The sequence below is a fragment of the Nocardioides sp. J54 genome (assembly GCF_000519005.1).
Taxonomy (GTDB): Bacteria; Actinomycetota; Actinomycetes; order Propionibacteriales; family Nocardioidaceae; genus Nocardioides.
The window spans coordinates 1-55,787 of record NZ_JAER01000011.1; the positions used below are offsets into that span (position 1 = coordinate 1).

Annotated in this window: 54 protein-coding genes; 24 read left to right on the forward strand and 30 right to left on the reverse strand. The window is 67.5% G+C overall.

Features of this window, described 5'->3' with window-relative positions; genetic code table 11:
• Positions 1-258 (forward strand): IS256 family transposase (locus NOCJ54_RS24890; protein WP_036517443.1); only part of this gene is annotated, 258 nt, incomplete at its 5' end.
• A 497-nt stretch (positions 259-755) separates the two neighbouring features.
• On the opposite strand, the gene NOCJ54_RS24895 is transcribed toward NOCJ54_RS24890, so the two are convergent.
• From NOCJ54_RS24895 to NOCJ54_RS0109735, 6 genes are all read right to left on the reverse strand, one after another.
• Positions 756-1,994 (reverse strand): tyrosine-type recombinase/integrase, encoded by a 1,239-nt coding sequence (locus NOCJ54_RS24895; protein WP_084255024.1) that lies wholly within the window; start codon positions 1,992-1,994, stop codon positions 756-758.
• Positions 1,981-2,169, reverse strand: a complete 189-nt coding sequence (locus NOCJ54_RS0109715; RefSeq protein ID WP_028655352.1) for a helix-turn-helix transcriptional regulator — start codon at positions 2,167-2,169, stop codon at positions 1,981-1,983. The genes NOCJ54_RS24895 and NOCJ54_RS0109715 overlap by 14 nt, the downstream gene beginning before the upstream one ends.
• A 34-nt stretch (positions 2,170-2,203) precedes the next feature.
• Positions 2,204-3,490 carry a hypothetical protein gene (locus tag NOCJ54_RS0109720; protein ID WP_198020177.1) on the reverse strand — a complete coding sequence of 429 codons (1,287 nt, stop codon included), beginning with the start codon at positions 3,488-3,490 and terminating at the stop codon, positions 2,204-2,206.
• A gap of 23 nt (positions 3,491-3,513) precedes the next feature.
• On the reverse strand, positions 3,514-3,813 hold the full coding sequence (locus tag NOCJ54_RS0109725; RefSeq protein WP_028655354.1) for a hypothetical protein: 300 nt from the start codon (positions 3,811-3,813) through the stop codon (positions 3,514-3,516).
• A 116-nt stretch (positions 3,814-3,929) separates the two neighbouring features.
• The gene (locus tag NOCJ54_RS0109730) at positions 3,930-4,466 is read right to left on the reverse strand and encodes a hypothetical protein (protein WP_028655355.1); all 537 of its coding nucleotides are present in this window, start codon (positions 4,464-4,466) and stop codon (positions 3,930-3,932) included.
• 11 nt (positions 4,467-4,477) lie between these two features.
• Positions 4,478-4,891, reverse strand: coding sequence for a single-stranded DNA-binding protein (locus NOCJ54_RS0109735; RefSeq protein WP_028655356.1), 414 nt, complete (start codon positions 4,889-4,891; stop codon positions 4,478-4,480).
• Between the two features lie 252 nt (positions 4,892-5,143).
• Between NOCJ54_RS0109735 and NOCJ54_RS29425 the strand changes: the two genes are divergently transcribed.
• Positions 5,144-5,440: a hypothetical protein gene (locus NOCJ54_RS29425; RefSeq protein WP_145726338.1), complete on the forward strand. Its 297-nt coding sequence runs from the start codon at positions 5,144-5,146 to the stop codon at positions 5,438-5,440.
• Here NOCJ54_RS29425 and NOCJ54_RS24900 read toward each other — a convergent pair.
• The 5 genes from NOCJ54_RS24900 to NOCJ54_RS0109760 all read right to left on the reverse strand — a co-directional run bounded on the left by NOCJ54_RS24900 (position 5,426) and on the right by NOCJ54_RS0109760 (position 11,069).
• Entirely contained in the window at positions 5,426-7,183 is a 1,758-nt protein-coding gene (locus NOCJ54_RS24900; protein WP_051485669.1) for a TraM recognition domain-containing protein, read from the reverse strand. The genes NOCJ54_RS29425 and NOCJ54_RS24900 overlap by 15 nt on opposite strands.
• Positions 7,180-7,644 carry a hypothetical protein gene (locus NOCJ54_RS0109745; protein WP_028655357.1) on the reverse strand — a complete coding sequence of 155 codons (465 nt, stop codon included), beginning with the start codon at positions 7,642-7,644 and terminating at the stop codon, positions 7,180-7,182. The genes NOCJ54_RS24900 and NOCJ54_RS0109745 overlap by 4 nt, the downstream gene beginning before the upstream one ends.
• Positions 7,641-8,720 (reverse strand): ArdC-like ssDNA-binding domain-containing protein, encoded by a 1,080-nt coding sequence (locus NOCJ54_RS0109750; protein ID WP_028655358.1) that lies wholly within the window; start codon positions 8,718-8,720, stop codon positions 7,641-7,643. The genes NOCJ54_RS0109745 and NOCJ54_RS0109750 overlap by 4 nt, the downstream gene beginning before the upstream one ends.
• A gap of 597 nt (positions 8,721-9,317) precedes the next feature.
• A complete protein-coding gene (locus NOCJ54_RS0109755; protein ID WP_028655359.1) occupies positions 9,318-10,496 on the reverse strand; it encodes a cytochrome P450 in 1,179 nt (392 codons plus the stop codon).
• A gap of 315 nt (positions 10,497-10,811) precedes the next feature.
• Complete coding sequence (locus NOCJ54_RS0109760) at positions 10,812-11,069, reverse strand: hypothetical protein (RefSeq protein ID WP_028655360.1); 258 nt, start codon at positions 11,067-11,069, stop codon at positions 10,812-10,814.
• A gap of 416 nt (positions 11,070-11,485) precedes the next feature.
• Here NOCJ54_RS0109760 and NOCJ54_RS0109765 point away from each other — a divergent pair, with 416 nt between their 5' ends.
• Positions 11,486-12,085, forward strand: coding sequence for a TetR/AcrR family transcriptional regulator (locus NOCJ54_RS0109765; RefSeq protein WP_036517445.1), 600 nt, complete (start codon positions 11,486-11,488; stop codon positions 12,083-12,085).
• A gap of 31 nt (positions 12,086-12,116) precedes the next feature.
• Complete coding sequence (locus tag NOCJ54_RS24905) at positions 12,117-14,456, forward strand: MMPL family transporter (RefSeq protein ID WP_051485670.1); 2,340 nt, start codon at positions 12,117-12,119, stop codon at positions 14,454-14,456.
• A gap of 747 nt (positions 14,457-15,203) precedes the next feature.
• On the opposite strand, the gene NOCJ54_RS0109780 is transcribed toward NOCJ54_RS24905, so the two are convergent.
• The 3 genes from NOCJ54_RS0109780 to NOCJ54_RS24910 all read right to left on the reverse strand — a co-directional run bounded on the left by NOCJ54_RS0109780 (position 15,204) and on the right by NOCJ54_RS24910 (position 19,911).
• On the reverse strand, positions 15,204-15,707 hold the full coding sequence (locus NOCJ54_RS0109780; protein WP_036517446.1) for a PaaI family thioesterase: 504 nt from the start codon (positions 15,705-15,707) through the stop codon (positions 15,204-15,206).
• Positions 15,700-16,293, reverse strand: coding sequence for a TetR/AcrR family transcriptional regulator (locus NOCJ54_RS0109785; protein WP_028655364.1), 594 nt, complete (start codon positions 16,291-16,293; stop codon positions 15,700-15,702). Before NOCJ54_RS0109785 ends, NOCJ54_RS0109780 begins: the two co-directional genes overlap by 8 nt.
• A 633-nt stretch (positions 16,294-16,926) precedes the next feature.
• The gene (locus NOCJ54_RS24910) at positions 16,927-19,911 is read right to left on the reverse strand and encodes an efflux RND transporter permease subunit (RefSeq protein ID WP_232221736.1); all 2,985 of its coding nucleotides are present in this window, start codon (positions 19,909-19,911) and stop codon (positions 16,927-16,929) included.
• A gap of 160 nt (positions 19,912-20,071) precedes the next feature.
• Here NOCJ54_RS24910 and NOCJ54_RS0109800 point away from each other — a divergent pair, with 160 nt between their 5' ends.
• On the forward strand, positions 20,072-20,650 hold the full coding sequence (locus tag NOCJ54_RS0109800; RefSeq protein WP_028655366.1) for a TetR/AcrR family transcriptional regulator: 579 nt from the start codon (positions 20,072-20,074) through the stop codon (positions 20,648-20,650).
• 248 nt (positions 20,651-20,898) lie between these two features.
• On the opposite strand, the gene NOCJ54_RS0109805 is transcribed toward NOCJ54_RS0109800, so the two are convergent.
• Positions 20,899-21,909 carry a helix-turn-helix domain-containing protein gene (locus NOCJ54_RS0109805; RefSeq protein WP_028655367.1) on the reverse strand — a complete coding sequence of 337 codons (1,011 nt, stop codon included), beginning with the start codon at positions 21,907-21,909 and terminating at the stop codon, positions 20,899-20,901.
• A gap of 121 nt (positions 21,910-22,030) precedes the next feature.
• On the opposite strand from NOCJ54_RS0109805, the gene NOCJ54_RS0109810 reads away from it, so the two are divergent.
• The 10 genes from NOCJ54_RS0109810 (at position 22,031) to NOCJ54_RS24920 (ending at position 32,318) form a co-directional block, all read left to right on the forward strand.
• Positions 22,031-22,351: a 2Fe-2S iron-sulfur cluster-binding protein gene (locus NOCJ54_RS0109810; protein WP_028655368.1), complete on the forward strand. Its 321-nt coding sequence runs from the start codon at positions 22,031-22,033 to the stop codon at positions 22,349-22,351.
• Between the two features lie 23 nt (positions 22,352-22,374).
• Entirely contained in the window at positions 22,375-23,763 is a 1,389-nt protein-coding gene (locus NOCJ54_RS0109815) for a cytochrome P450 (RefSeq protein ID WP_028655369.1), read from the forward strand.
• A complete protein-coding gene (locus NOCJ54_RS0109820; protein ID WP_028655370.1) occupies positions 23,760-24,977 on the forward strand; it encodes an NAD(P)/FAD-dependent oxidoreductase in 1,218 nt (405 codons plus the stop codon). The genes NOCJ54_RS0109815 and NOCJ54_RS0109820 overlap by 4 nt, the downstream gene beginning before the upstream one ends.
• 118 nt (positions 24,978-25,095) lie before the next feature.
• Positions 25,096-26,553, forward strand: coding sequence for a cytochrome P450 (locus NOCJ54_RS0109825; RefSeq protein WP_028655371.1), 1,458 nt, complete (start codon positions 25,096-25,098; stop codon positions 26,551-26,553).
• Entirely contained in the window at positions 26,550-27,275 is a 726-nt protein-coding gene (locus tag NOCJ54_RS0109830; protein ID WP_028655372.1) for a transglutaminase-like domain-containing protein, read from the forward strand. The genes NOCJ54_RS0109825 and NOCJ54_RS0109830 overlap by 4 nt, the downstream gene beginning before the upstream one ends.
• Positions 27,272-28,801, forward strand: coding sequence for an aldehyde dehydrogenase family protein (locus NOCJ54_RS0109835; protein WP_028655373.1), 1,530 nt, complete (start codon positions 27,272-27,274; stop codon positions 28,799-28,801). Before NOCJ54_RS0109830 ends, NOCJ54_RS0109835 begins: the two co-directional genes overlap by 4 nt.
• The gene (locus NOCJ54_RS0109840) at positions 28,798-29,631 is read left to right on the forward strand and encodes an SDR family oxidoreductase (RefSeq protein WP_028655374.1); all 834 of its coding nucleotides are present in this window, start codon (positions 28,798-28,800) and stop codon (positions 29,629-29,631) included. The genes NOCJ54_RS0109835 and NOCJ54_RS0109840 overlap by 4 nt, the downstream gene beginning before the upstream one ends.
• Positions 29,632-29,672: 41 nt before the next feature.
• Positions 29,673-30,740, forward strand: coding sequence for a BtrH N-terminal domain-containing protein (locus tag NOCJ54_RS0109845; protein ID WP_028655375.1), 1,068 nt, complete (start codon positions 29,673-29,675; stop codon positions 30,738-30,740).
• Positions 30,741-30,987: 247 nt separating this feature from the next.
• The gene (locus tag NOCJ54_RS24915; RefSeq protein ID WP_051485672.1) at positions 30,988-31,569 is read left to right on the forward strand and encodes a PaaI family thioesterase; all 582 of its coding nucleotides are present in this window, start codon (positions 30,988-30,990) and stop codon (positions 31,567-31,569) included.
• A 71-nt stretch (positions 31,570-31,640) separates the two neighbouring features.
• Positions 31,641-32,318: a lysophospholipid acyltransferase family protein gene (locus NOCJ54_RS24920; protein ID WP_232221741.1), complete on the forward strand. Its 678-nt coding sequence runs from the start codon at positions 31,641-31,643 to the stop codon at positions 32,316-32,318.
• Positions 32,319-32,328: 10 nt separating this feature from the next.
• On the opposite strand, the gene NOCJ54_RS0109865 is transcribed toward NOCJ54_RS24920, so the two are convergent.
• The 13 genes from NOCJ54_RS0109865 to NOCJ54_RS0109925 form a co-directional block, all read right to left on the reverse strand.
• The gene (locus NOCJ54_RS0109865) at positions 32,329-33,819 is read right to left on the reverse strand and encodes an ATP-binding protein (RefSeq protein ID WP_028655376.1); all 1,491 of its coding nucleotides are present in this window, start codon (positions 33,817-33,819) and stop codon (positions 32,329-32,331) included.
• Positions 33,816-34,223: a hypothetical protein gene (locus NOCJ54_RS24925; RefSeq protein ID WP_051485673.1), complete on the reverse strand. Its 408-nt coding sequence runs from the start codon at positions 34,221-34,223 to the stop codon at positions 33,816-33,818. Before NOCJ54_RS24925 ends, NOCJ54_RS0109865 begins: the two co-directional genes overlap by 4 nt.
• Before the next feature lie 609 nt (positions 34,224-34,832).
• Complete coding sequence (locus NOCJ54_RS0109875; RefSeq protein ID WP_028655377.1) at positions 34,833-36,284, reverse strand: SCO6880 family protein; 1,452 nt, start codon at positions 36,282-36,284, stop codon at positions 34,833-34,835.
• A gap of 6 nt (positions 36,285-36,290) precedes the next feature.
• Complete coding sequence (locus NOCJ54_RS0109880; RefSeq protein ID WP_028655378.1) at positions 36,291-37,616, reverse strand: conjugal transfer protein TrbL; 1,326 nt, start codon at positions 37,614-37,616, stop codon at positions 36,291-36,293.
• A gap of 10 nt (positions 37,617-37,626) precedes the next feature.
• Positions 37,627-37,932, reverse strand: coding sequence for a DUF6112 family protein (locus NOCJ54_RS0109885; protein ID WP_028655379.1), 306 nt, complete (start codon positions 37,930-37,932; stop codon positions 37,627-37,629).
• 33 nt (positions 37,933-37,965) lie between these two features.
• Complete coding sequence (locus NOCJ54_RS0109890; RefSeq protein ID WP_232221737.1) at positions 37,966-38,289, reverse strand: DUF6112 family protein; 324 nt, start codon at positions 38,287-38,289, stop codon at positions 37,966-37,968.
• 42 nt (positions 38,290-38,331) lie between these two features.
• Positions 38,332-39,450 carry a C40 family peptidase gene (locus tag NOCJ54_RS28180; RefSeq protein WP_084255028.1) on the reverse strand — a complete coding sequence of 373 codons (1,119 nt, stop codon included), beginning with the start codon at positions 39,448-39,450 and terminating at the stop codon, positions 38,332-38,334.
• Between the two features lie 6 nt (positions 39,451-39,456).
• Entirely contained in the window at positions 39,457-40,122 is a 666-nt protein-coding gene (locus NOCJ54_RS0109900; RefSeq protein WP_051485675.1) for a hypothetical protein, read from the reverse strand.
• Between the two features lie 50 nt (positions 40,123-40,172).
• Positions 40,173-41,132, reverse strand: coding sequence for a ParB N-terminal domain-containing protein (locus NOCJ54_RS0109905; protein ID WP_028655382.1), 960 nt, complete (start codon positions 41,130-41,132; stop codon positions 40,173-40,175).
• Positions 41,125-41,934, reverse strand: coding sequence for a hypothetical protein (locus NOCJ54_RS24935; protein WP_036517447.1), 810 nt, complete (start codon positions 41,932-41,934; stop codon positions 41,125-41,127). The genes NOCJ54_RS0109905 and NOCJ54_RS24935 overlap by 8 nt, the downstream gene beginning before the upstream one ends.
• Positions 41,935-42,271: 337 nt before the next feature.
• Positions 42,272-43,135 (reverse strand): bifunctional DNA primase/polymerase, encoded by an 864-nt coding sequence (locus NOCJ54_RS24940; protein WP_051485676.1) that lies wholly within the window; start codon positions 43,133-43,135, stop codon positions 42,272-42,274.
• 236 nt (positions 43,136-43,371) lie between these two features.
• Positions 43,372-44,484, reverse strand: a complete 1,113-nt coding sequence (locus NOCJ54_RS0109920) for an ArsO family NAD(P)H-dependent flavin-containing monooxygenase (RefSeq protein ID WP_028655383.1) — start codon at positions 44,482-44,484, stop codon at positions 43,372-43,374.
• A 17-nt stretch (positions 44,485-44,501) separates the two neighbouring features.
• Positions 44,502-45,404, reverse strand: coding sequence for a helix-turn-helix domain-containing GNAT family N-acetyltransferase (locus NOCJ54_RS0109925; RefSeq protein ID WP_084255030.1), 903 nt, complete (start codon positions 45,402-45,404; stop codon positions 44,502-44,504).
• A gap of 100 nt (positions 45,405-45,504) precedes the next feature.
• Here NOCJ54_RS0109925 and NOCJ54_RS0109930 point away from each other — a divergent pair, with 100 nt between their 5' ends.
• The 3 genes from NOCJ54_RS0109930 to NOCJ54_RS0109940 are packed head-to-tail and all read left to right on the forward strand — an operon-like array spanning position 45,505 to position 49,161.
• On the forward strand, positions 45,505-46,854 hold the full coding sequence (locus tag NOCJ54_RS0109930) for an NAD(P)-binding domain-containing protein (protein WP_028655385.1): 1,350 nt from the start codon (positions 45,505-45,507) through the stop codon (positions 46,852-46,854).
• Positions 46,851-47,918 (forward strand): flavin-containing monooxygenase, encoded by a 1,068-nt coding sequence (locus tag NOCJ54_RS0109935; RefSeq protein WP_028655386.1) that lies wholly within the window; start codon positions 46,851-46,853, stop codon positions 47,916-47,918. Before NOCJ54_RS0109930 ends, NOCJ54_RS0109935 begins: the two co-directional genes overlap by 4 nt.
• Before the next feature lie 10 nt (positions 47,919-47,928).
• Positions 47,929-49,161 (forward strand): MFS transporter, encoded by a 1,233-nt coding sequence (locus NOCJ54_RS0109940; protein WP_051485677.1) that lies wholly within the window; start codon positions 47,929-47,931, stop codon positions 49,159-49,161.
• A gap of 135 nt (positions 49,162-49,296) precedes the next feature.
• Here the strand turns inward: NOCJ54_RS0109940 and NOCJ54_RS0109945 are convergent, their stop codons facing one another.
• On the reverse strand, positions 49,297-49,950 hold the full coding sequence (locus tag NOCJ54_RS0109945) for an arsenate reductase ArsC (protein WP_028655388.1): 654 nt from the start codon (positions 49,948-49,950) through the stop codon (positions 49,297-49,299).
• A gap of 43 nt (positions 49,951-49,993) precedes the next feature.
• Positions 49,994-50,623 carry a metalloregulator ArsR/SmtB family transcription factor gene (locus NOCJ54_RS0109950; RefSeq protein WP_232221738.1) on the reverse strand — a complete coding sequence of 210 codons (630 nt, stop codon included), beginning with the start codon at positions 50,621-50,623 and terminating at the stop codon, positions 49,994-49,996.
• Between the two features lie 88 nt (positions 50,624-50,711).
• Between NOCJ54_RS0109950 and NOCJ54_RS0109955 the strand changes: the two genes are divergently transcribed.
• The 6 genes from NOCJ54_RS0109955 (at position 50,712) to NOCJ54_RS24960 (ending at position 55,348) form a co-directional block, all read left to right on the forward strand.
• Positions 50,712-51,428: an aquaporin gene (locus NOCJ54_RS0109955; protein ID WP_198020178.1), complete on the forward strand. Its 717-nt coding sequence runs from the start codon at positions 50,712-50,714 to the stop codon at positions 51,426-51,428.
• Between the two features lie 362 nt (positions 51,429-51,790).
• Positions 51,791-52,195 carry a four-helix bundle copper-binding protein gene (locus NOCJ54_RS0109965; protein ID WP_028655391.1) on the forward strand — a complete coding sequence of 135 codons (405 nt, stop codon included), beginning with the start codon at positions 51,791-51,793 and terminating at the stop codon, positions 52,193-52,195.
• Positions 52,196-52,303: 108 nt separating this feature from the next.
• Positions 52,304-53,302, forward strand: coding sequence for a potassium channel family protein (locus tag NOCJ54_RS24945; RefSeq protein WP_051485678.1), 999 nt, complete (start codon positions 52,304-52,306; stop codon positions 53,300-53,302).
• 68 nt (positions 53,303-53,370) lie between these two features.
• A complete protein-coding gene (locus tag NOCJ54_RS24950) occupies positions 53,371-54,189 on the forward strand; it encodes a DUF4396 domain-containing protein (RefSeq protein WP_232221739.1) in 819 nt (272 codons plus the stop codon).
• Entirely contained in the window at positions 54,189-54,608 is a 420-nt protein-coding gene (locus NOCJ54_RS24955; protein ID WP_051485679.1) for an ArsR/SmtB family transcription factor, read from the forward strand. Before NOCJ54_RS24950 ends, NOCJ54_RS24955 begins: the two co-directional genes overlap by 1 nt.
• On the forward strand, positions 54,605-55,348 hold the full coding sequence (locus NOCJ54_RS24960; protein ID WP_232221740.1) for a DUF305 domain-containing protein: 744 nt from the start codon (positions 54,605-54,607) through the stop codon (positions 55,346-55,348). Before NOCJ54_RS24955 ends, NOCJ54_RS24960 begins: the two co-directional genes overlap by 4 nt.
• The last annotated feature ends 439 nt before the right edge of the window (positions 55,349-55,787 follow it).

The window sequence follows — 55,787 nt, forward strand, 5'->3', positions numbered from 1 at the left end:
CCGCGCGAGCATTGGCGCAAGATCTGGTCGACCAATCCGCTCGAGCGGGTCAACAAGGAGATCAAGCGCCGCGCCCGGGTCGTGGGGATCTTCCCCAACGCCGCCGCCGTGATCCGACTCGTCGGCGCGGTGCTCATCGACATGCACGACGAATGGATCGCCGGCGACCGCCGCTACCTGTCCGAAGGCTCCATGGCCAAGCTCTACGAGACCAGCAATACTGATCCCGTCGCCGCCATCAAGAGCAGCGACGAGTAGGCACCGAGGACCACCTCAAAACCCACCACCCCACGGGGCTCTTTCGGGCGGCCCGGACACCGTCGACACCAAGAAGATGGAGAAGCTCTTTCTCGCTCTGGCGTGACGCCGGACGAGCGCAAGGCCCGGCACTTCGCCGGGGCCCTGTGTCACGAGTCTCAGTTCGAGCTGTTGCACAGATCTGATCGAACTCGCTTGCACCCCATCTGCACCCCAACGAGAAGTGGCGGCTGACGCGCGGGGAGTTTCCGCAGGTCAGCCGCCACTTTCGACGACTCTGGAGAACGAGTTCGAGCTGTTCTCCTATATCTAGGTCTAGATGTCGTAGTTCTGACGCCGGGTGGCCCCTGACCTGCTCAAACGCTCGATTTCAGGGCTCGTGGGCCGCGCCGTGGCCGCACGTCACCGAGTCGCGACACGCGCCGGCGACGGCAGATCGATCCCAGTTTGACCCTTTCACGGCTCTGGCCACGGTCATGAAGCCAAACCCCGCGTGCTCAGACATCATCGTCGTCGCCCTCGTCTGGCTCATCGTCCTCCGTGAGGCCTTCGTCTGGTTCTGCGTTGTCTGCGTCGTCTGGGTCGGGCTCCGGCGTCTGGTGCCCGAACACGGCGTCGACGGCGCGCTTGGTGCGCTCGGCACTGTCCTCGACGAGGTGGGTGTAGGTGCGCAGGGTGAAGCCTGGGTCGGCGTGACCGAGGTATTCACTCAGGGCCTTGATCGACTCACCTTCATGGAGCGCTGTGCTGGCGTAGAAATGCCGGAGAGCGTGGCTGCCGTTCTCGCGTGTCATGGGCACCCCCGCTCGCTTCAGCGCCGGCTTCCAGATGAACGTGTTGATGTAGTTCCGGCCCAGCGCCTTCTTCTCGCGGCTGTACAGGAGTAACGAGAAGGTCGTGGGCTTCCCATCCGTCCTGTCCCACGGGAGCGTTACCTCGATAGGTGGGTAGGCGGTCATGTGCGCGTTGATCGCCTCCAGGACCGCGTCGGGCAGCGGAATGTCTCGGACCTTCCGTCCCTTCGGCAGGCCGAACATCTGCTTGTTGCCGACCAGCTTGACCTGGCGCCGAACGTGCACCTCACCACGGTCGATGTCGATGTCCTCGGGGGAGAGTCCGAAGATCTCGCCCTGCCGCATGCCGAGTCCGGCACCGAGCCAGACCATGAGTTGGTAGCGCGGCGGCAACTCGTCGCGGACGGCGAGCACTCGATCCCGGGTCCAGGGCACGACCTTGTGGTGCCCGCGCTTCGGGCGGCGGACGGACCGCGCTCGACACGGGTTCGCGACGATCAGGGCGTCGTCGACCGCCGCCGTGAAGACCGTCGACACGTTCGCGAAGATGATCAGTCGATAGGACGGCGCGAGATCCGTGAGCGTGCGAAGCCAGCCCTGGATCGTCGATGGCTGGATGTCGTTCAGATTCCGTTTCCCGAGCACCGGAAACGCGTGCAGGCGGAACCTGAGCTCGACGGCGACGTGGGTGCCTTCATCGAAGGTTTGGGCCGCGAGCCACTTCCGGGCGTAGGTCTCGAAGAGGATCTTGCCCGCGTCAGGGTCGACGTACTGACCGCGCACGAGATCGGCTGAAATCGTGGCCGCGAAGCGGTCTGCGTCGACCTTGCGTTTGAAGCTCTTGTTGCGCTCCTTGCCGTCCGGACCGCGCCAGCGGACGCGGTAGGACCTCAGGACCTGGCCGTTTTTCCCGCGGCGCTCGCGCCGTTCAACGTGGGCCATGGCGATCCGCCAGATGTTCGTCCAGCCATGCGCGCACAGCGGCCGGCTCGTACCGGAGGTGCCGGCCGACGCGATAGGCCTCAGGGCCGGCGCCCTTGTGTCGCCACTGGTAGAGGGTCGCCACCGGAATGCCGAGGAACTCGGCAACCTCGTCCACCGAGAGCAGACTCTCCATCTTCTGCCTTTGCCGGGGAACGGACGCCTTCGCGCTAGAAACCTGGGACATCGGGCTGCGCTCCCTTCTCGAGCGGACGGTGAATCAGGGCGGCATGGAGATCGATCCGGCTCGCGCCTGGCGAAGCCGCGACGGGCTTTGCCGGCGGCCGCAGGTGCTCACGCGCGGTTCTGATGACCTCGAGGTCGGCCGCACGGGCGACTGGCACGAAGCGCTCGCGAACGGGGTGGACCAGCCGTCCCTCGCCGCTCACCAGCCGCGGGACAGTCACGCGCTGGACGAATGCCCCGCGCTCGACACCGGCTTCGAGGACATCGCTGATGCGCTCGTCGATGCGGCGGAAGAGTGTCTGGAAACCACCGAGCATCCGCGGCTCGATCACGGTGTCGGCTGGCAACGCCTTCATTCGGCTGACCGCGTTCGCTGCCTCTGTCGTGGCGCCGGCCCCATTGCCGAGTCGTCCTCCGACGTTGCGGAGCTCGCGCTGCATCCGCGTGTACGTCGCGGTGCGGGCTCGCCATTGCTCGGCCAGCTCGGGATCGACGCGTTCGGCGTACGGAACTAGTTGCGAGCTGAGGAGGCGCTGGGAGTCGACGATCAGCCGCAGGTTCATGGCGTTCGGGAACGACTTCAGTCGGACCAGGAGGTTGTGCTCGGCCTGGAGCACTCCGAGGATCCCCGGCTTGGCCGGTCCGCGGATCGGCTTGGTCCGCGGGCGCCATCCGGTTTGGTCGACGCTGTAGTCGGGCTGCCCGAGACTGACGTCGAGCGCCGTAGCGAGTGCGGCCCACCCGAGGCGCTCGCAGCCAGGGAGCGACTCCCAGTCAGGTGTGTTCCGATAGCGACGATCAAGCACGACCAGTGCTTGGCTGATCGCCGCGACGTCGCCTGCGATGGTTCGGGCCTGGGCTGCCGTGAGGTGGACCGCCAGGTCGGGCGCGGTGTCGTGCTCCGCGAGTGCCGCGGCCCGGGCCGCCAAGCGCCAGTGTTCGACGACGTCGTTCGAGCTTGGCGTCGCGAGCTCAGTACTGGACGCGGCGGGCGCAGTTGCCTGGTCGCGAGCGAGTTCGAGGGCCCGCGCCAGCTCGCTGATTGCCGCGCCGTGCTCGGTCGTCGCGCGGAACGGGTCCGCCGGCTTCGGCGGGATGTTCGGGAACGTGAGCGGCTGTGCCACACGGATGGCTTGCGCGCACCAGACGATGAGCGCGTGCCTGAAGCGAAGGATCTGCTGCCCGACCTCAGTCCGCTCGGCGGGCGAGTCAGCGGGGAGGCGGTGCATTACCCGGTGCTGGCGCAGGAGCGCAGCCAACTCCGTGCGCATTTGGGCACCGTTCTCGCCATACATCAGCCGATGTCCAGATCGTGTGCGTCGACGAGCATTGCCAGGATGAGCTCGACCGACAGGGGGTCGACGCCGTAGTTCTCGAGCTCCTCAACCGCGTTGCTCGCGACGGCGAGCAGGATGTCGCGGTCGTCCGTGAGGTCCTCGGTGTTGAGCGCCGGGCAGTCGTCGGCGTGGACGCGGTCGAGTTCCAGGAGCACCCGCTCGTAAGCGGACGACGCCTCGAGGGTCAGAGCCTGGTCGGCGAGGGCGGCGACGTACGACCTGGCTTGGGCGAGGGTCTGTGTGTGGTGGAGAAGCATGTTCCCTCCTTCAGGGGTCGGGAATCGACCGTGCGCCGGTGATCGCTCTCAGTCGTCTTGCGGCGCGAATGCTGTGGACGAATGTGGGCGCGACTCGGCCATGGCACGTATCCGGCTCACCCAATGAGTTCCTGATTCGCGATTGCCTCGATCCGGCGACGACGCAGAACGTCTTCGCTGATGAACTCGACGAAGTCCTTGTTGCGGTCGCGGATCTCGATCTCGCCGCCTTCATCAGCGGGGAGATCACCGGGCCAGGTGGTCTGCCTAGTCGGGCGGTCGCGGTCGAGCCGAGTGCCGCAGATCGAGACCCAGTCCCGAAGTCGGCTGCGAGCTTCGGCGAAGTCCCGCATCCAGCTGATCGGAGCCGACGGCGATGCCGACTCGTGGTAGCAGCTGAGCCAGTGGCAGTGCAGCGCCGACAGTTCCCAGACAAGCTCGTCGTGGCGATGCCAGTACGGCGGCACGATGTTCGGCGGGAGACCGAACGTGTTCTTGAGCCACTTGACCCACTGGTCCAGGTCGTGCCACTCGATCTCGGCCTGCTCCGCGTCCAGCAGGTTCCAGTTGATCGGAACCGGCGGTCGCTCCAGGAGATCGGCCACGCTGCGGTAGCCGTCAGGGTCGTTGGGCTCGTCCGGGTACGGACTCATGGCGAGCCCGATCAGAGGCCAACGGCGGGCGGCTGGGGCACGGATGTCAGGGACCGGTCAGCAGCGTGCCGGCCGCGCTGGACGACGTAGTCAGTCTTGTTGACGTTGTGGCCGATCTTGCGGGCGACGAACTCCTCCTTGATGACGCTGCCCTCGCGGCCGTCCACCTCGTACTCGTGGACGTAGCCGCTGGCCACGAAGGAGTCGCCCTTGCGGAAGCGGGCGTAGGTCTCGCGGGCCGTGCTCTCGAAGGCGACCATGTCGTGGAAGGTCGGGTCGAGCTTCGTGAAGCTCCCGTCGACCTCCTTGCGCCACTGCTCGATGCCGACGCGCATGCGGCAGCACTCGGCGCCGGCCTTGGTGAAGTGAAGTTCGGGTGCTGAGGCGATGAAGCCGACCAGGCTCATCTGGGTGGGGATGGACATGCTGCCTCCTGATATCGAGCGGACTCCGGTTTAGCTCCGCGTTCAGTCATCAGGTGCGTTGGCCCTCCCAGCAGATGGCTGTTCCTTGACGGGAGCAGGCGCGTCGCTCGGTTCGGCAATGTGGAGCGCAGAAGGCCCCGCAGAGTGGATCATGTGGTCCATGACCGCTCCGCTCGAACTTCGACTCGCAGGCGGTGATCCATCGGTGGCAGTGATTTTGTGTTCCGCGCTTCCGCGGATTACGCCGACGACTTGACCACAACGCTTCAACGCGCGGGCTTCCATGCAGAGGTTCCGCTCTCGCATGCAGCCCACGGCCAGCAGGCGATTGAGATTCTCGTGAGCCTCGGGAAGGCAGCGGCAGGAATCGATGCCCTCGCGAAGGTTCTCGCTGCTGTTCTGGCAAGGCACGACAAGAAACGCGTTGTGCTTCCTGACGGGACCACCCTGGACGGCTACGGCGCAGCCGGCGTTAGCAAGGTTCTCAATGCGCTTCACGGCAACGGTTCCGGGTCAGCCCCGGATCCGGGTCCGTCAAGCGGGATGTGACCGCCGGGCGTCAGCACCGCCCGATCCTTGACGCATGATCCAAGGTCGGAGGTCCGCAACGAGTGGCGGAGCGCTACGCAAGAGCACGAGCCCGGTACCGAACGGGAGGGTGCGGATCCGCTCGGGCGGCATCACTGGCGCCCGTCGGGTCGACCGCTGTAGAGAGCGGGCGCCGTAGTCGCTGATCGTCACTGTGTCGGAGCGCTCGTCGCGGTCGCCGATGAGTACAGAAAGTTCCTGGAGGTCCTTGGAAGCCGACGCTCCGCCGAGGATGACTTTGACGATCGAGGCGTCCCAGATCGTGCTGGCGGCGTGGTCACCCCATTTGTTGCGCGCCTGTGAGAGCGACTGGAGGACGGGCATCGTCGTGATGCCGGTCCCGCCGCCCTCCGCCATGAGGACTGGAAGGGAGGGGAGCGGGGCGAGGTTGCCGATCTCGTCGAGCGCCAGAAGAAGCGGGGGATCAAGCCGTGCGCCGGTGGAGCCGGCCGCGAGGTGCCGGGCGACTTCGGTGAGGTCCTCAATGAAGGCCGCCACGAGTGGCCAGGAAGCGCCAGCGCCGGCGCCGGTCCCCAGTAAGTACAGCGTCCCGTTCTGCAGAAGGAAGTCGCGCGGATCGAAGGCGTCGTCTGGGTCGGGACTCACGGCGTCGAGCACAGCCGGATCGGCCAGGCACGCGAGGGCTTGGCTCACCGCCATCCAGATCGAGTCTCGGGTGCGCGGGTCGGCGTTGATCATCCCGTCGAGAGCATCCGACCAACCTGGCGCGGCTTGGGGTCGGCTGGCGAGGATGCCGACCGCATCGAGCGCAGCCGAGGGCGACAGCGACCACTCGAAGAGTGCGCGGGTGGGTAGACGCTCGATCGCAGCCGCGTGGAGCAGGGATTGGAGTGCTGATCTCGCCTTCCCCTCCCAGAAGCCACCGGACTCGACTCCGCCGGACGACAGACCGGTCGTCGATGCGAGACCGGCAGCTCGGATCATCGCGGTTAGTGGCTGCTCGCAGCCGCGGATGGGGGACCAGCGGACTCCGGTCCCGTCGACGATAGGGAGTCCTGCAGTGAGGTGCTGCGGGTCGAAGACCGCCACCGGTCCGCGTTTCTTACGGGCCGCAATGGTGGCGACGATGTTGTCGGGGCGGGTGGACGTCGTGACGACGGCACCGGGCGCGTCGAGGATCGCGTTGATGACGAGGTGCAGGCCCTTGCCGGACCGGGGCGGTCCGATGACCAGGATCGAGTCCTCGACCGAGGCCCAGATCTCTCGGCCGCAGCTGCGCCCGAGCAGGTAGCCGACATCCTCCGGCCGCGGCCGGCCGATCGAGGGGCGGAGGGTCTCGCCTCTGCGTACGAGTGCTCGCTTTGACGCCACCAGGTCGATGTCGCGGCGGGTGGCGATGCCCTCGATCTTGTGAGGATCCTGCTTGGTGCGGTGGCGCAGTTGCGCGATGACGGTCCAGACGAGCCACGCAGCGATGGCGACCAGCGTCAGCATGGCTGCGACGACGAGCCAGTACGCCGCGGCCGACAGGCCGGGTGTGCCGAGCGCCGTTCCGGGGTGCCCTGGGTCAGTGAGGACACGAAGCCCGCTGGCCATACCTCCGCGGGGCCCCGGCGCACCGGCCAGGAACGCTGCGACCTCTCCGGCGACTCCGAGGGCGAGCCCAAAGCCGAAGAGGGCGGTGAGACCCATCAGAGCAAGGTTGACGAGCTCGTCATTCGCGCTGCGAGCATTCGGATTCATGCCTGCGCCTCGACTGGCGCGACCGTCAGCGAGGTCAGACCGAGGAGAACCAGCCCTTGGCGTGTTCCGGTCAACAGCGCCGGTGGGAGGTTGATTGCGGCATTGCCGTTGGCATCGGCTTCCTGGCGTGCCACGACGTAGGCGAGGGCGACCTGTTCGCCTGGGCGGAAGCCGGCGCCGGCAAGTGCCGCTGTGGCTGTCTCCGGCTCGGGCTCCATGGCATTCGGAGCCGTGCTCTCCGCGGGAGTCTCGATGTCCGAGTACGTCGTGCCGTCAGCCTCGTGGACTTCGACACGCACAGCAGTGCCGAGCCTCGCAGTGATCTCGTCGAGGACCGATCGGAGGTCGCTGCGAGACAACCTTCGATCGTCGGCGTGTGGCTGCCCGTCGACGCTGACCTCGAGCCGGCCGGCGTTGTCGATGTCGAAGCGGACGGTGGTGAGGACGACTGGGACCTTCATAGCCCGATAACCGATCCGTCGCGACGCGTGCCGGTGATGGCAGGCGCCATCCCAGCTCGGTGGCTGAGTGGCTCTCGATCGAGACCGGGCGGGGTGCCGTCGCCGACCTTCTGGGTGTCGAGCTTGTCGAGCACGCTGAGCGCCGTGTTCCTGACCCGCTCGGCCGTCGACTGGACGACCTCGACCGGCGTCTTGCCGGGGACGCTCGCTGCCCACGTCGAGACGTAAGGGACGGTGTACGACGAGGTGTCGAGCCCGTGCGCTGCGCCGACCATCAGCGCGATCGACTCCGCTTCGACCTCCGCGATCCCACGGTGCAGGGTCGCGTCGGCGGCGAGGTCTGTGGAGATGACGTTCTCCTGAGGAGGGTGGAGAAGGAGATGTCCGAGCTCGTGGGCCAGAGTCTTCACCTGGGCGGCGTCATCCATGTCCGTGCGTACCGAGACCTCGCGGGCGAGGAAGTCGGTCAGCCCATTGGCGCCACCGATCGCCGCCGCGGAGGAGACCAATCGGAGCTCAAACCCGAGAGCCGTGATCTGATCGGCGAGACCGTCCCAGAGACCGGCAGGCGCCTGGCCGTGCAGTAGGGTCGGGCGGGGCAACTCGGGCAGGGGATCGCCGGCCGTCTGCGAGACGTCCCAGACGTGGGTGGGCTTGAGGCCGACGAGCTTCGACCTCACTGACTCCCCAGAACCCGGCTTCTCGCCGCGCGAGAGACGACGCCACGACGCCGGGTCCGACGGGTTCGCGGAGGCGAACCTGGCAGTGACCGGCGCGAGAATCCCGTAGCCGTGCTGGCCCTTCTCGACATGGCGTCCGAGCGTGAGCCACTGGTGGAAACCGGCCACGTACGTCGGCGTCGGTTCGGGCACGCGTCCCTCTTTGAACGCAGAGTAGTGCTGGGCGTAGATCAGCATCGTGTTGTTGAAGCTGCGCGAGCGGAACTCGGCGGCAAACGTCAGCGCTCGCTTCCAGTCATCACCCGTGACGAGCGCGGACACCGACGCTGAGAGTTGTTGCTGTAGGGCCTCGAGCTTCGCCTCGCGACGGTCTCGGGCGCCGGGCTGGCCGGTCATCCCGGTTGCCGAATCGCGTCGGGCGGCGATGCATCGCGGCAGGGCAGCGCGCCGCACCTCAGTATGTGCTTGTCACGCCCGTGTGTGGGCAGCGGACACAGAGCGGATGAGCCATCGCTCTGGCTAACGGTTTCGCAAGACTGTCGACGCATGCTCGCCTCGCTCGAAGTCCATGGCTGACGGGGTTGGGCGTTGCCGGGGACCCCCTGTTGATCCGGCACTTCTAGGTACGCGGGCTGAGCCGGCTTGGAGCATGAGCTGGTCGACCGTACGCGCTGGCAGTGTCCGCGAGTGGCTAATGACCATGTCACTCGACCTCAATCACGGCTGATAGCCGCAGCCGGCGGCAGAGCGGTGTAGCGCTGGCTACGCTGCGCCGTTTCAATGCCTATGAGTTCGTGATCGCCTCCGCGATCCGCCCGCAGGTCGCGGCTGGATTCCATGGTGCGACGTTCCTCGCGTCGCCGGAGCCGATTGATCGCCCGCGTTTCGTGGAGACTCTGGTGTGTCCCGATCCTCCGTCAGCCCCCTGGGCGATTCAATCGCTGACGGGCTGTTGCTGCCGCCTGGGCCCCGGGGGCCCATGGAGACTTGCCCCTACTCCAGGGGAAGCGAGACGTAGCCGCGGATGGGGCCAGAGCGGAGTCGAACGGCCGAGTCGAGGTCGACCTGCCAGTCCGGCTTGCGGGCCAAGAGTGTCTGCAGGGCGATGCGCGCTTCGAGCCGGGCCAGCGCCGCGCCGAGACAGAAGTGGATGCCGCGTCCGAACGCGACCTGCCGTTCTGGCGCGCGGTGGAGGTCGAAGTGATCCGCATTGGGGAAGGCTTGGTCGTCGCGGTTGGCGGATCCGAACAGAAGCAGCACGGTCTGGCCAGCCGTCATGTGTTGTCCGTGCACGTCGACCGGGCGGGTCAGGGTGCGCGAGAGGCCCTGGACGGGGGAGTCGTAGCGGAGCAGTTCCTCCACGGCGCTGGTGACGAGCTCTGGGCGGTTCGCCAGTTCGCGGCGGCTATCGGGATGCTGAGCGAGCACGACCGCGCTGTTGGAGAGAAGGTTCGTGGTGGTCTCGTGTCCGGCCACGAGCAGGAGCAGGCAGAAGCCGAGCAGTTCCTCCTCGCTGAGGCGTTCGCCGTCGGCATCGGCCTGGACCAGGGCGGTCATGAGGTCGTCCTGCGGGTGCGCGCGTCGTTCCTCGAGGAACCCTGAGAAGTACTCGTAGAGCGACGCCGCGGCGTCCAGGCCGGGGCCGAACTCGCCGCGGGTGGGGTTGGATTGGATGAGGGTGGTGGACCAGATACGGAACCGGTCACGGTCTGCGCGTGGCACGCCGAGCATGTCGGCGATCACGACGGCGGGGAGGGGACCGGCGAACCCGGAGACGAAGTCCCACCCGCCGGATTCTGGCGAATCGTTGAGGAGGTCCTCGACGATGGTGTGGATTTGTGGTTCGAGTGCGGCGATTCGCCGGGGGGTGAAGGCCTTGCTGACGATCTTGCGCAACGCGGTGTGCCGCGGTGGATCAGTCATGATGAGCATGGGCAGGAACAACTCGGTCATGTCGACCCCCGGAGGGGTCGGGAAGATCCCGGACGCCGAGGAGTACGTCGCCGGGTCGGCGAGAGCTGCGCAGACGTCGTCGTATCGGCTGAGCACCCAGGTGTTCGCCTGCTCCGACCAGTAGGCGGGGGCTTCGCTGCGAAGCTCCCGGTAGATCGGGTAGGGGTCGGCGATGATGTCGGGATCGAAGGGGCTGTAGGTCAGCTGTTGGTTGCCCATCGGCGCTCTCCAAGTGGTGTTCGTCGCGTGCCTTGCGCGGAGGCGCCCGCTCACGCCGCTGCACTCCTGCCGGAATCTGGTGTGTCTCGCCTGGGCGTCCTGCGAGGGCGCTGCCGGAAGGTGGTGATCCCGTCAGGGCCGAGGACCCCAGAGGTAACTCTCGGTCTCGACAATGTGTTTGTACTCCGAGTACAACACACCCCCACAGTTCAGGTCGAGACCTCTGGCAGAGTCGAGGGGTCGTTCCCGGGCCCTGTCAGAAGTGGGCGGGCCAACAGGTCTGACGTTCGTCGGCGCCCCGTCGCCCTCGGGCAATCACGTTCGCCGCGCGGTTCGTCTCAGAATGAGGCCCAGAGCCGCTGCGGCGGCGATCAGGTCCTGGCTCAGCAGTGCGGCCGGCATTCCCAGGATCCGTTGGGGGATGTGGTGTTGGTCGTAGGGCGACGTGCCGGGTATGAGCAGGGTCAGGTTGAACGGCGCCCAGCGGGCGATCGGCAGCAGAGCCGCCGCGGTGATGAGACGCTCCGAGGAGGGGGCGCCCGACTGGCGGTTGCGCAGCAGCCAGAGCGCCACAAGTCCTTCCGTAGTCGCGCTGACGACCTCCGACGTGCCGTGCCAGCGGGCGTGCGGCCCGTACTCGGGGCCGAAGGTATGGCGGCGGTTCCAGTCTGCGAGCCACGGAAGCGTGGCCGAGGCGAGGACAGAACCAGCGATCAAACGCAGGCCCAATCTGGCTAGTCCGCGGCGGGCCTCAGGGACGCGCGAACCCTCGGTCCCGGAGTGACCTCCTGGTGTCATCGCCATTCCCACTCACCTCATCGTCGAGCCTCGGCCGGCCCTGGCACGGCGCGGACGCCAGTCGGGCAGCCCTGCGACCCATGGTGCCCAGGACCGTCCTCCTCATGCCGTCCGACGTGGCCCCATCTCGACGGCCGGGGTGCGTAATGGGCAATCTTGCCCAATGGGCACATTCCTGTGAGAGTGGCGTCGTGATCGAAGGCCTGAGGGAGAGGAAGCGTGCGGCGACCGCGCGGGCACTTGCCGAGGCCGCCTTCGACCTGGCGAAGGAGCGCGGCCTGGACGGGTTCGTGATCGAGGAGGTCGCGGAGATGGCTGGGTACTCGCGCCGTACCTTCGCGAACCACTATCCCTGCAAGGAGGCGGCGGTGGCATCGGTCGCCTACGCCGGTATCGAGGCAGCCGCCGATGCACTCGAGGAAGTGTCGGAGGGACGGGGGTTGCTGGATGCGGTCGAGGTCGCGCTGCGGCTGCAGCTGACGACCACGGGACTGTCCCGGATGCGGGAGGTCTTGACGTTGGCGCGCGCGAATCCCTCGTTGGAGCCACACGTCTACCACGTCCAACACCGGATGCGGTTGGAGGTCGAGGAGCGAATGGTCGCCGTGGCGGCCGGGCGCTACCCGCCTTCGTACGTCACGCTGCTGGTCGGCGCCGTCTACGGCATGGTCTCCTCCGCGCTCGAGGGGCTCGTCGACGTCCGCCTTCCTGGCGAACTTCCCAGTCGCGGGGCCGTGGAGTTCGACGACTTCCTGACCGAGGTCTTCAAGCACCTCCGTAACGGCTTCTGACCCGCACATCACCCGCTGAGGAGCAGCCCCGATGTCCACATTCTTGTACCACCTCGGACGCGGCTGCTACGGCAGACCCTGGCCCTTCATCGTCGGGTGGCTGTTGGTGCTGGCTGCGGTGGCGGCTGCGTTGGTGGTCAACGGGGTGAAGGTGACCTCGGAGATGAAGATCGACAACACCGAGGCCCAACAGGTCCTGGACCGGGTCACCGAGGAGCTACCGCAGGCTTCGGGTGGCCAGGCGAGTGTCGTGTTCACCGTCCCGGACGGCGAGCGGCTGGAGACACCGGAGCGGATGGCCGCCATCGCCGAGACGGTGCGGGAGGTCTACGAGCTGCAGCAGGTCGTCAACCCGGCCGAACTGAGCCAGGGCCAGGGCCAGGCACAACCTCAGGCAGAGCCGAGGGTCGACCAGCCGCAACGGGAGTCGGAGACGACCGCGCCGCCGTACCGGCCGATGGTCGTCGACGGGACCCCGGTGCCCGGCGTCCTGGTCTCGACCCGGGCACCGGTGGCGCTGCTCCAATTCCAGTTCACGGTGCCGTCCACTTCGCTGACCGACGAGCAGGTCTTTGCGGTGTTGGAGGTGGTCGAGGATGCGGAGCAGGGAACCGGCCTGCAGGTACTGCCGAGTGACTCGCTTAAGGCGATCGAGATCCCGGTCGGCGCGGCCGAGGTGGTCGGTCTCGCGGTCGCGGCCGTGGTGCTCGTCCTCACGCTTGGCTCGCTCGTCGCCGCCGGTCTTCCTTTGATCACCGCCCTGGTCGGAGTCGGGGTGGGTGTGGGGACGGCGTTTGCGCTGTCGACGTCGGTGGAGATGACCACCGCAACCCCGGTGCTGGCGTTGATGATCGGCCTCGCCGTGGGCATCGATTATGCGTTGTTCGTGGTCAACCGGCAGCGGCGACTGATCATCGACCGCGGCCTCGATGCCCGCGAGGCAGCTGGCCGTGCGGTCGGGACCGCGGGCAGCGCGGTGCTCTTCGCCGGCCTCACCGTGATCGTGGCGCTGGTCGCGCTCACCGTCATCGGGATCTCGATGCTCACCACCATGGCCTTGGTCGCCGCGGCCACGGTCCTGCTTGCCGTCCTCATCGCCCTGACCCTGTTGCCGGCCATGCTCGGACTGATCGGAGAGCGGATCGTCTCGGCCAAGACGCGGCAGAAGGGACACAACAAGCGGGAGAGGCAGGGCAGCCACAGCGTGGCCGACCGGTGGGTCAAGGCGGTGCTGCGGTTTCGCTGGCCGGTGATCCTCGGTGTGGTGGCGGTGCTGGGCGTGGGCGCTGCTCCCGCGGCGAGCATGGACCTGGGGTTGCCGACGGGTGCGACCGCGAACACCGACACGGCCGCCCGCCAGAGCTATGAACTGGTGACGCAGGGGTTCGGTGAGGGGTTCAACGGGCCGCTGCTGGTGACCGTGGAGTCCTCGGAGGGTGCTGCCCTCGACGGCCAGACCCTCGCTGCGGTGAGTCAGCAGCTGCAGCAGCGTGACGAGGTGGTGGCCGCGGTGCCTGTGGGCACCAGCAAGGACGGGCAGATGACGGTCCTCAGCATCATCCCAACCTCCGGTCCGGACGACGACGCCACCGCTGACCTCGTCAAGGCGCTGCGTGCACCCAGGTCGGCGGTCGCACAGGAGTACGACGTCGAAGTCGGTGTCACCGGCTTCACCGCGATCGGGATCGACATGTCCGACCGGCTCGCCGAGATCGTGCCGCTCTACCTGGCCATCATCGTCGGACTGTCGCTGATGATTCTGCTGGTGGTCTTCCGGTCACTCGTGGTCCCGATCCAGGCCACGCTCGGATTTCTGCTCAGTATCCTGGCGACCTTCGGGGTGACCACCGCGGTGTTCTCGTGGGGGTGGCTTGGCTGGCTGGTGGGGATCGACACCGGCGGGCCGTTGTTCAGCTTCGTCCCGGTGATCGTCACTGGAATCCTTTACGGGCTGGCGATGGACTACCAGGTCTTCCTGGTCTCCTCGATGCGCGAGTCCCACGTCCACGGCCACCACGGCCAGGCCGGCGTGGTGCACGGTTTCGACCAGGCCAGCCGGGTCGTGGTCGCCGCCGCGGTGATCATGGTCTCGGTGTTCGCCGGATTCATCTCCAGCCACGACGTGATGATCAAGCAGATCGGGTTCGCGCTCGCGATCGGCATCCTCATCGACGCATTCTTGGTGCGCATCACGTTGACCCCGGCGCTGATGGCACTGTTTGGCGACAAGGCATGGTGGCTGCCGCCTTGGCTGGACCGGATCCTGCCCGACCTCGACGTCGAGGGTGACCGACTCCTGCGGATGCTCACCGAAGGCGAGGGCAGCGAGGGGACGCCCGGAATCGACGCCGTGAGCAAGGCAACCGACTGACCATCCAAGGACGCCGCCACGGCGGAGCCCATGCCGGCCCGGCACGACCACAGTCGCCGCACAGGGTGGGTGTGGCGGCGCGGACTCAGGCTCGGGGAGATTCACCTCGGTAGGGGCGCCACCGGTGGGTCCGGGGTGCCTTCGACGCCTTCTCCGCGTGCGCTCCGTTCGAAGGACACTGGTCCTGCAAGAACTGCTCAACCTCACGCAGGCCGCGAGCGACGTCATCCTCGAGCCGGTGTGCCCGCCGCTCCTCGCGCCGCTGAAGCCGATCCCGATCCCACTCCTGCCAGGCGCGGTAGCCGCCGTATCCCATCCACCAGCAGCTCCCGAAGGCGATCAATCCGCCGTAGAGCCACCACATGGCGTTTAGCACCGCGTCGGAGAGCAGATCAGCCATCTGGTGCCAGGCGTGTCGGTCATGCATGGGTTACCCCGCCTCACGTGGACGGGACGAGAGGACCGTCCAATCAGCAGGCTACATGCGATCGCGCATGTATGTAAGTCTTCGCGGGCAGCTTTTGGGTGGGCTTGCCGGAGCGGCCTTGAGGAGGAAGCGCGCCGGCGTTCCAGCCGGGGGCGCGCGAGCGGCCGGAGGTTGGGCCGCATCTGTCTCGCCTGAGGGCGTCGTGACTGGGGAGCCCGGTGTATCTCGCGCCGTGGGGGCACCGAACCTCCGCGGATGGTCAGCGGACACGCAACAGGCGCCCGTTGGTTGGCGCGAAGCGGTCTGGCCGCCGTGGAGAGTCAGCCGGTGGGGGATCCCGATGGAGTGCCTTGCGCGAAGTGCTCGGCGCCCACTTTGACGAACACGGCCGTCGAAGTGATGACGGTGGGACCGTCTGGTGCGGCTGCGCTGGCGGCGACGAACAACTTGCGTCCGTCGCGTCGGATGACGTCGGCTTGGAGTCGGTAGGTCGTTCCGATCAGCACCGGCGCCAGGTAGTCGATGGAGAGCTGGCGGGTGACAGCGGGCCCGCCCTCCAGGAAGAGAAGGAACCCGTAGAGGTCATCGACGACCGTGGCCACGGCGCCGCCATGGACGATCCCAGGGGCGCCTACGTGGCGGTTGTCGAAGGTGTGCCAGGCGTGCACGCCATCGCCGTGGCGGACGGATCGAAGGTGGTGCCCGTGTGGGTTGTGCGGTCCGCACCCCAGGCACTCGTCGTGGTGGGGCGGCAGGTCGGCGCCGTCGGGGTAGCTGACGAACTTCTCCGCCCACGCGGAGAGCAGCGTGTGCAGGTCAGCCACGAGGCCGTCCTTGGAGGCGTCGCGCCCAGGCGTCCAGGGCCTCGGCTTGACGCTGACCTGAATGCGGACTCAGCAGGCCGCTGACCCCTCGACCGAGGAGGAGGTCGAGGGTGAGCCGGATCTCCACAGGGTCCTCGGTGACGTAGGTTCGGCAGATCTCGGCGAGTTCGGCGTTGACGCGTTCTTCGGCGGGAACCAGCTCGGCCCGTAGGGCCTGATGAGCGCGAGCTGCGACCCACAACTCGAGGCTCGCGGCGTACAGGGGGCCGGAGAGCGCCTCGGCGAGCAACCGGAGCGCCGTCTCCCTCTTCCCTGCTCCGGCGCCAGCGGGTCCGAGGAGGACCATCTGCTCTCGGGCCCGGCGTAGGCGTTCCTGCGCCAAGTGCTCGACGGCCGAGACGACCAACCGGTCCCGTGTACCGAAGTGATGCAGCTGGGCGCCGCGCGAGAGACCTGCCCGCGCCGCTACCGCGGCACTGGTCGTGCCCGCGTAGCCGAGTTCGGCCAGGCAGGCCACCGTGGCGTCCAGGAGCGCCAGCCGCGTCGCGGCCGAGCGCTCTTCTTGGGTTCTGACTTGGACCGGCACGGGGAGAGACTACATGCATGCATGAACGCACGTTGCTTCGAAGGGCGGGGCAGCGGGCCGCTGAAGGTTGCGCACCACAGTCGCGATCCGCCGCTGTGCGCTGCCCCCGGGCTCCGGAACGTGGAAGACCACGGCGATCTCGCCGGCCATCGACAACTGCGACGCCCGTAGAGCGCTGGGAAGATGAAAGAAGATCTGCGCCGCCATCGAGGCGTCGCTGGTGAGGAGGTCGAGCGCGCCCACGACCACGACGCCGGCGATCGGCGCGAGGCCCAAAGAGGCGGTGGCGCTCGTCGAACCGGTGGGCCACGACGGCGATGACCGGGACGGTCAGAACCACAAGCCTGCGATCACGATGTCTATGCTGCCGAGTCCCTGCTCGTCCAAGGGGCGGCGAACGCGGTCGTGGTCCCTGCGACCCCGGTCAGCGTCGCGATAGACCGTGTCGCGGTCGGTGGCGCTCCGGGGAAGCAGCCAACTCAGACGGCATGTCGTACCCCAACTGCGCCACGACGTCGAGCGTCGGCGCTAGTCCGAGCCACTTCCGATCCGCACAGCAAGCCAAGGCCGGCACTCGATCCCCTTGCGCGGCACAATCGGATGGCTCAGCGGATGGAGATGTGCGGGCGCGGTTCAGGAGGCCGTCTTTGCCCGCGATGCCGCGGGTTGCTCAGAGTGCCGCGGGTTGCGGGCGGGCCACCAGTTGTGGTTCTCGAGTAGCGCTGCACAGGCGGGGACGATGAGGCTGCGGACCACGAAGGTGTCAAGCAGCAGCCCGGCTGCGACGGCGAACCCGGTTTGGGCGAGGGTGATCACCGGTGAGCTCAGGAGTGCGATGAAGGTGCTGGCGAAGATGATGCCGGCGGAGGTGATCACCGGGCCGGTGAGGGTGACGGCTTCGGCGACTGCCGCGCGGGTCAGGGTGGTGCCGTTCTCGCGCATGCGACTCATGAGCAGGATGTTGTAGTCGGCGCCAACGGCGACCAGCAGCACGAAAGTGATGACCGGGACGGGGAACTGGATGTCGTGGCCGAGGATGTCTTGGAAGACCAGGGTGGTCAGACCGAGGGCCGCAGCGCAGGAGAGCGCGACTGAGGCGAGCAGGTACAGGGGGGCGGCGAGGGAGCGCAGGGTGATGATGAGGAGCAGCAGGACGACCAGGAGGACCGCAGCGAGCACGAGCTTGGCGTCGTCGTACAGGTAGCGGTTCAGGTCGGCGCCGAGCCCTGCAGCTCCGGTGCCGCTGATGGTCGCGTCGTCGAGACGTGTCTGGTTGAGCGCGGATTCGGCGGTCGCCTGGGCTTCGTCGAAGCGGCGCAGCCCGTCGGGGCTCAGGGGGTCGGTGTCGCCGGTGACCTGGATGCGTGCGACGCGGCCGTCGGGGCTGAGAAAGACGTCGCGGGCGTAAGCGAAACGCTGGTCGCGCAGGGCGCTGGCGGGTAGATAGAAGCCGCCTGCCTCTGGGGTGTTGGCCTGACGGTTGACTGTTCGCAGGTAGGACTCAGAGCGTTCCAGGTTCTCGGCGAGCACGCTGGTCTGACTGATGAGCTCCTCGATTCCCGGAGCGAAGGCCTCGGCGTTTCCGGCGATCTGGTTGGTGCCGTCCGCCATTTGCCCCAGCCGGGTGCGCAGGATGCGTTGGCCCTTGGTGATCTGTTTGGAACCCTTCTTGGCCTGGTTCAGCCCGGCGGCGAGGCTGTCGAGTCCACCCGCGAGCCGCCCTTGACCGCGGGCGATCCGTGCCGCGCCGTTGGCTGCCTTCTGCAGTCCGGGCAGGAGTTCGTTCTTCAGGCCGCGGTGGATCTGGGCGAGGCCCTCCCTGGATCGGCGACAGATTGGGTCGGCGGTGCAGAGCAGGTCGCGGTTGAGTGCCTGGACGATCAGGTCGATGCCGTCTACTGCGATGCTGACTTGGTCGTGCGCGGTCTGGAGGCCTGTCGCCAAGGTGGCGGCACCGGTCTGGAGGCGGCGGGCGCCCTGCGCGGCTCCCCGGGTGTTCTTCGCAGCCCGGCCGAGGCCGTCGGTGAGGTCGTTGGTGCCGCTTACCAGCTGGCCAACGCCGTCGTGGGCCTGGTCGGCGCCGTTGGCCACCTGGTCGATCGCGTCCGCGAGCTGAGTGCTGCCTGAGGAGAGCCGTTCCAGCCCGGGTTGGCCCTCCTCCAGGCCGTCGCTGGCACGCCCGAGGCCGTTGGCGAGTCGCTTGAGCTGCCGGGCGATCGATGCCGGCTTCAGAGGCGTGCCGGCCGGCTGGGTGATGCTGCGGACACCAGTCACGCCGTCGACCTTGGCCACGGCACGGCTGACTTCGTTGAGGACGGCGAGGTCCTTGGGATTGCGCATGTCGCGAGGGGATTCGACCAGCAGATAGTCAGGCAGGGTCTCGTTGCGGGGGAAGTGCTCCTCCAGCACTGTCAGGCCCTGGTTGCTCGGGGTCTCTTCGGGCTGGGAGTTCCGTTGGTCGTAGGAGATCACCATCGTCGGCAAGAACGCGGCCAGCGCCACCAACACGGCGGTACCGACCAAGAGCACGCGAGCGGGTCGACGCGCCACGAGCTGGCCCACACGCGACCACGCCGAGGTCGGTGTGGGCGTACGCGCCGGACCGATTCTCGGGCCGAACCAGACCATCAGCGCCGGGGTAAAGGTCAGGCTCACCGCCACGGTGACCGCGACGCAGATCGCCATCGGCGGTCCGGTCGTGGAGAAGATGGCCAGCTTGGTGAACCCCAGGCAGATCGCGGCCAGGATGACCGTGCCCGCGGAGGCCACCAGGGCTGGTCCCACCCTGGTCGCGGATTCCTCGACCGCCGCGAGCGGGTCGATCCCGCGCCCGAACGCCTCACGGAATCTGCTGATCAGGAACACGCAGTAGTCGGTGCCGGCGCCGAGCACGATGGCGGTTACGAACGCATCGGTATAGGTCGACAGCGCCATTCCTTGCTCACCGGCCCACGCCAGCACCCCTCGGGCGCAGGCCAGTGCGACACCGATCGTCACCAAGGTGAGCAGCACCGTGGTGATCCGGCGGTAGATAATCAACAAGATGATGACCAGGAGGAGGCCTGAGACGACGGTGATCCTCACCGAGGCGGCGTTCACCTCCGTGGTCAGGTCCGTGATCATCGCCGGGTCGCCGGTCACATGCGTCGTGGTTCCCGATGGCGCCGACAGCTCGTCAACCTGTTCACGCAGCCAGTGCACGTCCTGCTCGGAGTCCGGCGACCCGATCCCACTGGTCAGCCCCACCACCAGGTAGGCGGCCTGACCGTCCTCGCTGACCAGCTGCTGCCGGGCCTCCTTGTTGCCGACGAAGTGCTGCACATCGGAGACCCGCTCCTCATTCGCCTGCAGGGTCCGCACTAGATTGCGGTAGGCGCGCGTGTCCGCTGCGCTCAAGCCCTTCTCGTTGCGGAACACGACGTAGGCGAACGACTCGGTGCGTCCCGACCCGAACGCCTCATCCATCCGATGCAACGCAGCCAACGTCGGAGCATCCTCGGGCAGGAACGCGGCGCTGTTTCGCTCAACCACCGATGGCAGAGACGGCAGCCCGAAGGTCACCGCCGCAGCGGCGATCAGCCAGCCCACAACCACCACACGCGGGAAGCGGATTCCCACCGCGCACAAGTGGGCCAGACGGCCCGGCGCCCCAACACCCACGGATACCCCCACGGTGTCTGCATCTTTGGTTTGTACTCAAAGTACAACATAGACTGGCGCCACAGTCGATACACATCGAACGAACGCAGAGACGTTCGCCCGAAAGGTCAAGGCACAGATGCGGCAACTGCCAGCAACGATCGCGAGCAAGCTCTACGGCGCAGCAGAGCTGATCGCCGAGCGCGGCATCACCGAGGCCAAGATGGACGACATCGCCGCCGCCTCCGGCATCCCCCGCGCAACGCTCTACTACTACTTCACAGGCAAGGACGAGATCCTGGCCTTCCTACTCACCGACATGCTCGAAGCCATCGCCGGGGAGGTTGCGGCCGCCGTCGGCACCCCCGGAACCGCCCGCGAGCGTCTCGAAGCCGCGGTCCACGCGCAGATCGCCGTCATGCTCGACCAGCCGGCCGCATGCCGAGCGCTCGTGGGTGACCTTGGTCGTGCCACCAGACTCCCGGAGCTGGCCCACGCCCTCCAGGAGGCTTTCCAGCGACCCATCGAACAACTTCTCGACGAAGGCGCCGCCGATGGATCGCTACAGGTCCAGCCCCACCCCGAAGACGCCTCGCTCGCGATCTTCGGCGCCATCACCGTCGCCGGTCTCTACCACGCCGTCGAAGACACCCGCCCGTCCGCAGAACAAATCGCGAAACGGGTCCTCGCTGTACTGATGCAGGGCCTTGCTGGCTAGCGTCTCCGACCGCTGTACTCCGCCGACACCGCTGGAGGTCTCGCTATCGGTGGAGCTCGTCGGAATCTGGAATCAGCAGTTGGGGGCGGCAGTAGCCAGTACCTGGCAGGCGACGGAGGGCACGCATCGTGAGATCGGGCGCCGACCTTGGCCGAGCACGGCGAGTCGGGACAGATCTGATCGATGCCGGCACGTAGGTCGGGCCGGGCGCTGTGCCGGCTACGCGAGCCGCACACCAATCGGATCGATCACCAGCTCCGGCACGATTCTCGAAACTGCCGTGGAGACCGGCCCGTCCACCGCTTGAAGGCGTGCGAGAAGTTGGTGAGGTCGCTGTAACCGAGGTCAACGGCGATCTCGCTGACCGACATGGATCGGTCGAGTAGCCGTAGCGTGGCGCGCTCAAGCAACGACGACTCGAGCAACTCGCGGAACGTGGTGCCCTCCTCGTGGAGGCGCCGTTTGAGGGTGCTGGCGGACACTGACAGCTCCTCGGCGACCGTCCGGCACGTCTTGAGCGCTGCAGCTTCGTCCAACGACGCTCGTACCTTGGCCGAGTACGACGTGGGTCCGACCCTGTGCTCGAGAGCTTCCCGGAGGTCGGCAATGGCGAGCCGATAGGCAACGGGATCGGAGAATCGACAGACCTCATTCAGAGCCTCGGTGGGCACGTGGAGGAACGTCATCGGGGCGTTGAAAACCATGTTCCCGGGCCGCGCTTCGTCCTGATCCACGTCGGTCGGTGCTGGCCAACTCGTGTGCAGTCTGACGGTTGATTCGTCGCCGACGAGCATCTGGACCAATCGCCGCAGTGCGGCGCCGCAGTAGGTGACGATCAGGCAGTCCAGGTCCGAATCACCTATGTGGCCTGTGAGCCCAACCGTGAGTCCCTCTTCGTTCGGATGGAACCGTGTCGTGACGGCCGTCGTGATCAAGGGAAGATACGTGAGCAGTTCCATGATCTCGGCTACGGACCCTGCGCTGATGAGCGGAACGCTCAAGGGGCCGAAAGAGGTCAACTGAGCGTGTTCTGCGAACGCGTGGCCGAGCTTGGTTGCTTGTTCGGCGTCAAGCTCGGGGTAGACCTCCCGGAACCACCGCACCGGGACCTGGCCCTCAAGCTGCAGCAGCGTCGGATCGGCGGCACTCTCGCGAGTCATGATGGCGCGGAACTGTGCGACCGCGTGCGCGTCGAGCGCTTGGCTCTCGAGCAACTGCGCGAATGCGGTGTAGGGGACACCCGGTTCGGTGAAGCTCATCGAAGCCTTTCTCTGACCCGAACTCACAACTATCTGGATCCGGTGAACATAGCCAGGCCCGGCGCCCGCGGCAAGAGTTTGAGCAAGGCATTGCGGCCCCCGACATGCACCAGGAGTTGTTATGGCAGTGGTTACTTTCGTGTCGCACGACGGCGAGACACACGCGGCGTCCCTGGAGGAAGGGCAGTCGTTGATGCAGGTCGCGACGAACAACGCGGTGCCCGGCATCGACGGCGACTGCGGGGGCGAGGCTGCGTGCGGGACCTGTCACGTCATCGTTGACCCTCCGTGGTCGGACCGCGTGGGGCCATCCGGTGCCGACGAGGAGCAGATGCTCGCCATGAACCCCGAGCGTGAACCGACCTCTCGGTTGTCCTGCCAGATGGTGGTCTCCGAGGCCTGGAACGGACTGACTGTCCGGCTGCCCGAATTCCAGATGTGATCAACGAGAGGAGCGTCGAAATCATGAGGATTCCTGAGGCGATCACTGCCAAAGTTCAGTCAGCCATCCCGATGGAGCGGCAGATCCAGGGTGCGCATCTCTACGACAAGACGAGGAGGTGGGTGACGGGCACCAACGGTGAGCGAATGTTCGTCGAGCGTCCCATCCCGCCAGTCGAAGAAGTCGAGCTCGCGGACATCGACCTCAGCAATCCGTTCCTGTACCGACAGGGCCGTTGGCAGTCCTACTTCCAGCGGCTGCGGAACGAGGCTCCCGTCCACTATCAGTCGAACAGCCCGTTCGGGCCATTCTGGTCGGTCACCCGGCACGCCGACATCATCGCCGTCGACAAGAACCATGAGGTCTTCTCAGCCGAACCCTTGATCGTGATCGGCGTGCCACCCCGCTTCCTCGATATCGAGATGTTCATCGCAATGGACCCGCCGCGGCACGACCTGCAGCGGCAGGCGGTCCAGGGCGTTGTCGCGCCGAAGAACCTCCGCGAGATGGAGAGTCTCATCCGACAGCGCGTCCGCGAGGTCTTGGACGGCCTTCCGGTCGGCGAACCCTTCAACTGGGTGCAACACGTGTCGATCGAGCTGACGGGCCGCATGCTGGCCACTTTGCTCGACTTTCCGTACGAGCAACGACACAAGCTGACCTACTGGTCAGATCTTGCGTCGTCGATGGAGCAGGCGAACGGCGGTCCCTCTGACAACGACGAGGTCTTCCACGGAATGCGCGACATGGCGCGAGGTCTCAGCGCGCTCTGGCATGACAAGGCCGCCCGAACTGCCGCAGGGGAGGAACCGGGCTTCGATCTGATCACCATGTTGCAGAGCAACGAGAACACCAAGGACCTGATCGATCGCCCCATGGAGTTCCTCGGAAACCTGGTGCTGCTGATCGTCGGGGGCAACGACACGACCCGCAACTCGATGAGTGGCGGCGTTCTTGCGCTCAACCAGTTCCCCGATCAATTTGAGAAGCTGAAGGCCAACCCCGACCTGATCCCCAACATGGTGTCGGAGATCATCCGCTGGCAGACTCCGCTCGCCTACATGCGCCGGATCGCCAAGGCGGACACAGTCCTGAACGGCCAGTTCATCCGCAAGGGCGACAAGGTCGTGATGTGGTACGCCTCCGGCAACCGCGACGAGACCGTGTTCGAGCGTCCGGATGAGCTGATCATCGATCGGCCCAACGCGCGCAACCACATCGCCTTTGGCTTCGGCGTCCACCGCTGTATGGGCAATCGGCTGGCCGAGCTCCAGCTGAGGGTCCTGTGGGAGGAACTGCTCCCGCGCTTCGAGAAGATCGAGGTCGTGGGGGAGCCGGAGTACGTACAGTCCAACTTCGTACGGGGCATCAGCAAGCTGATGGTCCGGCTCACCGCGAAGCCCACCGCATGAGCGTGCAGCGAGCGGTGATCGTCGGGGCAAGCCATGCCGGTGCCCAAGTCGCCGCCAGTCTGCGCCAGGAAGGCTGGGCCGGCGAGGTTGTCCTGGTCGGTGACGAGTCGGCACTTCCCTATCAACGCCCTCCCTTGTCGAAGGACTACCTGGCAGGGAAGAGCACACTCGCGGAACTGGCGATCCGCAGCGCAGAGTTCTACGCGCGCCAAGAGATCCGCCTTCTCGGTGCGACCGTGGAGCGGATCGACCGCTCTGCTGGTCGAGTATCGCTGAGCACCGGCGAGTCGCTGGGCTACGACAAGCTGGCTTTGTGCACCGGCGCGCGTCCGCGACGGCTCCGGGTTCCGGGAGCCCACCTTGCCGGAGTCCACTACCTTCGCACCGCCGCGGACGTGGATTTGATCAGAGCGACAGCCAAACCGGGCAGCAGGGCGGTGGTCGTCGGTGGCGGCTATGTCGGGCTGGAGACGGCCGCCTCACTCCGCGCGCTGGGTCTCGACGTCACCGTCCTCGAGGCGACCGAGCGAGTCCTCGAACGCGTGACGGCCCCCGAGGTCTCGGCATTTTTCGATCGAATCCACCGTGAGGAGGGGGTGTGCATTCAGACGAGCGCCCTGGTCGAGGCCCTCGCGGGTGATGCTCGGGTCCGCGAAGTGGTCCTGTCCAGCGGTGAATCAGTCCCGGCAGACCTCGTCATTGTTGGTATCGGTATCGAGCCGAACACTGAACTCGCCGCATCCGCTGGCCTGGTGATCGACAACGGTGTCGTGATTGACGACCGGGCCCGGACCAGCGATCCGGACATCGTCGCGGCCGGCGACTGCACGAGTCGAGACATCGCCCGCTACGGCAGTCGGGTCCGCCTGGAGTGCGTGCCCAGTGCGGGGGAGCAGGCGAAGGCGGCGGCCGCGACAATCTCTGGAAAGTGCAGGGAGATTACGGCGCTTCCGTGGTTCTGGTCAGATCAGTACGACGTCAAGCTCCAGATCGCTGGACTCAACACCGGGTACGACGAAGTCGTCCTCAGCGGTGATCCGAACCGGGACCGCGACTTCACCTGCTTCTACCTCCGCCAAGGCGAGCTGATCGCCGCGGACTGTGTCAACCGCCCCCGCGACTTCGTCTTCAGCAAGCGGCTTCTAACGCAAGCAACTCAGGGCGTTGGGCGGGCAGAGTTGCCCCTGGTGACCGTGAGTGACCTCGGTGCGTGATGGCCCTCGAGTCGAATCACCGTCGTGGCCTGAGTCGGGCCGCGGTTGTCCGGAGAACCGGCCCATCAGGTAGTCGCAGGACAACGAGAAGCGGAACCGCTCGTAGAAGGGACAACCGATGACGAACCTCCTTCGGCTGGCGCCGAACCGACGCGCCCGACTGTCGTCGGTGCTTCTCGTCCCGCTACCGGCTCGGGTAGACAGAGCCCTGTGTGAGGCCCAGGACCGGTGGCCGGTCCGCGACCTCGCCCCCGTTCCGGCAGGCTCGGGCCTCAAGTCCGTTCAAGGGACGGCCGGATTCCCGGTTCTCGGCCACACCCTGGACTACATCCGATACGGATCCGACTTCGCGCGTGCCAGACACGAGCGGCTCGGGCCGGTGACGTGGATGGGCGCCTTTGGCACCAAGGTGGTGGTAGTGGCCGGCCCGGACGCCACACAGGAGGCGCTGACCACCAAGGCGAAGTCCTTCTCTCAGGACGGATGGACCTTCCTCATCGATGCCTTCTTTCACCGGGGCCTGATGCTGATGAGTTTCGACGAACACAAGATGCATCGACGGATCATGCAGGAGGCGTTCACCCGCGATCGGCTCGCTGGATACGTCAACCAGCTCGGACCGACGCTGGAGGCGCGAATCCCGGAGTGGACTGCCGGCAAGTCCACGCGCATCTACCCGCTGCTCAAGACGCTGACCCTGGACGTTGCGACAGAGGTCTTCATGGCAGGGCGGGGCGGACGCGAGGACGCCGCTGCGATCAACGAAGCCTTCGTGGCGACCGTGCGCGCCGCCAGCTCGATCGTCCGGGTCCCGCTGCCTGGCACGCGCTGGAGAGCCGGTGTCCGTGGGCGCGCCTTGCTGGAGGCCTATTTCGCGCGTCACCTTCCGGCAGCGCGCAACGGTCAGGGCAGCGACCTCTTCGCGGGACTGTGTCATGCGCGGACGCCCGAAGGACAGGCCTTCACCGACGAGGACGTCATCAACCACATGATCTTCTTGATGATGGCGGCCCACGACACCTCCACCATCACCACCGCGGCCGCCGCCTACTTTCTCGCCAAGCACCCGGCGTGGCAGGAACGGGCCCGGACCGAGTCCGACCGCATCGGTGAACGGACCCCGAACATCGACGACCTGGAGTCGCTGGTGACTCTCGATCTCGTGATCAAGGAAACGCTGCGCCTGGCGGCGCCAGTGCCGATCGTCATGCGCAAGACCATCGAGGATGCAGAGATCGCGGGTCACCACATTCCAGCTGACACACTGGTGGCCGTCGCTCCGGCGGTCAACCACTTCGATGAATCGTGCTGGACCGACCCTGACGCCTTCGACCCGAGCCGATTCAGCGAGCCGCGGCGCGAGGACCAGCATCACCGCTTCGGGTGGATCCCGTTCGGCGGGGGAGTGCACAAGTGTATTGGTCTCCACTTCGGAACACTCGAGGTCAAGGCGATCCTTCACCACATGCTGCGCAACTATCGATGGACGGTCCCCGACGGCTACGAAGTCAGATGGGACAACACATCCCTACCGATTCCGGTAGACGGGCTGCCGATCACACTGGAGCGACGATGAGTCGCGCACCAGCGACGCTCCTGGCGGCGACCGAGTTTCTCGACACCGAGCACGAGGACGTCCGCGCCTTCACCGAGGCCACCGTGGGGGACGCGCGCAGCGACAAAGAAAAGGCGAAGCGCCTCTTCACTGCTGTCCGCGACCAAGTCTGGTACGACCCCTACACCGTGTCGACCGACCCCACCCACTACCGCGCGAGCTTCGTCCTCCAAGCAGGGCGCGCCTATTGCGTCCCGAAGGCGGTGCTCTTGACCGCGGTGTGCCGTGCAGCCGGAATCCCAGCGCGGTTGGGGTTCGCCGATGTGCGCAACCATCTGCAGACCGAATCGTTGCGAACCCTCATGGGCGGCACCGACTTGTTCGTCTACCACGGATACAGCAGCCTCCACATCGACGGGAAATGGCTCAAGGCCACCCCGGCGTTCAACGTCGAACTGTGCGCTCGTTTCGGTGTCCCGCCTGTGGAGTTCGACGGTGAGCACGACGCGCTCATGCACGCCTTCACTGGGGACGGGACCCAGCACATGGAGTACGTCCGCGACCGAGGTGTCTTTGACGACCTTCCCCTGACCGCGATCCTGACCGAGCTCCGGACCACATATGGATCGATGGTCCAGGCCTCGGCGCACGCGATCGACGACGCCTTCACCGCCGGGCCCGCCAGCCCGGTCAGAGCCGATGGTTCCTCAGGTCGGTCCACTTCGCCTCAGGAGGATCAATGATCACAACGACTACAGGTGCCGCACTCGAAGTGCGCAACCCGTCCGACGGTCGGCTGGTGGGAACCGTGTCCGTTGACGACCGTGACGCCGTGAACCGCCGTGCCACGCAGCTCCGCCTGGCCCAAGGTGCATGGGCCGAGGCTGGTCCGCGGCATCGTTCCAGGTGGCTGCGCCTCTGGCGCGACTGGATCCTCGCTCACTCCGATGAGCTCACCGACCTGCTACAGGCCGAGACGGGCAAGGTGCGTCCTGACGCTCTCGTAGAGACGACCGCGTCGTGCGAGTTCATCACCTACTACGCCGACCATGCGGAAGAGTTCCTCGCCGACGAAAGGGTCAAGACCGCGGGCGTCCTGAGCCTGCCGAAGCGACTGTCCCGGACCTACCAGCCCTACCCTCTCGTCGGTCTGATCACCCCGTGGAATTTCCCGATCACCCTATTCCTCATGGACGCAGCCCCCGCACTGGCTGCTGGTTGCGCGGTACTGGTGAAGTCCTCGGAGGAGACACCGCTGACTTGTGCGCGGGTCATCGACGGCTGGCGTGAGATCGGCGCTCCACCAGTCCTGGCCCATGTCACAGGAGCCGGCGGCGCTGGTGCCGCAGTGGCGGACGCCGCCGACTTCGTCCAGTTCACAGGCTCGACAGCGACAGGGCGCCAGGTCGCCCTCCGCTGTGCTGAGCAGTTGAAACCGGTGAGTCTGGAGCTGGGCGGCAAGGATCCGGCGATCGTGCTGGAGGACGCCGACCTCGCTCGAGCGGCCGAGGGCGTCGCCTGGGGTGGCCTGTTCAACGCAGGGCAGGTCTGCATCTCAGTCGAGCGCGTGTATGTCGTCGCTGCGGTCTACGAGGAGTTCGTGGCCCGCCTGACAGAGCGCGTGCAGTCCCTGACCCAGGGTGCGGACGCCGGCAACGATGTCGGTGCGATGGTGACCGCGAGACAGGTTGACATCGCGGATCGCCACGTCAGCGAGGCGGTGGCGGCGGGAGCGAAGCTAGTGGCCGGCGGCAGACGGGGAGCGGCCGGAAACTACTACGCGCCAACGGTCCTCGTCGGCGTGGATCACACGATGTCCTGCATGACCGAAGAGACCTTTGGACCCACGATCCCGGTGATGCGCGTCGCCGACGAAGAAGAGGCCATCCGACTGGCCAACGACTCGCCGTACGGATTGTCGGCGACAGTGTGGACTCGCAATCACGCTCGCGCCCGCCGCGTCGCACGGCGCCTGGAGGCCGGCGCGGTCAACATCAACGACGTCTTCAGCAACCTCTTCGCGATGACGTTGCCTCACAGTGGCTGGAAGGCCTCCGGCATGGGCGCCCGGCTCGGAGGACCCGACGGGCTGCACAAGTACTGCCGCGTCCGAGCGGTCACTGAGCCGCGACTTCCCGTCCTGCCAAAAGAACTTACGTGGTACCCGTACTCCGCCCGGCGCACGGCCATCGCCGCCACGGTCTTGCGCGCCGCAGCCGGGCGCGGCCTGCGCCAACGCCTCGGCCTGAACAAGGAACAGAGCAAATGACGCGCACCACTTCCCTCCCCGCCAAGACGATTGCGATCACCGGTGGAGCTCGCGGCATCGGCTATCAGACCGCGAAGGAGCTGATCCGACGCGGTCATCGGGTCGCCATCGGCGACATCGATGAGGCCCGTGTCAAGGAGTCGGCGGATGAGCTCGGTATCTCTGCTGTCACCCGCCTCGACGTCACTGACACCGACTCATTCCGTGCATTTCTCGACATGGTCGAGGACCAGCTTGGTCCCCTCGACGTGCTGGTCAACAACGCGGGGATCATGCCCACCGGGCACGCTCACGAGGAGGACGACGACGTGACCCGGCGGCAGGTGGAGATCAACGTCCTCGGAGTGATCTTCGGAACCAAGCTCGCCCTCCAGCGGATGCTGCCGCGGCGGGCCGGACACATCATCAACACCGCATCGCTGGCCGGGGAGCTCCCCGTACCGGGCCTGGCTACCTACTGCGGCACGAAGTTCGCGGTCATCGGATTCACCGAGGCAGCTCGACAGGAGTACCGCAACTCCGGAGTCCAGCTCTCCACCGTTCGGCCGACATTCACCAACACCGAGCTCGTCGCCGGCACCACCGGAGCCAAGGGGCTGCGCAACGCCGAGCCCGAGGAGATTGCTCGGGCGACAGCCGAGCTCATCGAACGTCCCCGCCCGTTCGTACGCGTCACCCGCCTCGCCGGAGGCATGGTCGCAGCAATGAAGTTCGTGCCGGGACGGTTGGCCTCCGCGCTGGGTTCGACCCTCGGCACGGATTCGGTCTTCCTCGACGACGTCGACATGGGCGCGCGCCAGGCCTACCTGGACCGAATCCGGAACAACTGACTCCACGCTCCAGAACCATCCGGCACACGAGAGGACGCAACATGACCGTCACCGCCTTGGTCGAGGACTACCCCCATCGAATGGGGGGACACTGCGGCTCCGGTGCGATGCGCGATCTCCTGCACTGGCACGGTCTGGGATGGGACGGCCCGCCCGATGAGGGTCTGGTGTTCGCGCTCGGCGGCGCCCTAGGGCTCTCCTACCTCCGGTCGAGCGAACTGTTTCCCCCGCTGTACCTGGTGGGACGAGGTGCCGACTTCGAAGTCGATCTACCGACACGACTGGGCGGAGTCGTGCAGGTGCTCACCACCGACGATCCCGGGGAGGGCTGGTCGTGGGTGCGTGAGGAACTCGACGCCGGCAGGCCCAGCCTGATCTGGGGCGACATCGCCGAGCTTCCCTATCTCCGTGTCCAGTTGCAGATGAGCCGCCACGACATCGTCGTCATCGGCTATGACGATGAGAGACAACTCGCCTACGTCGTGGACAACGATCGCGCCGAGGCGCAGGAGGTTCCGCTGGCAGCGTTGGCTCGGGCACGGGCCTCACAGGCGTTCCCGCAACCCACTCGTCACTGCACGTACCGCATCACCTGGCCCCCCTCCTTGCCCGGCATCGCGGAAGTCGCTGCAAGCGCGTTCTCCCAATCCGCAGGCAACATGCGCAATCCGTCACGCCACAGCATTGCCGGCCCAACCACTGCCGCCGTCGGTTCCGAAGGCCTGGAGGCGGTTGCTTTGTTCGCTGACGACATCGCGACCTGGGCGGAGCTTCCCGAAGACGAACTCGGGATCTTGCTGTTCAGCCTCGGTGCCTTCATCGAGAAGGCAGGCACCGGCGGCGGACTGTTCCGCCGACTGCTCGCAGACGGTTCCGCTGAGGTCGCACGACTGACCGGCGACCCGGCAAGCGCTGAGCTTGCGACCGAAGCCGCCCGTTGCGCACAAGGCTGGACAGACGCCGCCCGCGCCGCGGTCAAACGCGACACCCATCCGCGGTCGCGGATTGACGACCTGGTCCGGACGGCCAGCCGGCTACCGGAGTTGGAGTTGCGTCTCGTCGAGTCCCTCGAGCGTGCCGCAATCTCCTTGAACGCGAGAGATCACTGATCATCTCCATCGTCATCCCGAGGTTGCGTGCTTGCGAAATCGCTCCGTCAAGAAGTGCACATGAATCTAGGAATCGAATGCAGAGAACGATGTTGAACGTCCTCCCGACGACCACAGCAGTTCTGCGTCACGAGCTGGCGTTGCTCTCGACGGGTGCTGCGCTGCACACCCTGGCTGCCATCGAGCTTGCCGACGGCTCGCCCCATTCGGAGGTCCTGAGGCAGACAGGGGACCAGGAGTGACACGGATGTCGAAAGCATTGGACCAAGGCGACCACCAGCATGCGCAGGGCGGCACCGAAGTAGGAGCGCCCCGCGATCGGGAAACGATCTCGCGGTGGGCGTCGCACCTCGCCGGCCAGACTCCGGTGGAGATTGGCCAGACATTGCCCCCGCACTCGCCCGACTGCGCCGGGTGCGGGCCAGATAATCCCTCCGGCCTGCATTTGCACGCGGTCCGCACGGCGTTGGGCGTCGAAGCTGTGCATCGCTTCGCCGAGGGCCAGGTAGGCGCCCCTGGTATCGCACACGGAGGAGCGGTCGCTCTCGCTTTCGACGACCTCTTCGGGTTCGCCCTCTACACCGTTGGGTCGCTCGCCGTCACACGCAGCCTCACCATCGATTACCGAGCCCCGTTCCGGTTGCATCGGACGTACACGTTCCGTGCCCATGTGGCGCAACACGAAGGACGTCGGCTGCTACTTCATGCGGACGCGTGGGACGACGCCGGTCAGAAGGCCGGATCGGCCGGGGCCACTTTCGTGGTGGTCGGCCCTGAACACTTCACCGCGGTTGACCCAGAAACACAGCTGGAGGCGGAGTGCCGGTGAGGATTCATGCAATCCGGCCTGGTTGGGGCGTGGCGTGGTGGGTCGCTTTCTTGATCTGCAAGCCGGTGTTGGTGTTGGTCCGCCGTCGAGACTGGCGTGGGCTCGAACAGATCCCGTCGTGTGGCGGCGCTGTCCTTGCCGCGAACCACGTTTCCCATGTGGATCCCCTGCTCATCGCCGAGCTGGTGCTCGCGCACGGCAGGACTCCGGCCTTCTTGGCCAAGAGCAGTCTTTTCAGGAAGGGCGTCGTGGGATGGTGGTTCCGCGCTGCCGGGCATGTCGAGGTGGATCGATCGCATGGTGCGGACGGATTCGGCGCCGCGTTGATGGCACTTCGTGGCGGTGCACTTCTCGTGGTTTACCCCGAGGGATCGATCACGAAAGACCCAGGTGGGCGCATGATGCCTCTCAAGACAGGCGCCGTCCGATTGGCGCTAGAGACAGGTGCACCGCTCATTCCGGTAGCACAGCGGGGCGCCCAAGAGATCCTCCCCGCCTATGGTCGACGGCCGAGACTGTCCAAGCGCACGACGGTCACGATCAGCATCGGTCGTCCGCTGGATCTGACCGATCTCACGCAGCGCGGAGCCGTGCCTGACGCGGTCGATGCCGGGACGCGTCGCCTGGCGGACACCCTCGGCCGCATGCTGGAGGAACTGGCCGATGAGCGGCCTGGCCTCGCGAACACTTCAACGGGGTGTGACAGCACCCGATATCCGGCGCGGAAGAGGGCACCGCGCACCGAGTAGCTTCGGCTTCTTAGAGCATTCCAGTCATCCGGGCCGTTGTGTCGAAGAGCTGAACCTCGGCAGGATGCATCTGGTGTTGGACGACGAACGACCGGTGCTTGATCCGCCACAAGCCTTGGCCCGTGCCGAGCGTGGGGATGAGGCTCTGTTCGGTGCCGGTGAGCCCGAGTGCGGTGGCGGTGGCGCCGAGCTGGTCGGACTCCTGGCGATAGACGATCCGTGTCTCGGCGTTCGCCAGAAGCGAGGAGGCCAACGCACGCATTGCCGAACCCTGGTCGCCGACGTTGTCGAGGTCAGTGAGCTTGTGGAAGATCAGCATGTTCGCGATGCCGTAGTGGCGAGCGAGCCGCCAGTGCGCGTCCATCCGCCGCAGCAGGGCTGGGTGCGACATGAGCCGCCACGCTTCGTCGTACACGACCCAGCGCTGACCTCCGGCGGGATCCAGGAGCGCTGACTCCATCCACGCCGACGCGCAGGTCATCAGGACCGAGATGAGGGTCGCGTTCTCGGTGACGCGGGAGAGGTCGAGCGAGATCATCGGGAGCGTTGGGTCGAAAGTGACCGTGGACGGCCCGTCGAAGAGGCCGGCGAGGTCGCCGGCGACGAGCCGACGGAGGGCGTGCCCGACGAGTCGCCCGTCCTCGGTGAGGCGCCCATCCGGGTCGTCGGTGCGGTCCGGTGCGAGCAGCCGGTCGACGACCATCGGGAGGACGGGTACGTCGGTGCTCCGCACTGTGCGGTCGATCGCGATGTCGACGGCTGTGTGTTCGAGCGGGCTGAGGCGGCGGTCGAGCACGGTCTCGGCGAGCGCGCCGACGAGGTCTCGGCGGCGGGAGGCGATCTGGTTGGACCATTGCGCATCGTCGAGGCCAGATGGTCGGTGGCCTTCGTCGAGCGGGTTGAGTCGGTTGGGCATCCCGTGGCCGAGGGCGATGGCTCGGCCGCCTACGGCCTCGGCGACCGCGGTGTGCTCGCCCTTGGGGTCGCCGGGCACGTACACGCGGCGGCCGAACGGGATGGATCGCGTGTAGAGACTCTTGGCGAGGCAGGACTTGCCGGAACCGACGATGCCGGCAAGGACCAGATTTGGTGCGGTGATGAGGCCGCGGGCGTAGAGGATCCAGGGGTCGTAGACGAACGAGCTGCCGGAGTACAGGTCCTGGCCGACGAATACGCCCTCGCTGCCCAGGCCGCCTTCGGCAAGGAACGGGTACGCGCCCGCCAGGGTTGCTGACGTGTCCTGATGGCGTGGGACTCGGAATCGTCCGGGCGTGCGGAGAGCGGCCGGGCCCGTTTCGCCGGGGCGGGGTAGCGTCACCGTTGCCCGCTTCTCAGCCGAGAGCTGCTCAGCTTTGCGCTTCGCCTCGGTACGCCGGGCTTCGCGATCGGTGGACAGGAGCTCTCGCGCAGCCGCCTTGCGGAGCTTGCGATCGTGCCGCCGTTCGCGGCCTGGTGAGACGAGGACGGCTGAGTGGAGGCGCCCGTCCTGCCACCCGGTCACAGCGACATCCCTGGCTGGTGCGGCGAGCGCTGAACCGGTGCGAATGACGGGTAGTCGTGGATGTCGTAGGCGATCGTCGCCTCGATCTCGTGCGCCCGGTCCACGCATTCGGCGACCTGGTGGATCATCTCGGCGGCGCGGTGCAGCTCCCAGGACTCCCTGTACGACGCCGCCCGCCCGGCGTGTGCATCGCCGTTCATCCACGCCTGCTTGCGAGTTGGGCCATCGTGGAACTGGCCGAGCTGGTGCAGCGACTGGCTCAGCGACGCGAGCGTGGAGGTGATGGACCCGAGCACGGCATAGATCGCGGTCGGATCCTCGATCGAGCGCGTCGCGTGGGCGAGGCCGCGGACTGCTTCCCGGAGTTCGTCAGCGTCGGCGACCGGGTCGTTGAAGGTCGGCATTGGTGCTCCTCAGTCGATGGGCTTCTCATCGATGAGGTGCGCGTGATGGTCCGCCGTGTCGCCGGGGTCGCGCTCGCGGGCCGACCTACCCTAGGGCCGTGGCCGACCTAACTGAGCCTTGCCCGAACTGCGGCACCCTGATGCGCTGGGAGACCTCTCACGAGCGTTGCGACGGCTGCGGTTACATCCGGCCTTGCTGTGAGGGCGCCCCCTGTAACTGAGCCGGTCTACTCGTCGGCGGCGTCGCCGATGTCCCGGCGGCGGACACGGCGGCGCTTGCCTGTCTTGCGAAGCACGGGTCAAGGCTCGCGCACGGCGCGCCCGTTGCGACGGTTCTTGTGGGGCTTACAGAGCTGGCAGCCCTTGTGCTGCCGGTGAGGCGAGTCCGCCATGGTGACGACTCCGATCCGTGAACAACACCCGCCACGGAGGGCGGGGTTGGTGCGGGATCGAGGCCATGGAGGAACGCTACGCCGGATGTCCGACACCTTCTGGGGAACGGAAGACCCCGCAGGCGTCTCGGGTCACCTGCGGGGTCTGGGCAGAATCTTGGAGTATGCCGTCGGCCGTTGTCCCCGGAATCGAGATTTCAAGGTGGTTCCGGCGTCTCTAGACGCCTCGCGCGAGTGGCAGCGCGGCTACGGCGAAGCCCTGAGCCTGCTGTCCCCAGAGCCGCCGCGTTTCGCACGACGCCTGGATCGCCGCCTGCTCGATCGCGGCGACAGCGCGCTCGAGCTCGTCAGGATCGCTCGCGCTGACGGCGACGAAGCCGGTTGCCCGTAGGACGCCGTGGCCGGCGGTCAGGTCCGCCTCCTGCTGGAGAACGTCCTGGTACTCGGCCGCCTGTTGTGCGTCGTCGATCTGCCCGATCTTCTGTCGCTGGGCGGCGTCGGAGATGTACTCGGTCTTCTTCTTGCGGATGTCCCGAGCCGCTCTGTCGGTGCGCATCGGCGTATAGAGGATGGAGAACGTCCGCCGGATCCCGGAGGAGAGGAGCAGTGGTGCCAGGAAGCCAGGGAAGACCAGTGAGCGCGGCCACTCGCTGATCCAGAGAACGCAGTGGTGCGCGGAGTCGCTGCGAAGGCTGCCCCACGACTCGGTCACAGCTACCGGGCCGGCTGTCGCCAGATCACGGCCGACATCGCCGTGCCGCTCCAGGGCGCCCGCGACGGCCGGGTCGTAGGCCGAGCGAAGAATGAGGGCAAGGTCGCCAGGCGTAAGCCAGTCCGAGGGGGAGAGGTCTGCTGACCGAAGGGCCGCGAGCGTAGTCGCCATCTCCTGGCGGAGTACTGCGGCAGCGCCGCGGTTCCCGCCACCTGCGGCCCGGATCGCTCGACCAGCCGTCTTGATGTCGAGGGAGATCGAGATGGTGCTTGCGTGGCGCTCGCCGGCCGGGCCGGCGCGGTCGACGAGCTCGCCGTAAGTCCTCGACGCCCAGGTCTCGGTCCGGTTCCCGTGCTGCTCCCACCAGTCCGCCAGTCCCTTTCCGGAGTCGGGGAGCGTGCGCTCCATGACCTGGAGCGAAGCCAGGCGTCCGGATCGGCAGGCGGTCGCGAGCACGCGCCCCCAGCTGACCACCCGACGTTCCTGCTCCGCGGGGTCGAGCAGCACGAAGGCGGGGTGGGAGACGCCGACGATCGCGGTGAGTGTGGCGGCGTGCGGGTCGTGGACCATGACTGCGCTGGTCTCCGGATCGACCCACTGCCTGAGCCGAGCGGCATCACCGGGCAGCGCCAGTGTTCCTGCCGGGCGCGGTTTGACCACGCGGCGTCGGTACAACAGTTGACCGCCAGCGGAGCGCCAAAGCCACCGTGCTCCGATGGGTCCCCACTCGATGATCTTCCGGCCACCGACGCCGACGAATCCGAACACGACGAAGACGAGGATGATCGGAAAGGTCATGACGACCGCGCCCAGATAGAGGCCCAGGATCAGGGTCCCGGCGGCCAGGCTCGCCATCACGAGCTGCGGACCTGACAACCCGAGGAGGATCCCGCGCTTGGTGAGCCGCGAGAACTTGATCGGTGTCAGCGACGGTTCGGCGCTGCTCGGCGTACTCACTGCCGATCACTTCCATCCTGCGGACTCGGCAAGTGTCGAGTCCGCGACCGGCGGCGGGACCGTCGATGGCGCCGCCGAATCGTGAGCCTGGGCTTGACCCGTCGCCTGGGCGGCAACGAAGCCTCCGAGCCGTGGGCCGGCCGCCGCTGCTTCCTTCGCCACGACCGCGCCCGCGGCGACCGCGCCGCCCGCGGCGACCGCGCCGCCCGCGGCGGCCGCGCCCCCCGAGGCACCGGCTGCCGTCAGGCCACGGGAACCGCCACCAGCGGTGGCGCCGCCTGACGTCGTTCCGGCCGGTCCGCCACCGCCCGCCGTTGGCGTGACCGCGGGCGGCCCACCGGTCGTCATACCTCCGCCCCCGTCCCCGAGGATCTTGGTGGGCTCGCTGCCGGTGCGGCGCGCGAGCGGGATCGGCATCGGCCGGTTGAGCGACGCCTTGGCCTCCTGTTCGGCGGACATCGCGTGGTACATGTCGAAGCCCATGAAGGCGATGGCCTTGTAGGTCAGGTACGGCGCGAAGCCGGCCATCAGCATCAGGACGACGCCGGCCATCGGCTGGCTCACGGACTCCAGGTCCGCGTCGATCGGGGCCGAGACCTGAGCGGTGGCGAGCAGGAAGATCACCACGAGGACGACCTTCGAGAGGATCATGGCGATCACGAAGGTCGCCCAGCGGCTGAGCCAGGTGCGGGTGTGGTCCCAGCTGGATCCGGCCAGGGCGATGGGCGCGAACACGATCGCGATGAGCAGAAGGGCCTTCCGGATCAGGAGGCTGATCCAGACCACCATCGCGCCGATGATGGCGAGGCTGGCGAGGAAGATCGTCAGGATCGCGCCGGCGCCCGGGGCGCTGAGGTTGATCGCGCCGAGTCCGGCGGCGAGTACGGCGACCTTGTCGCCCATCTCGTTCATGTTGGTGCCGGCGGCGTTGACGATGCCGATGCAGAGCTGGTCGGTGATCTCGAGCGCCGTAGCGAGCAGAGCGAGGGCGACGAAGGATCCCAGGATCGATTTCGCGAGCCCGAGCGCAGCTCTGGAGAGAGCGGCTGGCTCACGGCGGATCATGCCGCCGATGACCTGGAGCATGAAGAAGCCGAGCATCACGAAGACGCCGACGCCAAACATGATGTTGTAGACCTTCGTGTACTCACCGCTGGTCACATCGACGACGGTCGTGGTGTCGATGACCTTCCACACCGAGGTGAACATCCATTCGGCCGCACCGCCCATGCCCTGGGCGAGCCAATCGAATGGCGCTGTCACAACTGCGCCGGCCGCATCGCCAGCGGCGTTGCAGACCTCGTGAATCACCGGGACGTCGCAGACACTCATGACAGGTTCCTCAGACCTGCTGGCCGACGTTCCAGAAGAAGTTCACCAGGGTCACGGAGGCGCCGCAGACAATCGCGGCGCCGAGCGCTACGAGGACGCCGAGTTTGCCGCGACCGGCGAGGTGCGGGTTGGACGAGTTGGCTCCCAACGCCCACACGATGGCCGAGATGATCAGGGCGAGTACGGCGAGGACCAGACCGACCGTCATCGATGCCCCGACGATCTTCTTGAGCTGGCCGATTCCAGGCAGGCCGTTGGAGTTCGGATCGATCTGGATGTCGAGGGGGAGCAGGAGAGCTGCAGTGAGAAGGTTCATCGGAGGGCTCCTGACGTCGGACGGGCGGACGTCTTAGAGGTGTGCGCCGATGTCCAGCAGCCAGTTCGCCCAACCCAGGGCGGCACCGGTCAGCGTGGCTCCGCCTATCGCGACGAAACAGCCAACCTTCGCCTTCTGGGCTGTGTGCCAGCTACCAGAGTTGGACGCGATGGCCCAGGTCGTAGCCGAGATGACGAGCATGAGTACGGCGATGATCAGGCCATAGGTCAGGAGGGCACCGACGATGGCTCGGAGGTCACCGGCGCCGCCGACTGCACCGAAGTCTGGGCCAACTTCAGCCCTGACCAGATTGCGTGGGCTCACGGTCATCAGGTGCGCGGCGGAGACCGCGCGCATCTGGCGGGGTCGAGCCCTCAAACGGTGGACACTTCTTGGCGGTCAACCCAGCCGGCGAACGGTCATGACCTCACCCGCGAACTCACCGATCGTTCCGTAGCGGACGACATCGCCAGTCCGGGGCGCGTGCAGGATCCGGTCGCCGCCGACGTAGATGGCGACGTGGTGTGGGCGGCCGGCGCCCGGATAGCCGAAGAAGATCAGGTCTCCGGGCCGCTTGTCGCTCCACGCGATGCCCTGTCCGGCGTGAATCTGGGAGCCGCTGTAGTGGGGGAGTCGGATGCGTCCCCCTGAGGCTTGGTATGCGGCGTAGAGCACGAGGCCGGAGCAGTCGAAACCTCCGCCGGTGGGTCCTTCAAAGTTGCCTCCGCCCCAGACGTACGGCTTGCCGAGTTGTGTGGCTGCCGCAGTGACGAAGGCCCCAGGGAAGCCCGGTGGGAGGTTCGCGGGAAGCTCGCCGGCGGGCTGGGCGCAGTCGAGGTTGCTGGTGAGCGCGACGCCGCTGAGAGCGCTCAGGACCTTCTCGGCGATCGGCTGGTTGACGGCGTACCGGTCCGGATACGCGGATACCTGCACAGCCTGCGCTGCGGCTCCTGGGTCCATCGACTGCCAACCATTGATGTCGAGGAGTCCGCGCGGAGACCCGTGGTTGGGCCCGTTCGGCCCGCCGTAGAAGGCACGGGTCGACCAGACCGGATCCATGAGGTTCTCGACCGCGCCCCAGCCTGCGGCGGGTCTCTGTTGGAACATGCCAACGGAGTCGTGGTCGCTGCCGTCACCGTCGTTGGGGATGTCCGCGGAATGTGGGTAGGCGCTCGTGTTCGACAGGACTCGGAGTGACGACTCCGTCAGGGCGGTCATGATCGCGATGAGCTGACCGCGCGCCGGTATCTGCTGCTGGTTGCCGACGGCGATGATCGTCGCGGCCCGCGTGAGCTGTTGCTTGTCGAGGGTGACTGTCTCGCCGTGCGTGTTAGTGGCGGAGAGCCCCTCCGGGACAGGGCCAGCAACGCCGAGGCTCGAGGTCGCCTGGCCGTCCCACATGCAGCTGCCTGATCCTGCGGCTGCCGGGCTCACGAGTGTTGCCACTCCGAGGACGGCGGCTCCAGGCGCGAGCAGGACTGCGGCTGCGGCGCCGACGGCGAGGACCTTCATGCCCATCCGGGCTCACCTCAGTGGATTGTCGAGCTCGGAGAGGCGCAGGACGTGGCAGCGCTCGAAGGACGGCTGGCAGGCGACGAAGATCGTGAAGGAGACCGGGTACGACGACTCGGCCACCTCGCCGTTCCAGACTCCGGTGCGGTGACGGGTGCCCGTGATCGTCACGGCTGTCGTCCCTGGGCGCAGATGCCCGTGTGCTTGCTCGACGGCGTCTGCCCAGGAGTCAGGCACGTAGGCCTCGTCGATCTCCATGGTCTGCTCGACTTCCATCGCACCGAGGTCGAGCCATTGCTCCACGGTCGGGAGGTACGTCGCGACGTCGGTTAGCAGGCCGGGTGTCTCCTCGCCGGAGGGATCGGCGTCGGCCAGGACTGCCGAGGTGTAGTCGGTCGGAAGGAACCCTGCCGTTGTGTCCCAGTCGAACAGCGAGACCGCCACGGCCCGGGCGTAGGCCACCGCGTCGGTAGTGTGCGGCAGAGAGCGATCCCGCAGGGTGTCGACCGGGTTGGTCGGGTCCGCCACGACCTCGACAGCCGTGGGTGGCCCGTCGGGTGCTCCGGAGGATGTGCCGCCAGGTCCGCGGATAAGGCCGTAGATGCCGATGGCCGCGGTCAGAATCGCGAGCGCGCATCCGAGGAGAAGCATGATCTGGCGGCCGGTCAGGTTGGACATCGGAGCTCCGAGTGGCGACGTATTTCAGGGACGCCCGATAGGTGCGCTGACTATGCCGATGTCGCGGCGTGCCGACGCGCGGCAACGAGCTGGTCGCGGAACGCGATCGTCGCTGTCACGACGCGGTCGAAGCGCTCCCAATCGCTGCGTGTGAGCTGGGCGGCGAGGGCGTCGACGTCGTACAGCTCCGTCCACCCGTCGAGCTCGGTCCAGGTCAGGTTGAAGGAGCGGACGCTTCTGTAGTGGCTGCTCGGTCCGTGGCTGCGCTTGAGGTTCTTGCGGCCCTTCTCGCGCGCCTCGCGCTCGGCACGCTCCCGTGCCTCGCGCGCCAGCCGCGCGAGATCCGTCTCTTCCTCCGGCTGAGGCCGTTGCGCCTGGTCGAAGGCTTCCTTGACCTGGACGTAGAGCGGCTTCACCGGCTCACCCTGTTCGATCCTCTTCAGCGCGTCGTTCGCCATCGCGCGGATCTCCGGCGGCGTCGCCTTTCGGGAGGCCCAGTCCATGAGCGCGCAGACCCGCTCGTGGGTGTTGTACGACGCCTTGCCGGTGATTGCCATGGCCGCATGTGACCGAGCGTCACCGGCTTCACCTGGCTCCGCACCGGGTGCGGACCCGGAGCCCCCGAACTGCGTCGCCTGCATCCGCCGCTCCGCGTCTTCGGCTCGAAGCGCCTTCAGTTCTCGGTAGAGCGCTGCCTTCTCGAGCTCGTTGAGCGGCTTGTGCAGCTGGTTCTCATCCTGCTCGGCGAGCAGCAGCGAGAGCTTGTCGGAGATCCCGGAGCGCACCCAGACCTTCATGGTGCGCCAGCCGAGCCGGCGTACGGCCTCGAGCCGCCGCCACCCGCACACGAGGACTCCTTCGGGGGTGATGGTGATCGGCTGGAGCATGCCGAGCCGTTCGATCGACTCCATGAGGGGCTTGAGGTCGCCGGGGTCCTTGCGGTGGCGGACGCCGACCGTGATCGAGTCGAGCGCTCGGTCGAGTTCGATGTGGCCGCGGATGTCAGGCATGGATCCGAGCCTTCGGTCGAGGAGCGGTCTCGCTGATCTCGAAGACGAGGAGGTCGTCGTCCAGGAGTTCGGCTACCGGGTGGCCGATGAGAAGTCGCAGAAGGACGCCGTGGCCGTCCGACGTACATGCCTCGTCGGGGTTCGGATTGCCAAGCACGATCCGCAGCACCGTCGACCATGCCTCTTGCTCGATGTCGAGGAGTGCCCGCGCGGTGTGGTCGCGACGGAGGGCCGCGTGGGCCTTGGGGCGTGATCCGGATTCGACTAGGCGGGCGGAGATGTAGTCGAGCGTGCAGGTCGCCGTGTCTCGTGGCCAGCCGAGCGCGGTGAAGAGGTCGATCGTCGCGTCGACCGCTTCGTACGCGCCCGTCGGCGGAGTCTCGTCCCGGTTGAACGGCTCGACGGCGAGCGCGGGAAGGAAGTTGGGCAGGTCGGCGTCCGTGTCGCAGAACCGGCGTACGTCATGATGCCTGGAGATCTCTGGCCGCCTGGCCTGGTCGACAGAACACAGGAGCCCGTCGGCGCGCTCCTCGGCAATGAGCGTGACCTTGACCGCCATGGTGACGACGGCCCACGGGTCATCGGCCGTGCGCACCGCGTAGGTCCGCATTGCCTCGAACGCTGCTGCAGCTCCGGCGGTCGGGTCGCAGCGGTGCTTGATCGCGAGCGCCTCGTACTTCCGGGCGGCGTAGAGCATGAGGTCGTGGGCCTCGGCGTCGTGCTCCCACGCGTTCTGGCCGGACACCCGCAGACGGACGAGCAGCCGGCGCAGTCCAGTTGCGGTTTCGAATGAGTGGCTCATAGCGACAGTCCTTCCGTCTGATTTGCCGCCGGTATCGGCGCGGGGGAGTGGACCCCTCGTTGGACGGACCGCTGCTTCGTGATGGGAGTACGGCGTGCGCGGCGGATCATCTCGGCATGGAGGTCGATGCCGCGCCCGACCATAGGAGTGACGTACGAAGCGAGCTCGGTCGGGCGAATCCAGGCGATGCCCTTGGGCGCCTTTGCCGGAGCGTGCGCTTCAGTCGCCGACAGTGACGGATCTTGGTGATGAGCGAGGGCGCTCGCGGCCGCGTCGGTGTTCGGCACCGTTGGCTCGGGCGGACGGTAGCTGTGGCGGTGGTACTCGACGTGGGTGTTCACAGGTGGATCGCCTCAGTCCGCTGAGTAGGGCCCAGGCGGCTCCCGGGGCCGAGCCGGGACGCGATCCGAAAGGCGGAGTCGATGGTCGACTCGATCTCCCGATCGGGGAGGCCGGCGTACTGGGCGGCGGGCATCAAGTAGCTGACGGCGTTCGCGCGGCTCTGGCCGTCTTCGGCCATGCGGCATGACGCCCAGAAGAGGGCACGGTTGCGTCCGCCTTCGGGAGTCAGTGCAACTACCCGGGCGAGTGCCTCTGGTCGACATCCTGTGGGTGGGAGGCGGGAGGGTGGACCTACCGGCTTCAGTCGGGGCGGCTCCAGTAACTGGCGCAGCATGGCGGCGTCCAGCGACTTCGCCGGCTGGGTCGTCACCGCGAGGACGTCGTACGCCCTGTTCGCGCCGTCGACCTCGAGTCGCGACGGGGGAGCAATGACGTAGCCGCCATCGCCCCGGAAGTCGACGTGGGCGGACGGAACCTGCCAGGAGCGTTGCTCGTGGTCCGGCTCGGCGGGGTAGTAGGCGTGGATCCCGCCTGACGGAGTGCGGACAAGCCAGCCCCAGCCGTCGGCGAGCCCCTCGGAGCGCGCGCGCTCGAACGCACCGAATCCGCTGCCTCCCGTGTGGACGTCAACGTCGACGACGACGATGCCGGTGTGGGTGCCGGTGGGAAGACCGATGTTCGCTTCGGGGGTGCGCTCCCACCAGCTGTGAACGACGCGCGCGGATGACGTCGCGTCATGGAATCCGTTGGGCGTGAGGGGCTGCTTGCCGCGCGGGACACATGGGAATACCGGGATCCCCAGGTTGGCGTAGCGGACCGCGGCGCCGGCCAGGGTGGGCTCGGCTGCGACGCGTTGCATCGTTGACACTGTCCACTGGGGGACTGGCTTTGCCGGGTCGAACATGCCCCGACGTTGACCCGGGAGCGTTACCGGATTCCGGTAACAAGGGCGGCGAACGTCGAGCGGAACGATGCGTTTCCGCAGGTCAGCGGCGTTCCCTAAGAAACCCGGGCGTTGCTGGCGTTGGCTGCTTGTGAGAGGAAGTGGTCGTCCCTTGCCGTGACGCGAACGCCCGGCCTGGTTCGACCGCGCGATCACGGCCCCGCGAGACTGAGGCGCTCGTTGATCGCTGCCACCGTGCGGCCGGCGGTCCGTCCCACGCCGAGCAGAGTGGCAGAGGCCGCCCCGGTCCAGTCGCCATACCCGACCAGGAACAGTCGCGGTTCGCCGACGGCCTGGGTGCCTGACGGGCCGCTGGTCGCGATCCGGCCTTCCCGCCCGCGCAGGCCAAGCGGGGCGAGGTGTCGGAGGGTGGGGCGGAAGCCGGTGCACCAGATGATGGTGTCCACCGCTTCCGTGTTGCCGTCTGCCCAGGCGACCCCGTCGCGGGTGAGCCGGTCGAACATCGGCCGAGCCTGGAGCGCGCCGCGGTCCCGGGCCCGGCGGACCGTGGGCACCATGACGATGTCGCCGAGCCCGGCCACGCCGGCGTGTTCGCGGCCTTCCTGGAGGGCGCGGACTCGTTGGGTGGCTTCGGCGAAGAGGACCCGGCCGTCGATGTCGTCGGGCAGGAACCGCGGCGGTCGCAGTGTGAACCAGAACGTTTCTGCTACCTCGGAGACCTCGGCGAGGATCTGGGCCGCGGAGTTCCCGCCGCCCACCACCGCCACACGCCGCTCCGCGAGCTTGTCGGGGTTGCGGTAGTTGGCGGCGTGCAGCTGTTCTCCGGCGAAGGTCTCCATGGCGGGGTAGCGCGGCCAGAAAGGCTGGTCCCAGGTCCCGGTCGCCGACACCACCACGCGTGCGTGCACGTCCAAGCCCGCCGCGGACACCAGCACCCGGCCGCGCGGGTCGTCGTCGACGCGTTGGACCCGGGTCACCCGGTGCGGGCGCAGCGGGCGCAGCTCGTAGCGGGACTCGTAGGCGGCGAGGTAGTCGACGACGTGCTGACGGGGCGGGAACCCGAGGGCGGCGTCGTTCCAGGGCGGCATCATCAATCCCGGCAGGGAGGAGAAGCTTGCGGGCGAGAACAGCCGCAGGCCGTCCCACATCCGGGGCCAGGCGCCGCCGGGTCCGTCACCGGCATCGAGGATCACGAAGTTCTCACCGGGGACTAGGCCGGCGCGGCGCAGATAGTAGCCGGTGGCGAGGCCGGCCTGTCCGCCGCCGATGATGGCGACGTCGACCTCCCGCACGACGTCGCGCACGTCCGGGGCGGCGGGGTTCAGTTGACCGGGCTGCGGCGCTCGAGCAGGACGGTGTCGCGCCAGACGCCGTCGAGTTGGGCGATCCGGGTGCGGACGGCGAGGGTCCGGTAGCCGGCTGAGTGGTGGAGCGCGAGGCTGGCGCGGTTCTCGGGGAAGATCGAGGTCTGCAGGGTCCACATGCCGGCGGCGTCGGCCTCGGTGACTTGGGTGAACAGCAGTGCCTTGCCGACGCCGCGGCCCCGGGCGGCCTCGGTGACGTAGACCGAGGTCTCGCCGACGCCGCGGTAGCACTCGCGGCTGGAGGCGGGGGTGATCGCGGTCCAGCCGACGACCTCCTCATCGAGCTCGGCCACCCAGGCCAGTCCGGGCAGCCACCTGGCCCGCATCTGCTTCGCGGTCGGCACCTGGGTCTCGAAGGTGGCGTTGCGGGTGGCCAGGCCCTCCTCGTAGATCGCGAGCACGCGCGGCATGTCCGCGTCGACGACCGGGCGGGTGGTGACGTCGGTCGGAAGGTCCTCGGGGCAGCACGGCGGCGAGGAGAGGGTGCCCATGATGACGTCAGCGGCGTGGGGGAGGCCTGTGCAGCAGGCCGCGTTGACCGACACCATGCTGGAGGTGCCCACCTTGTCCACGATCACGAAACCGACCTTCTTGAGCAGGTCGACGTGGTGGCTGCAGGTGCTCTGGCTGATCCCGAGCTGCCGGGCGAGATCGCCGATCCGCAGCGCGCCGGACGGCGACGTCGACAGCGCGTGCAGCAACCGGACCCGCGTCGGGTCGGCCAGGAGCGCGAACCACTCGGCGTAGTTCTCCGCGTCCGTCTTCGTCAGTGACGGCGCCGGGCGGACGTCCTCGTACAGCGGCAGCCGGCGGCTGTCGGCGGCCCGCGCGGGCGGCTGGGTGACCGGGGTTGTCGGCATGGGGAAAGAATACCTTGCTTTCATCGACGGGGGTCGATACAGTCCAAATCCATCGACGGACGTCGATAGATTAGCCGACTGTTCTGAGGAGTCCCCTGTCATGCAGCACCCCCTGGTCATCATCGGAGCCGGCCCGATCGGCCTGGCCGCCGCCGCGAACGCCGCCGACCGCAGCATCGACTTCGTCGTCCTCGAAGCGGGTCCGGAGGCCGGCGCCGCGGTCGGGGAGTGGGCACACGTGCGGCTGTTCTCCGCCTGGTCCGAGCTCGTCGACCCGGTCGCCCGCCGGCTGCTGGACGCGACCGGCACCTGGACCGCTCCGGATGAGAAGACCTACCCGACCGGCGGTGAGTGGCGCACCCGATACCTGCAGCCGCTGGCCGACATCCTCGACAAGACCGAGCACGGCTCGGTGCGCTACGGCGCCCGGGTGGTCGGTGTCAGCCGTGACGGCCGGGACCTGGTGGTCGATTCCGGCCGCGAGGGCGACCCGTTCGCCATCCACGTCGAAACCCAGACCGGGCACGAGCGCCTGCTGGCACGCGCCGTGGTGGACGCCTCCGGCACCTGGGCCCGGCCGAACCCGCTCGGCGCCGACGGCTACCCGGCGCTGGGTGAGCGGGACAACGCCGCACGGTTCGCCTACGGCATCCCGGACTTCTCCGACCCGGCCGTGTCCGCGCGCTACGCCGGCAAGCACGTCGCCGTGGCCGGCAAGGGCGCCTCGGCGCAGGGCGTCCTGATCGGGCTCGCCCGGCTCGCCGAGCGCGACCCCGGGACTCGAGTCTCGTGGTTGCTGCGCCGCCCCAGCGTCGGGGACGCGTTCGGCGGCGGCGACAACGACCAGCTGGAGGAGCGCGGCAAGCTCGGCCAAGCCGCCAAGGCCGCCACCTCCAGCGGGCACGTCGTCAACGTCACCCAGTTCCGCACCCGCGCCGTGGAGACCCAGCCGGACGGCCGCCTCACGTTGACCTCGACCAACGGCCAGCAGGTCACGGACGTCGACGAGGTCATCGTGGTCACCGGCTACCGCCCCGACTTCAGCTTTCTCTCGGAGGTGCGGCTCGACCTCGACCCAGCCCTCGGCGCGGCCCGGTTCCTCGCCGCGCAGATCCACCCCGATCACCACTCCTGCGGCGACGTGGCACCGCACGGCTACAAGGAGCTCGGCCAGCCGGAGGAGGGCCTATACCTGGTGGGGATGAAGTCCTACGGCCGGGCGCCGTCGTTCCTGGCGATGACCGGGTTCGAGCAGGTCCGCTCGGTGGTCGCCGCCCTGGACGGCGACCTCGAGGCAGCCGACCGGGTCGACCTGGTGCTGCCTGAGACCGGTGTGTGCGACGGCGCCGGCGCCTTCGACGACGCGACCGCCACCGCGAGCGGTGGTGGCTGCTGCGGAGCTCCGGCGGAACCGCAGGTCCTCACGCTCGGAGGTCTCGGCGTCCGATGAACACCCAGCGAGTGTTGATCGTCGGCGGCGGCCAGTCCGGGTTGGCCGCCGCCCGCGCCGCCCGCGACGCCGGCCTCGAGCCGGTCGTGCTCGAGGCCGGCGAGGAGCCGACCGGGTCGTGGCCGCGCTACTACGACAGCCTGCGGCTCTTCTCGCCCAGTAAGTACAGCGGCTTTCCCGGTTACGCGTTCCCCGGCCAGCCGGGCCGCTACCCGACCCGGGACGAGGTCGTGGGCTTCTTGCGCGGCTACGCGTCCTGGCTCGGTGTCGACATCCGCACCGGCGCCCGGGTCGAGGACGTCACCACCGACGGCCAGCGGTTCGTCTCCCACCTCAACGACGGCACGAATGTCGAGGGCGACGCTCTGGTGGCCGCGTCCGGTTCGTTCGCCAACCCCTACCTTCCCGCGATCCCGGGCCGCGATGAGTTCGCCGGCGAGGTGCTGCACGTCGCCGACTACCGCTCACCGCTGCCCTACGCCGGGAAGCGGGTCGTCGTGGTGGGGGCCGGGAACTCAGCGGTTCAGGTCGGCCACGAGCTCGCTACGGTCGCCGACACTACGCTCGCGGTGCGTTCCCCGATCCAGTTCGTGCCCCAGGTACGCGGCGGCCGGGACCTCCACTTCTGGCTCGACAAGCTCAAGCTCGACCTGCTGCCGCCGGCGGTGCTGGTCCGGCTGGTCAAGGGCACACCGGTGCTCGACACCGGCGAGTACCGGGCCGCCGTCGAGGCCGGCCGGCTGCCGCAGCGCCCGGTGTTCACCTCGTTCACGTCCGACGGCGTCGTGTGGGCGGACGGGACAACGGAGCCAGTCGACACGGTGATCTTCGCGACCGGCTACCGGCCACACCTGCCCTATCTGAACGGCATCGGAGCCCTGGCCGGGGACGGCACCCCGTTGCACGACCGCGGGTTGTCCACCACCCACCCCGGGCTGGCCTACCTCGGGTTGGAGTTCCAGCGTTCCTTCTCCTCCAACACCCTGCGCGGTGTGCACCGCGACGCCGGTTACGTGATAGCCGCTCTGGGCTCGAGAACGCGCAGGGCGGCGGTTCGTGGCTGAACCAGCCGCGATGCCGGGCGCCGCACACGCCATCCCGTCCGCGACGCCGCCGGTTCGGCCGGCGTTGCGGACGGTGCTCGCGGCGCTGTGCCTGACGGAGATCGTCAGCTGGGGCGTGCTGTACTACGCCTTCCCGGTGCTGGCTCCCGGCATCGCGGCCGACACGGGCTGGTCGCTGACCGCGATCAGCGCCGCCTTCTCCGCGGGCCTGGTCACCTCCGCGGTGGTCGGGATCCCGGTCGGCCGCCTGCTCGACGGGAGCGGGCCGCGTGCGGTGATGACGGCCGGGTCGGTGTTGGCCGGGCTCGCGGTCGGGCTGATCGCCTGGTCGCCAAACCTGGCCGTCTTCGCGCTCGCGTGGGCGGTCGCCGGGGTCGCGATGGCCGGGGTCCTGTACCAGCCGGCATTCGCGGCCCTGACCCGCTGGTACGGCGCCCGCCACCTCCCGGCGCTCGCGACCCTCACCTTGGTGGCGGGCCTGGCCAGCACCGTGTTCGCACCCTTGACCGCCGGCCTCGATGCGCGCCTGGACTGGCGTGGCGTCTACCTCGTCCTCGGGATCGGGCTACTCGTGGTCACCGTGCCCGCCCATGCGATCGGGTTACGCCGACCCTGGCCGCCGGACTCCCACGGACACGACGACGAGTCGGCAGATGTCGGTGAGTACGCCGCCTCGGTGACCACGACCGCCCGGTTCCGGCTCCTAGTCATCGGGCTCACCGCCGCGTCGCTGGCGATGTACGCCGCGCTGATCAACCTGGTGCCGCTCCTGCTCGAGCAGGGTATCTCGGCGGGTGTGGCCGCCTGGGCCCTCGGGCTGGGTGGCGTGGGTCAGGTCGCCGGACGGATCGTCTACACCCTCTCGGCCCACCGGGTAAGCCTGCGGTCCCGGACGGGTTTGGTGTTCACGCTGTCCGCAGCCAGCATCGCGGCGCTCGCTGTCGCACCGGGCCACGCGCTGATCCTCATCGGCCTGTCCATGGTGGCCGGGGTCGCTCGCGGGATCGCCACCCTGCTACACGCCACCGCGGTCACCGACCGTTGGGGTCCGCGGGCCTACGGCCGACTGTCAGGCATCCTCGGTGCTCCGGTCGTGTTCGCGTCCGCGCTCGCGCCGTGGGTCGGTGCCGCCCTCGCCGAACTCACCGGAAGCTACGCCACCACGTACGGACTGTTGTCGTTGATCGCCGCGACCGGTGCGCTGCTCATGACGCTCAGCACTCCTTCCAGAGCCGTCGCGTAGTCCTCCGCTGGCTGCGTGGATGAAGGCTGCGGACTCGGCGGTCGATGGAGCGCCTGGCCCTACCGTCAAAGGTCGTGCCGGGCTGACGTTTCGCGTGCTGGCTCGAGGGCCCGAACCGCCAACGACCACGTCCTCTCAGCGCTGCCCCGGCACGTCGAGCTCGTCGAGTAGAGCGAGCACCCGGCGTTCGATCTCGTCGCGGATCGGACGGACGTCGGCGACGTCCTTGCCGGCTGGGTCCTCAAGCTCCCAGTCCTCGTACCTTTTGCCGGGGAAGTAGGGGCAGGCGTCGCCGCAGCCCATGGTGACCACGACGTCGGCGGCCTGGACGATCTCGTCGGTCCACGGCTTGGGGAACTCCTGAGCGATGTCGATGCCCCGCTCGGCCATCGCCGCGACCGCAGCCCGGTTGACGGCCTCGCCCGGCTCCGAGCCTCCGGACCACGCGACGGCCGCGTCTCCGGCGTGGTGGTTGAAGAAACCCAGTGCCATCTGGGATCGGCCCGCGTTGTGTACGCACAGGAACAGCACGACCGGCTTGCCGTCCGCGGACTTGCCCTCGATCTTCGCGGCGGCCTGGAGCTGCTGCTTGGCGTACCGCTCGGCCAGTAGCGGGAGGAACGTTGCGACGGTGGCCTTACCAGCGAACTCGTTGAACGAGGAGTGCAGGAACCGCTCGATCGTCTCGAGGTTGAAGACCCCGGCGAAGTCCTCGGACAGTCGGGTGGCCGCCGTCTTCAGGGCGATCTGCTGGTCGAGGGTGACGGACATGTCATGCGTGCTGCTCATCGTGAGCCTTCCGGTGGTGAAAGGTGCAGGGGCAGGTGATGGGTTAGGAGGCGAGTCGGGGCACCAGGGACAGCACCCGGCCCTCGATGTCGGCCAGGGCGGCGTCGAACGCCTTCGGCGTTCCGACGCTGACCGGATCCGGGATCGACCAGTGCAACTCGGCCCAGACACGCAGCTCCTCGTGAGCCAGATCGCACACCGTGATCACCAGGTCGTCCTCGGTCACCACGTCGGTGATCATGCGCGGTCGGACCCGTGGGAGTGGTACGCCGTGCCGGGCGGCGGCATCGATCGCGCCCGGGTCGATCCGGTCACCGGGATGAGTGCCGGCCGAGGCCGCCGGGACCTGGCTGGCCCTTCGCCACAGCGCGGCGGCAAGGTGGGATCGAGCCGAGTTCGCGGTGCACACGAACACCACCCGGGCCGGAGCCGCGAGCGGCTCGGTGGTGGCCGGTAGCAAGGTCCGGTCCGCGAGCCGGAGGTACTGGCGCCGCCCATCGCCCTGGGAACGGTGGCTGGTCACCAGCCCGACCTCGCGTAGGACCTTCAGGTGGTGGGCGAGCAGGTTCGACGGCATGTCGAGCGCTGCTGCCAGCTCCGAGGGAGAGGCATCGCCGACGCTGAGGATGTCGGCGATCCGCAAGCGCGCCGGATCGCCGAGTGCGGCGTACACAGCAGCACGTCGCTCAAGGTCCGTCTTTGACTCAGGATTCATTGACTCAAGTTTGACTGAGTGATCGTCCCGCGTCAAGAATGCTCGCGTGCTTCCATCCATCGCCCGGCGCCTGCTCGCCGAGTTCCTCGGTACCGGCCTCCTCGTTGCTGTCGTCGTGGGGTCCGGCATCGCTGCCCAAGAGTTGTCACCCGGCGATGTCGGCCTGCAGCTGCTGCAGAACTCGACCACAACGGTCCTTGGCCTCACAGCGCTGATCCTGCTGTTCGGTCCCGTCTCCGGCGCCCACTTCAATCCCGTAGTGTCGCTGGCCGACTGGTACCTCGGCCGCCGCTCACGGAAGGGGCTGAGCCTCGTGCAGGTGGGGACGTACGCCGTCGCGCAGATCAGTGGAGGCGTCGCGGGTGCCGTCCTCGCGAACGTCATGTTCGAGGTCAACGCAGCGATCTCCACCAAGGAGCGCGCGACCGGCGGACACCTGGTGGCCGAGGTCGTCGCGACCGCGGTCCTGGTCGCGCTCATCTTCGCCCTGGTCCGCACGGACCGCGGCGCGATCGCGGCCCCGGCGGTCGGCGCCTACATCGGCGCCGCGTACTGGTTCACCAGCTCGACCTCGTTCGCCAACCCCGCGGTGACGATCGGCCGGATCTTCTCCGACACCTTCACCGGCATTGACCCGGCGTCTGCACCTGCATTCATCGGCATGCAGCTGCTCGGCCTTTGTGTCGGTGTCGCGGTCATCCTCGCGCTCTACCCCGACGCCGGCGAAAAGGCCGACGATGTCGTCCTGCCACACCTCCGTTGACGAGCCATCCCTAGGAAGCCCCATGCACCTGGTAGCCATCGGCGGCAGTGACGCCGAAATCTTGGCGGCCCTGCGCGCCCGCGAGCTCGACCCAAGCGACTGATCGTGCGAAACCCCGATCGCACGTACGCCCTCGAATAGGACGAGCTCGTCATCGACACGGGTGCTAGATGCGGCGGCGAGTTCCTCAGCCAATTGCCTTGTGACACGTCTCGTCCGCGTTTCGAGGGGCACGAGGACCACAGGAATACCCGTGCGGCTGTGCGGATGAGGTCCGGGTCCTTGGGGTACTGCGGGAGGGATGCGGCGGGGCGTCCGGGTCGCCACGAGGGTGGCTCGACCGTCGTTGGCGAGGAGGACTGATGAAGCACCAGGAGATGCTGAACACCTATCCCGGAGACGTAGGGAACATCGACCAGGAGAAGCTGGCGGCGTGCATCGCCGCGTGCTTCGAGTGCGCCCAGGCGTGTACGGCTTGCGCTGATGCTTGCCTGGCCGAGGACATGGTGGCCGAGCTGCGAGCCTGCATCCGCACCAACCTGGACTGTGCCGATGTCTGCGCCGCGACCGGATCCGTCCTGTCGCGCCAGACCGCCGGTGACGCCAACATCGTCCGCACGATCCTGGAGGCATGCGCGGCCGCGTGCAAGGCCTGCGGCGACGAATGCGCCAAGCACGGCGACCAGCACGAGCACTGCGCAGTGTGCGCGGAGGCCTGCCGCCGCTGCGAAGACGCCTGCCGCGAGCTGCTCGCCGCGCTGCGCTGACCGTCGAGATTGGTTGCGGCGGCTCGCTGTCCTATGTCGGCAGCGGGCCTCCGATCGCTTCGCGAATCTGATCCGGAGGCATATGCCTCCCTACCGCCAAGGACCGTCTTGCTCGAGACCTTCCTCGTCGTTGTCGGCGCCGTCGTCGTCGCGCTCGTCTTCTTCGACGCGTTGGCCACCACCCTGGCGGTCTCCGGCGGCGCCGGCCCGTTGACGACCGGCATCCTCGGTGGCGCCTGGCGGGTGGCCTTGCGACTGCACCGCCGAGACCGCAAGTCCAGCCTTCTCAGATTCGCCGGGCCAGTGATGCTCATCGTGACCGTTCTGACGTGGGTCACCGCACTCTGGGCTGGCTGGACGCTGCTGTTCGTCGGCTCGGACTCCGTCGTGACCGCGCAGAAGGGCCGCCCGGCGGGCGTCGCCGATGTCGTCTACTTCACCGGGTTCACGCTGTTCACCCTCGGCACCGGTGACTTCGTCGCATCCTCAGCGGGATGGCGGATCGCGATGGCCGTTGCGGCGTTCTCAGGTCTGTTCCTCATCACCCTGGCCATCACCTATCTCCTGTCGGTTCTCTCCGCGGTCGTTAGCCGTCGCGTGCTCGCCCAGGAGATCCACGGACTCGGTGACAGCCCGACGCAGATCATGAGGAAGGGCTGGACCGGCGACGGGTTCGACGCGATGTTCCAGCAGCAGCTGATCTCGCTGTCGTCCTCTGTGGCCACCTCGGCCGAGCAACATCTCGCGTACCCGGTGCTGCACTACTTCCACGCCAGCTCCCGAGACCTGGCCGCACCGGTCGCGATCGGACACCTCGACGAGGCTCTGACCCTGATCGAGACCTTGAAGCCCCCGCTGCGCCCACGGCCGGCTGTGGTGGATCCGCTGCGGTCGTCCATCGGCCGCTACCTCACCACCGCCTCCAGCACCACGTGGGCACCGAAGGTCGACGCTCCGCCCCCGCCCGAGACGAGCCAGGCCCTCGATGCCGGAATCCCAGTCAGCGGCGCCGCCGTCCGCCAGGCCGCCGAGCACCACCGGGAACGCCGAACCCAGTTGCATCGCCTCGTGGCCAGCGACGGCTGGTCATGGGAAGGCGCCGGGTAGCCGCCGCATGCACGCACAAGCCCCTACCGGCACCCACGAATGCCACGACGATCCGGAAAGCGGAACCCATGCAGGAACAGCCCACACACCGCGCCGACGTTCCAGGAGACAGCGAGGCTCACCCCGGCCACGGCAGTCACGGCTCCGTCGGTGACGGGCCGGACGACCATCACGGGCAGCACCCCGAACATGACGATCGTTCAGAACCCGGCCATTCCGGCGGCCACGGCGCGCATGGCGGGCACCCGGATTCCGGTAGTAGGGCCATGGCCGCTAGCGCGACCCTGCACTGCCTCTCAGGATGCGCGGTCGGCGAGATCAGCGGCCTCATGATCGGCACCGCGATCGGCCTCAGCACTGGCTGGACCATCGCCCTCGCGGTCGGTCTGGCGTTCTTCTTCGGCTACCTGCTCTCGACCCTTCCGCTGGTGAAGACGGGTCTCGGCCTGGGCGCGGCGCTGGGCGTGGTGTTCGCGGCCGACACGCTCTCCATCGCCGTCATGGAGATCGTCGACAACGCCGTGATGGCGCTCATCCCGAACGCCATGGACGCCGGGTTGGTGAACTGGATCTTCTGGGTCGGGATGGCCATCGCCCTCACGGTCGCGTTCTTCGCCGCCTACCCTGTCAACCGATACCTGCTCCAGCGCGGCAAGGGACACGCCCTCACCCACCAGTACCACCACGGGTCCAGTGCCGCGGTGACCGGCGTTCGCCGGTACATCCCGACCTTCCCGACGTCCACACTCGTCGCGGTGATCGCCGCCTTCATGCTGGGCGGTCTCATCGTCTCGATCGCCGCAGAAGGCGAAAGCGGCGCCGTGGGCGAAGGTCACGCAGCTCCACGCTCCGATGTTCTGGCTCCGGCGAAGAGCGGAACGTCGTGATGGAGCAGATTCAGGATTCCGAGCACCGGCATCCCGTCGACCCAGAGCGGGTCGCGAGGGCCCGCGAACGGGTCCCGACGGGCGAGGAGGGGGACCGGCTGACCGGCGTGCTGTCGTTGATGGCAGACCCGACCAGGGCCAGGCTCCTGTACGCCCTCGATGTCGTGGAGGAGCTCTGCGTCGGTGACCTGGCCCTGGTCCTCGATGTCAGCGAGGACGCGGTCTCCTACGGGTTGCGGATCTTGCGCACCGCGGGCCTGGTCACCCGCCGAAAGGAAGGCAGGGTCGTCTACTACCGGCTCGCCGAGGGGTTCCCAGACCCACTGCGACAGCACTGCCTGCGTCAGCTCATCGAGATGTCCCGCGGACCCCTGGACGAAGACGAGCACGCATCACAAACGAAAGGTGGCACGCCATGAACAGCTCATCTCACCAGACCAATCACCAGCCGCACGACGACCAGCCGGCCGACGCTACCGGCGGCCAAGACGGCGCTCACAACCATGACGGCGGCCAGGACGAGATGAAGAAGAAGCACGAACGAGGCATGTACCTGAAGTTCGCCGCCATGATCGCGACGTCGGCCGCCGTGATGTTCGTGCTCATGTACAGCAGCGTCTACGACGTCGGACACATCCACTACAGTCAGGAGCGCCTCTACATGGCGCTCACCTCCACTGGTGCGATGGCGCTAGTGATGCTCGCCTACATGGCCACCATGATGTACAAGAACCGCGTCCTGAACATCGTCATCGTGGTGGCGGCCCTCATCGTCGGTCTCGGCGCCTTCTACGCGTCCCGAACCCAGCTGTTCATCGACGACGAGAGGTACATGAAGGCGATGGTCCCTCACCACTCGATCGCGATCCTCACCAGCGAACGCGCGGACATCGAGGACGCCCGGGTCCGCGAGTTGGCCGACCAGATCATCAAGACCCAGCGCCTGGAGATCAAGGAGATGGAGTGGCTCCTCGAGGACATCGAGGAGAACGGCCTTGCCACCACGAAGGAGGAGGCAGAAGAACGCCCCGTCCCCGACTTCGAGGCCACCGCGGCCGAGGACATCTCATCGCCGGCTGAAGAGCGCCGGGTCACCGCCGCCCTGGAGTACGTCCTACAGATCACCACACAAAGGCACGTGGACGAACCAAGCAAGTGACACTTCTGGTAGCCGGCGTCGGCATGGCTGTGCGACCGCGCAGGCCTCGGCCGCCGGGCCGGTGACCTGCAATGTGGCTGTGGCCAAGTCTACCCCGAGCCGCTGCCATCACCGACGAACACGTCGAACAGCTGCGCGCCCTCGGGGTTCAGCAACCGAAAGATCACGGACGTCGTAGGCATCGTCGTGCTCAACGTCTTGACCGGCGCATTCAATTTGATGGCGGGCATCGTCCCCGATGAATTTTCCGTTTGACCCGACGTCAGCTGCCTGGCTGACCTTGCCCGGGTGCTCGTCGATCTTGTCGTGCCGGAGTGACACCATGGCTCTGAGGTCGTTGACTAGCTGTGATGTCCAGGGAGGTTGTACCGCCCGGCATCGGTGAGCCTGCCTGACAGGTGAAGGCCTCCGGTTGTGAAGTGGAGCTGTCTAGTTGAAC

What these genes read in the sequence shown, in the direction of transcription:
- NOCJ54_RS0109745 (WP_028655357.1), bottom strand. Translation starts at nt 7,644, where the DNA reads ATGAAGGTCCCAGTCGTCCTCACCACCGTCCGCTTCGACATCGACAAC.
- NOCJ54_RS0109815 (WP_028655369.1), top strand. Translation starts at nt 22,375, where the DNA reads ATGAGGATTCCTGAGGCGATCACTGCCAAAGTTCAGTCAGCCATCCCG.
- NOCJ54_RS24955 (WP_051485679.1), top strand. Translation starts at nt 54,189, where the DNA reads ATGGAGCAGATTCAGGATTCCGAGCACCGGCATCCCGTCGACCCAGAG.
- NOCJ54_RS0109885 (WP_028655379.1), bottom strand. Translation starts at nt 37,932, where the DNA reads ATGAACCTTCTCACTGCAGCTCTCCTGCTCCCCCTCGACATCCAGATC.
- NOCJ54_RS0109880 (WP_028655378.1), bottom strand. Translation starts at nt 37,616, where the DNA reads ATGAGTGTCTGCGACGTCCCGGTGATTCACGAGGTCTGCAACGCCGCT.
- NOCJ54_RS0109890 (WP_232221737.1), bottom strand. Translation starts at nt 38,289, where the DNA reads ATGCGCGCGGTCTCCGCCGCGCACCTGATGACCGTGAGCCCACGCAAT.
- NOCJ54_RS24925 (WP_051485673.1), bottom strand. Translation starts at nt 34,223, where the DNA reads ATGCCGACCTTCAACGACCCGGTCGCCGACGCTGACGAACTCCGGGAA.
- NOCJ54_RS24915 (WP_051485672.1), top strand. Translation starts at nt 30,988, where the DNA reads ATGTCGAAAGCATTGGACCAAGGCGACCACCAGCATGCGCAGGGCGGC.
- NOCJ54_RS0109825 (WP_028655371.1), top strand. Translation starts at nt 25,096, where the DNA reads ATGACGAACCTCCTTCGGCTGGCGCCGAACCGACGCGCCCGACTGTCG.
- NOCJ54_RS0109735 (WP_028655356.1), bottom strand. Translation starts at nt 4,891, where the DNA reads ATGTCCATCCCCACCCAGATGAGCCTGGTCGGCTTCATCGCCTCAGCA.
- NOCJ54_RS24905 (WP_051485670.1), top strand. Translation starts at nt 12,117, where the DNA reads ATGTCCACATTCTTGTACCACCTCGGACGCGGCTGCTACGGCAGACCC.
- NOCJ54_RS28180 (WP_084255028.1), bottom strand. Translation starts at nt 39,450, where the DNA reads ATGGGCATGAAGGTCCTCGCCGTCGGCGCCGCAGCCGCAGTCCTGCTC.
- NOCJ54_RS0109720 (WP_198020177.1), bottom strand. Translation starts at nt 3,490, where the DNA reads ATGCGCACGGAGTTGGCTGCGCTCCTGCGCCAGCACCGGGTAATGCAC.
- NOCJ54_RS0109755 (WP_028655359.1), bottom strand. Translation starts at nt 10,496, where the DNA reads ATGGGCAACCAACAGCTGACCTACAGCCCCTTCGATCCCGACATCATC.
- NOCJ54_RS0109935 (WP_028655386.1), top strand. Translation starts at nt 46,851, where the DNA reads ATGAACACCCAGCGAGTGTTGATCGTCGGCGGCGGCCAGTCCGGGTTG.
- NOCJ54_RS0109925 (WP_084255030.1), bottom strand. Translation starts at nt 45,404, where the DNA reads ATGCCGACAACCCCGGTCACCCAGCCGCCCGCGCGGGCCGCCGACAGC.
- NOCJ54_RS0109830 (WP_028655372.1), top strand. Translation starts at nt 26,550, where the DNA reads ATGAGTCGCGCACCAGCGACGCTCCTGGCGGCGACCGAGTTTCTCGAC.
- NOCJ54_RS24895 (WP_084255024.1), bottom strand. Translation starts at nt 1,994, where the DNA reads ATGGCCCACGTTGAACGGCGCGAGCGCCGCGGGAAAAACGGCCAGGTC.
- NOCJ54_RS0109730 (WP_028655355.1), bottom strand. Translation starts at nt 4,466, where the DNA reads ATGAGTCCGTACCCGGACGAGCCCAACGACCCTGACGGCTACCGCAGC.
- NOCJ54_RS0109840 (WP_028655374.1), top strand. Translation starts at nt 28,798, where the DNA reads ATGACGCGCACCACTTCCCTCCCCGCCAAGACGATTGCGATCACCGGT.
- NOCJ54_RS0109800 (WP_028655366.1), top strand. Translation starts at nt 20,072, where the DNA reads ATGCGGCAACTGCCAGCAACGATCGCGAGCAAGCTCTACGGCGCAGCA.
- NOCJ54_RS24960 (WP_232221740.1), top strand. Translation starts at nt 54,605, where the DNA reads ATGAACAGCTCATCTCACCAGACCAATCACCAGCCGCACGACGACCAG.
- NOCJ54_RS0109905 (WP_028655382.1), bottom strand. Translation starts at nt 41,132, where the DNA reads ATGCCTGACATCCGCGGCCACATCGAACTCGACCGAGCGCTCGACTCG.
- NOCJ54_RS24940 (WP_051485676.1), bottom strand. Translation starts at nt 43,135, where the DNA reads ATGCAACGCGTCGCAGCCGAGCCCACCCTGGCCGGCGCCGCGGTCCGC.
- NOCJ54_RS0109750 (WP_028655358.1), bottom strand. Translation starts at nt 8,720, where the DNA reads ATGACCGGCCAGCCCGGCGCCCGAGACCGTCGCGAGGCGAAGCTCGAG.
- NOCJ54_RS0109805 (WP_028655367.1), bottom strand. Translation starts at nt 21,909, where the DNA reads ATGAGCTTCACCGAACCGGGTGTCCCCTACACCGCATTCGCGCAGTTG.
- NOCJ54_RS24900 (WP_051485669.1), bottom strand. Translation starts at nt 7,183, where the DNA reads ATGAATCCGAATGCTCGCAGCGCGAATGACGAGCTCGTCAACCTTGCT.
- NOCJ54_RS0109900 (WP_051485675.1), bottom strand. Translation starts at nt 40,122, where the DNA reads ATGTCCAACCTGACCGGCCGCCAGATCATGCTTCTCCTCGGATGCGCG.
- NOCJ54_RS0109820 (WP_028655370.1), top strand. Translation starts at nt 23,760, where the DNA reads ATGAGCGTGCAGCGAGCGGTGATCGTCGGGGCAAGCCATGCCGGTGCC.
- NOCJ54_RS24950 (WP_232221739.1), top strand. Translation starts at nt 53,371, where the DNA reads ATGCAGGAACAGCCCACACACCGCGCCGACGTTCCAGGAGACAGCGAG.
- NOCJ54_RS0109940 (WP_051485677.1), top strand. Translation starts at nt 47,929, where the DNA reads ATGCCGGGCGCCGCACACGCCATCCCGTCCGCGACGCCGCCGGTTCGG.
- NOCJ54_RS0109965 (WP_028655391.1), top strand. Translation starts at nt 51,791, where the DNA reads ATGAAGCACCAGGAGATGCTGAACACCTATCCCGGAGACGTAGGGAAC.
- NOCJ54_RS0109930 (WP_028655385.1), top strand. Translation starts at nt 45,505, where the DNA reads ATGCAGCACCCCCTGGTCATCATCGGAGCCGGCCCGATCGGCCTGGCC.
- NOCJ54_RS0109835 (WP_028655373.1), top strand. Translation starts at nt 27,272, where the DNA reads ATGATCACAACGACTACAGGTGCCGCACTCGAAGTGCGCAACCCGTCC.
- NOCJ54_RS0109845 (WP_028655375.1), top strand. Translation starts at nt 29,673, where the DNA reads ATGACCGTCACCGCCTTGGTCGAGGACTACCCCCATCGAATGGGGGGA.
- NOCJ54_RS0109715 (WP_028655352.1), bottom strand. Translation starts at nt 2,169, where the DNA reads ATGGAGAGTCTGCTCTCGGTGGACGAGGTTGCCGAGTTCCTCGGCATT.
- NOCJ54_RS0109810 (WP_028655368.1), top strand. Translation starts at nt 22,031, where the DNA reads ATGGCAGTGGTTACTTTCGTGTCGCACGACGGCGAGACACACGCGGCG.
- NOCJ54_RS24935 (WP_036517447.1), bottom strand. Translation starts at nt 41,934, where the DNA reads ATGAGCCACTCATTCGAAACCGCAACTGGACTGCGCCGGCTGCTCGTC.
- NOCJ54_RS0109725 (WP_028655354.1), bottom strand. Translation starts at nt 3,813, where the DNA reads ATGCTTCTCCACCACACACAGACCCTCGCCCAAGCCAGGTCGTACGTC.
- NOCJ54_RS0109945 (WP_028655388.1), bottom strand. Translation starts at nt 49,950, where the DNA reads ATGAGCAGCACGCATGACATGTCCGTCACCCTCGACCAGCAGATCGCC.